The following is a 54193-nucleotide window of genomic DNA, read 5'->3' on the forward strand; positions in this document are numbered from 1 at the left end:
GACCAGAACCAGATGTTCGATTTCTACGACGGCGGCGGGCTCGATCTGGCCTGTCTCGGCATGGCTCAGGTCAATGGCCGCGGCGACGTCAACGTCAGCCTGTTCAATGGCCGCCTGGCCGGCGCCGGCGGCTTCATCAACATATCCCAGAATGCGCGCCGGCTGATCTTCGCAGGCACCTTTACCACCGCTGGGCTCAAGACGTCGGTCGTGGATGGTCAGCTCAAGATCCTCAGCGAAGGCAAGTCCTCGAAATTCATCGGCAAGGTGGATCAGATCACGTTTTCGGGCCAGCTTGCCGCAACCAACAGGCAGCCCGTTCTCTATGTGACGGAGCGATGCGTGTTCCGCCTCACTCCCGAAGGTCTCGAACTGATCGAGATCGCGCCGGGTATCGATATGGAGCGCGACATTCTCGCGCTCATGGGCTTTCGGCCCATCATCCGCGCGCCGAAATCCATGGATGTTTCGCTGTTCAGCGAAGCGCTGATGCAGCTCGACGACCGGCTGCTCAATCGGCCGCTGGCGGAGCGGCTGTCGTACGATGCCGATCGCAACACGCTGTTTCTCGGACTTGACGGCTATCGGGTCCATAGAGATGCCGACGTCGAGGTAATCCGGGCGTCGATCCTCGAACTCTTCCATCGTGTCGGACGCCGGTTTTCCGCAGTCGTCAACTACGATTCGTCTTACATCGCTCCCGACATGGCGGAGAAATGGTTTTCAATGGCCGCCGAGGTCGAGCGGACCTGCTACGATCATGCCTCGCGCTACACCACCAGCGCATTCATGCGCCTGAAGCTCGGCGACGCGCTGGCCCGCCGCGACGTCGCGCCGCATATCTTCGAAACCTCGGCCGACGCCCACCGGTTTGTCGAATAGACCGATGGGGCTGAAATCCACCGAGTTGCGCCCCGCGGACTGGCCTGAAGGACGGCAGAGGGCGCCCGACCGCACCGGATCGGTGCGCGGGCTGACCCGGCGCAGCTTCCATCGCATCGCATTCACGGATTGGGGGCCCGCGCCCGCAGTGCGGCCGGTGCTCTGCGTCCATGGGTTGACCAGAAACGGCCGGGACTTCGATCACCTCGCCGCAGTTCTCGCAATGGCAGGGCGGCAGGTCGTCTGCCCGGACTTGCCGGGCCGCGGACAAAGCGAACGGCTGCACGACAGCAGCGACTATGCCTTGCCGCAATATTGCAGCGACATGACCGTGTTGATGGCAGCTCTTGATGCAACGGAGATCGATTGGGTTGGAACGTCGCTGGGCGGCTTGATCGGGATGGTGCTGGCTGCCCTTCCGGGCAGTCCGATCCGTCGCATCGTCATCAACGATATTGGGCCTTATCTGCCCTGGACCGGATTGCTTCGCCTCGGCGCCAATCTCAACGATGCGCCAAGATCCTTTGAGACGATCGAACAGGCCGAAGGCTACTACCGGCGGGTTCTGGCTCCGTTCGGGCGATTGGAGGATGCGCACTGGCGGCATCTGACAACGCATAGTGTGGTCTGGAGCGCGGAGGGACGCTGTTTCAGGCCGCTGTGCGATCCGAATATCGCCCATGCCTTTCGAAATCCTTGGCACTACAGCGTCGATCTCTGGAAATACTGGGACGCGATCGACGTCCCCATTCTTGTGATACGCGGGCAGCAATCGGATTTGCTTTCAGAAGGCGTCCTCAAGGACATGATGCGGCGCAATCGCAATGTCCGCGTTCACACCGTCGCGGACTGCGGCCATGCGCCGGCCCTGATCGCTGATGACCAGATCGAGGTCGTGACACAGTTTCTGAGCGGCAACGACCCCACTTAACGCTGAGCGCTTTAGGTGTTGGCGGATGCCACGTCGGACATGTTGGTCTTCCGCGAGGAAACTTTCGGCCCGGTCGCGCCTGTATTGCGCTTCAAGACTGAAGAGGAAGCAATCAGGCTTGCGAACGATACCGAGTTCGCACTTGCGGCCTATTTCTACGGCCGCGATATCGGACGGGTCTGGCGCGTTGCCGAAGCGCTCGAGTACGGCATCGTCGGTATCAACGAAGGCCTGATCTCGACCGAGGTTGCACCGTTCGGCGGCAAGGAGAGCGGCAACGGCCGTGAGGGTTCGAGATACGGCATCGAGGACTATCTGGAAATCAAATACCTCTGCATGGGTGGAATCCAGAGTTCTGCCACTTGAGCGGCTGCCGGAATCGCGGATCACGCAAGGGCGGCAAAATTCCCGTTTCGGGCCCTAGCTTGAGTGAAGAGCGAGCAGCCACCTAGGGAATTAGTATACTCAGCGGTCAGTTTTCTTCATTCGGAATATCGAAATTCGCGGCGAAAATTTTTCCGAGAATCCGGAATTGAGGCTGCCGAATAAGTCATTGTTATAATTTATATTCTAGACTTGGTGCCCCTGGCCGGAATCGAACCAGCACTCCTTGCGGAACTCGATTTTGAGTCGAGCGCGTCTACCAGTTCCGCCACAGGGGCCCTCGGTCGGCCCTAAGCAGGCGTCGCGAAGCCGGCGGACTATAGCCATGGACAAAGCGGGGTCAACCCGCGCCAAAGTGATCCCGGCCGTTCTCGACAGCCGCATGAGCCGGCGTTACAGCCTTGGAAAGCGACCCATCGAAAAGAGGCTGCCGTGACGACCCAGAGTGCCGCAATACCTGCATTCAAATCGGCGGCCACCAGCCCGGCTCTGACTGCCTCGCTCGCTGTGACCCTGATTGCGGCCGCCACGATCGCGGGCGCCTGGTTCTTCCAGCTCGTGCTCGGGATCGTGCCCTGTCCGCTCTGCCTGGAGCAGCGTTACGCCTATTACCTCGCGATCCCCCTCGGCCTGCTCATCGCACTCGCGGCGCGGGGCGGTGCGCCGAGGCCGCTGCTGCTCGCGGGCCTTGCGATCCTTGCGCTGGCGAGCCTCGCCAATGCCGGGCTCGGCTCCTATCACGCCGGCGTCGAATGGGGCTTTTGGAAGGGACCGACCGACTGCTCCGGTCCCGTCGTCAATCTCGGCAGCGCCACCGATCTGCTGTCGCGGCTCGACACCGTGAAGGTGGTCCGCTGCGACGAGGTGCAGTGGCGCTTCCTCGGCCTCTCGCTTGCCGGCTACAACGTGCTGATCTCGCTCCTGATGGCTGCGATCGCCGCATGGGGCTTCGTTGCGACGGCGAAGCGCTGAGGCTCAATCATCCACATCGTCCTGCGTCCGGCCGAACAGGTGCACGATGCCCGGCGTCGCGATCGTCACGAAGACGAAACGCGAGAGGTGATGTGCGCCGACGAAGATCGGGTCGATGTGCAGCGTCAGGGCCAGCGCCAGCATGGCGTCCATCGCGCCGGGGGCGTAGGCGACCACGACATCAGAGAATTTCACCTGCGTGGTGAGCGCCACGATGCCGACGAAGATCGCGGAGACGGCGATGGCGACGGCAAACGAGCCCAGCGCCGCGTTGATGTGGCCGGCGAGCGTCTTGATCCGCATCCGCGCGAAGCGGCTGCCGATCAGGGCGCCGATGCCGACCAGCGCCACGCCGCGTACCCAGTCCGGCAGGCCGCCCTCGACCCAGCCGGCGCCATGCAGCACGCTTGAGCCGATCATCGCACCGAACATCCAGCTCGCCGGAAACCTGATCAGCCGCAGGAGGAGTGCCGCGGCCAGCGAGGCCGCGACGAGTTCGACCAGGTCGAGCGGCGAGGCAATCGTCGTCGTCAGCGACGGCGCGACGGAGGGTGCGACGCCGGCGAACGCCAGCACCATGGGCAGTGCCGCGGTGAGGATGATGACGCGCATGGTCTGCACCACCGCGATGCCCGGCAGGTCGGCGCCGCGCTCGACCGCCAAGATCGTGATCTGCGACAGCGCGCCGGGGCTGCCGGCGAGGAAGGCCGAGGTGCGGTCCCAGCCGTGGATGCGCTGGAGATAATAGCTGGAGCCGAAGGTCGAGCAGAAGGTCGCGAGCGCGAGCAGCCCGATGGTGAGCGGATAGGCACTGACCTGTTGAAGCAGGTGGCGCGAGACGACTGATCCTAACGAAATGCCGAGCAGCACCAGCACGGTCTGAGTCAGGATCGGCGGCAGCGTCAGCTGGCGACCGGCGATCGCGGCGACCCCGACCGCGATCATGGAGCCCGAGATCAATCCCCCCGGAAGGCCCGCGAGCAGAAACACGAGGCCTCCGGCGGTGCCAATGACGAGCGTTTCCACCGTGCTCAAGATCTTGGCACGGCTCGGCCATTCGAACGGCAGGGAGGCGGTGATTTGCTTCACACCACCTTATCGCAAATCAGCGAGAGGCGCACAATTGCGGCCACGTCATGCCGCAATGCGCGCGCCTCTCGCCGAAGCCGTGAGCAGGGGGGAAGGACTTACTTCTTGTCCGCAGCCGGCGCGGCCATGCCGGCCTTGGCGGTCTTGATGCATTCGGAGCGGAATTTCTTGCGCTCCTTGCCGTGCAGGCCCTTGGCGTCGGCCTGCTTGGAGCATTCGAGCGACTCGGCCGAGTGCTCCTTCGGTGCCTTCTTGTCCATGGGGGCGGCGGTTGTGGTCTTGGTGTCGGTCTTTGCTGCCGGCGCGGCGGTCTGCGCGAAGGCAGTGCCGGTGGCGAGAAGGGAGGCGAGAGCGACGACGGCGAGGCGAGATGTGAAGGTCATGGTGCTGCACTCTTCTTGCGGGAATTGCGAAGGGCGCGAAAGTCGGCTGGCGTTGCTGAACGCGACATGAATAATTCGAACGTGGAGGGTCACTATATTTTGGCGGCAGCAGCCATCGCTTCCTTGTCGCGAGCGGGCAGCACGCTAGGATAGCAATCCTCGGTTCACTTCCCTCGGGGGAAGATCAAGGAGGAGACAAGGATGACCATTCAATCAAAGTTGCTGTGTGCAGTTGCGCTGTCGGGCTTTGCCGCGCTGGTGGCAAGTGCGCCGGCGCAGGCGCTGACCTCGCAGGAGTGCAGCGCGAAATACCAGGCCGCCAAGAAGGACGGCTCGCTCGGCACCACGAAGTGGAACGACTTCCGCAAGGCCCAGTGCGGCGCGGACGCGACGCCAGCGGCTGCGCCGACCGCGGCCGCTCCTGCTGCGCCCGCCGTTCCTGCCGAGCCGAAGCAGGCGAAGAAGGAGGCCGCCCCGGCTGCTGCGCCGACCCTGCCGGCCGGCCCCGCGATCTATCCGAACGCGGTCGATCCGAAATACGCCAAGGAGACCCCCGGCAAGGGGCGCCTGCACACCTGCGTCGACCAGTACAACGCCAACAAGACCACCAACGGCAATGGCGGCATGAAGTGGATCGAGAAGGGCGGCGGCTATTACAGCGAATGCAACAAGAAGCTGAAGGGCGCCGCCTGACGCTTCAAGACGACACAGAGGCCGGGGCCAAGCTCCGGCCTCTTGCTTAATCCAGTAGCTTCTCGGCCGATTTCGCCACGAGCTGCGATCGCTTGCGCGGGCCGCGCTCGACGAACAGCAGGCTCTGGCCGAAGATGAAGCAGTAGAACAGGAAGGCCTGCGCTTCGGCTGCCTCGGTATCGAGGCCGGTCGCGCGATAGAGTTCGGCGACGTGCTTCAGCCGCGCCGCGTCCACGTTCGCCACCGCTGTCGCGGCGCCCTCGTCCGAGCGGGCCCATTGCCGGATCGCAAGCTCGATTGCCATCCCGTCCGGATTGAGCCGCTCGGAATAGAGTTGGATCACCGCCCGCAGCCGTTCACGGGGGTCTTGGCCATCGAGGCTCGTCTGCTGCGCGATCGCCGTTGAGCGCCCCTCGCGCCAGCGTTCCAACATGGCACCGAGCAGCGCGGCACGGTCGGCGAAGCGGCGGTAGAAGCCGCCCTTGGTGACGCCCAAATGCTTGGCGAGCACCTCCACGCGCACCCCCTCGACCCCCGATCGGGCGAGCTCGGTGAGCCCTGCCTCGACCCAGACATCGCCTTTGCCGTCACTCATGCAGGCAGCCTCGCCGATTCTTGATACGGTGCCGTATTGCTAACGCGGGAGGAGGTTGATACGCTACCGTATCAATAATCAAAGGCAGAAAAGGCCAGGGAGAATTGCGATGGAGCAGGAGGCGACCTATCGCGGCACGGTCTATCCGTGGCAGTGCGATCACGTCGCTTTGAGGCACCTCGCCGAGCCGGCGGAGGCCTGAGTCATGGCCGCATACCAGCCGAAGAACCCGGGCTATCGCGCGGCTGCCATCGCCATGTTCGACGGCCAGCCGGCGATGCACACGCTCGGCATCGTGATCGTCCGCCTTGCCCCGGGCGAGGCTGAACTCGCCATGCTGCATTCGCCGGCCCTCACACAGCAGAACGGCTTTGTTCACGCCGGCATCATTACCGCAGGCCTCGACAATGCCTGTGGTGTCGCCGCCTTTACCCTGATGCCGCGCGAGGCCGATATCCTCACTGTCGAGTTCAAGACAACGCTGCTCGCGCCGGCACGGGGCGAGCGTTTCGTCTTCAAGGCTGAGGTGGTCAAGCCCGGCCGCACGCTGACCTTTTGCGAGGCCAAGGCGTTTGCCGAGCACGAAGGCAAGGTTACGTTGATCGCCACGATGACCGGGACGCTGATGGCGATGCTGCCGCGCGTTGCCGCTTCGCACGAGCCGCGCACCACCGCTGCATAGCGGCGATTGACAAGACCGCCGGCGCATCCCTTGATGCCCAAATCATGCTTGCAAGTCTTGGTCTCATCCTGCTCTGCCAGTTGATCGGCGAAGCTGTCGTACGCGGCCTCGGCCTGCCGATGCCAGGCCCGGTGCTTGCCCTCTTGCTGCTCCTCATCCTGCTGCTCGCGCGCGACCGCTTTGCGCTTCTCGCGCGCGGGCCGCTGCGCGATGATGGCGTCGAGACGGCGAGCAAGGGTCTGTTGGCGCATCTGTCGCTGCTGTTCGTGCCGGCTGGGGTCGGGGTCGTGCAGAAGCTCGACCTGCTCGCGTCGCACGGCATCGCTATTATCCTCGTGCTCGCGCTGTCGGTGGTCGTCACGCTGCTCGCAACCGTACTCACCTTCCGCCTGGTCAGCCGCCTGTTGAGGCAACAGGACGCGCGATGAAGGACAATCCGTTCTCGCTCTGGGTCTATCTCTCGCAGTCGCCGCTGCTTTGGTTGACCGTGACGCTGCTGGTCTATGCCAGCACGGACGCGGTGTCGCTGGCGACGCGGCGTCATCCCCTCGCCAATCCCGTGCTGCATGCGATGTGGATCGTCGGCGCGTTCCTGCTGCTCACCGGCACCTCCTACACGACCTATTTCGCCGGCGCGCAGTTCGTACATTTCCTCTTGGGGCCCGCGACGGTCGCGCTGGCCGTTCCGCTCTACGAGAACCGCAAGCGCGTCCTCGCCTCGATCGTGCCGATGCTGGTGGCGCTGGTCGCGGGATCGGTCACGGCCGTGGTGTCCGTGGTGTTGCTGGCCCAGCTCGCCGGTCTGCCGCGCGATGTGGTTTTGTCGCTCGCGCCGAAATCTGTCACGGCCGGCGTTGCCATGGGCATCGCCGAATCCCTGCACGCCGATCCCTCGCTGGCAGCGGTTGCCGTCATCCTGACCGGGATCATGGGCGCGATCATCGTGACGCCGTTGATGAACCGCACCGGCATCAGCGATTTCCGCGCCCGCGGCTTTGCTGCCGGCCTTGCCGCGCACGGGATCGGCACCGCGCGCGCGTTCCAGGTCGACGAGATCGCCGGCGTCTTCTCCGGGATCGCCATGAGCCTGAACGCTTTGGTGACCTCCTTCCTGGTACCTCTGGCGGTCACGCTGCTGGTGCGATGACATCGGCGCCGCGGCACTCTATATGATTTGTAACAATTCCCAGTCTCGAACCGTATCGACGGAGATGGGACCGAAATGGAACGAGATATGGCTGGATTCAGGAACAAAGACCTTGTGCCGACGCGGCGCGCGGCACTGACGCTGATCGGGGTGGGCGCCCTTGTCGCGGGTGGGATCACGTCGGTGCGCGCGGCGACCGACGAAGACGAGGTGCTGACTGAAGCCAAGGTGCTGCGCGACCCCGATGTTCCCGTCGCCGGCAATCCCGACGGGAATATCAGCATCATCGAATGGTCCGACTATAACTGCCCCTATTGCCGCAAGCTCGAGCCCGAGTTGCGTCAGGTCATCCAGGACGACGGCAAGGTCCGGCTGGTGATGAAGGACTGGCCGATCCTCGGGCCGGTTTCGGTCACGGCGGCGCGGACCGCGCTCGCGGCGAAATTCCAGGACAAATACCACCAGGCCCATGACGCCATGATGGGCGTCAGCTCGCGCCTGACCGAGCCACGCATCAACGAGTTGCTCGCGGCCGCCGGCGTCGACATGGATCGGTTGAAGCGCGATCTCGGAGACCACGCCAAGGACATCGACGCCGTGCTCAAGCGCAACAACGAGCAGGCCGAAGCCTTCGGTTTCCGCGGCACCCCGTCCTTCATCGTCGGCAAGTACCGCGTGCCGGGCGTGCTCAGCATGAACGAGTTCGAGCAGGTCATCGCCGACGCCCGCAAGGCCAAGATGAACTGAGCCGAGCGATATTCACCGCATACGAAGGCGCCGCCGCGGACCCGCGACGGCGCCTCATTTCATTCATGATACCACGTCGTTACTTCGAGGAGATGCGGACCCAATCTTTGTGCGCGCGATCGCGCAGCGCTTCCCAATCGGCCTTTGCGACATCCCAGTTTACGATGGTGCGATTAGTCGTCGCAACCTCGCCATTAGCAACCGACGACGTCTGCATGGAGTCATAGACATACACGCTGCAGGCAAGCAGCAGCGCGCCCAAAATCATTCCAAGAAACATCCGCATGGCGAAACCTCCGATGACGGGCGATAACGTCGGCCCGGAATGATAGTTCCGCGGCAGTACGGCGCAGGTAAGGACGATCCGTTCACGCTTCATTCAGCCACTGCACCAGCTCCGCGTTGATCTCGCGAGGATAGGTGTGGCTGAGGTCGTCGATCTCGCGATAGGTCACGTCTGCGCCGGCGGCGGCGAGGGCTGCCTGCGTCTGCCGCGCGGTCTGCACCGGAAACATCCAGTCGAGCTTGCCGTGCGTGATGAAGATCGGCAGCCGCTGCAGGCGTGTGGCATCGGCCATCTCCGCCATCAGCGGATGGAAGGTCGCCGACACCGGCGCGAGATGCGTGAAGGGCGAGGCGCCGTCGAGCCCGGTGACGTAGCAGAAGGTGCCGCCGTCGCTCATGCCTGTCAGCAGCATGCGCGAGGCGTCGACGGTCCAGCGGCTGCGCACCGTATCGAGAATGCGCATGAAGTTGGGCGTGTCGGAATCGTCGCCCATCAGGGCCCAGGTCGGGCCGGTCGCGGTCGGCGCCACCAGGATCGCACCAAGACTGCGGGCATCGCGCAGCCAGCTCCACAGAAAGCCGCGGCCATTGCCGCTGCCGCCATGCAACGCCATCACCAGCGGCATGGCGCGTTCGGGAGTGTAATATTCGGGCACGTAGACCGAAAAGCCACCGCGGCTGCCGGGCTCGTTGTGATCGTGGATGATGCCGGTGTGCGCGTCCGCGCCGGCTTCGAGTCGCGACAACAGGTCGGCATTCTCGCGATTGGCGGAGTTGAGGAAGAAGCTGCTCACGGGCGGAAACTGCACGGCCAGCGGATAGAGTGCCTCCTGCGCGCGCGGGACGTGGCGCAGCGCGCGGAAGACCGCGACGAGATCGCCATTGCCACGCTCGACCTCGCGCAGGCCGGTAAAGGCGGCGAGCGTCTCGTCGCAGGCCCGATCGAGCCGCTCGCGCAGTCCGGTGAACTGTTCCGGCCATTCTCCGATTGCCGCGCGCACCGTTTGCAACGCCTCGTCGGGAGCGCCGATCGCGTTCATCACCGAGCCGAAGGCCGGGGGGTGCAGGTTGCGCTGAAAGAAGGCGAGCGCCTCCAGCGCATTGAGCAGCGGCGGCAGCACGGCCACGATATCGTCAACGACGGCCTCGCTCATCGTCGTTTCCTTGCTTCAGTTCGGCTTGTCAGTGCAGCTTCGGCGCCTTCAAGAGCTTGAAGCGATCGGTCGAGGTTACCGTGACGTCGAAGGTGACGCCTTCATGATGTACCGTCAGCGGCACGTCGACGCCGGCAGCGCCGAGGCTCCACAGCTTCTTGTAGAAGCCGGTCTGGCTCGTGACCTTCTCGCCGTCGACCGCGAGGATGACGTCGCCGGTCTTGAGCTCGGCAAGGGCGGCCGGACCGTTGGCGGAGATCCCGATCACCACCACGCGGTTGTCGATCTCGGTCGAAAAGAGTCCGAGCCACGGCCGTGCCGGCTTGTTGACGCGGCCGAACTTGCGCAGATCGTCCAGGATCGGTTTCAACAGGTCGATCGGCACGATCATGTTGACGTGCTCGGCCTTGCCGTCGCGCTCGCGTTCGAGCTGGAGCGAGCCGATGCCGATCAACTCGCCGCGCTCGTTGAGGAGCGCCGTGCCGCCCCAGTTCGGATGCGCGGGATGGGTGAAGATGGCCTCGTCCAGCAGATATTCCCAGTAGCCCGCGAATTCCTGCTTGGCCACGATCTGGCTCGCGACCGAACGCGTGCGTCCGCCGGCGCCGCCGACCACGACGCGGTCGCCGAGCCGGGTCTCGGCCGAGATGCCGAGCGGCAAGGGGTCGACCTCGAGCTGGCCGAGCGCCTGCACCAGGCCAAAGCCGGTGACGGCATCGAAGCCGAGCACATGTCCCTCCACCACGCGCCCGTCTCCGACATGCAGCCACACCGACTCTGCTTCGGTGATGAGGTAACCGATGGTGAGCACCAGCCCGTGGTCGATCACGACGCCGTTGCCGGCGCGCTCGGTCCCCAGCGTCTCGGCACTGAAGGCGTCCGGCGGGATGATGGCATGCAGGCCGACGACGGAGGCGAGCGCGCGGTCGAGATCGAAATCATAATCGCTCGCCCGCGGCTGATTGGCCGGCGGCACTCTCCATTCGGTCAGAGCGGGCATGGAGTTCTCCTGGCTGAGAGCATCGCTCCGCCGTGGCTAGCGGAACGACACGCGAAGCACCGATAATTTAGGCCGGAGGAGGCCGTCTTGAAAGCCTCGTTCCCAACTATTCCAGAGAACGCCGTATGAAATCTTTGAAAGGCACAGGACCGGTTCATGCACGGGTCGGTCGGGCGGCTCTCCGGCATTGACCGCATGGCTGCTGTCCGGCGAGGTGCTAGGCGCCGTACATTGAAGCTGCTAACCATTGCCGCTTCGTTTGACCCAGGGATCACGGACCGAAGCATGGACAACCGCAGCGACATCTGGCGTGGCATCGACACGATCAAGGCACGTTTCATCGACCTCAGCGACAAGGTCTGGGGCATGCCCGAGGTCTGCTACACCGAGGCGCGGTCCGCCGCAGAACATCTCGCCGAGTTGCGTCATCAGGGTTTTCGCATCACCGAGCAGCTCGCGGGCATTCCGACCGCGGTGATGGGCGAATGGGGCGAGGGCGGACCGGTCATTGCCTTCATGGGGGAATATGACGCGCTGCCGGGCCTGAGCCAGGAGGCGGGCGTCGCGGAGCATCGTCCGGTCGAGACCGGCGGCCACGGTCATGGCTGCGGCCACAATCTGCTCGGTTCCGCAGCTCTCCTCGCCGCGACCGCGGTGAAGGACTGGCTCGCCGAGAACAAGGTGCCGGGCCGCGTGCGCTATTACGGCTGCCCCGCCGAGGAAGGCGGCGCGGCAAAAGCGTTCATGGTACGCTCCGGTGCATTTGAAGACGCCGACATCGCCATCACCTGGCATCCGCACAGCTTCTGGGAAGTCGCGGTGACGCCGTCACTCGCCAACACCCGCGCCGATTTCATCTTCACCGGCCGCACCTCGCATGCGGCAGCCTCGCCGCATCTCGGCCGCTCGGCGCTCGACGCTGTGGAGCTGATGAATGTCGGCGTGAACTATATGCGCGAGCACATGCCGAGCGACGCGCGCGTGCACTACGCGCTGCTCGACACCGGCGGCATCGCCCCGAACGTGGTGCAGGCGCATGCACGCGTGCGCTATTCGATCCGTGCCCGTGATCTGCCCGGCATGAACGAGCTGGTTGGACGCGTGAGCAAGATCGCGGAGGGCGCGGCGCTGATGACCGAGACCAAGGTCGAGATGAAGATCATCTCCGCGGTCTCCAACATCCTGCCGAACACGCCGCTGGAGCAGGCGCTGCACCGGGTCATGGAAGAACTTGGACCGCCGCATTTCGACGACGCGGACAAGGGCTTTGCCACGGAGATCCGCGCGACGCTGAGCGACAAGGACATCGAGTCGGTCTATTACGCGATCGGCATGGAGCCGACCGACCGGCCGCTGGCTGACTTCCTGGTGCCACTCGATGCCAAGCGCAATCCGCTGGTCGGCTCGACCGACGTCGGCGACGTGAGCTGGGTCGTGCCGACCGTGCAGGTCCACGCACCCACGGTTGCAATTGGCACGCCCTTCCACACCTGGCAGGTGGTCGCGCAGGGCAAGAGCGCGCATGCTCACAAGGCCATGGTGCAGGCCGCTAAGGCGATGGCCGGCATCGGCATCAAGGCGCTGACGGACCCGGAGCTGATCAAGGCTGCCAAGGCTGACCTCGAGAAGCGGACGGCCAAGACGCCTTACGTCTGTCCGCTGCCAGACCACGTCGCGCCGCCGCTCGACATGTCCGTGGCGTAGAATTTCGCCTCGATACTTCGTCTGATGCGGCGACCAAATTTTCTGCAGTGCAGCGCGGAATTCAGCGTGTTTTGATGCTGGATTGCCGAACGGATGGGCTGCGGAATATGGTTTTGCCCAACAGACAGTCAGAAGACCGTTTGCATACACACGGTCGCAGTTGACGCGCACCCCATTCGGTGTGCCATCTACCGCCAGCCAATCCCGGTGGTCGCCTCGCGCGACCGCCTGCATCCATACGGGAACCAGACGGGGACAACCATGCTGGATAAAGAACTGCGTTCGATGATCGGTGACGTGAAGGACGGGCGGATGGATCGCCGCGGCTTCATTCAGCGCCTGGCTGCCGTGGGTCTCACCGCGCCTTTGGCCAACCAGATCCTCGCGCTTGGTGGCGTCGCCATGGCTGAGGGCGCCTCGACCTACAAGCCGACCAAGCGCGGCGGCGGTGGTGCGCTCAAGCTGCTGTGGTGGCAGGGGCCCACCCTGCTCAATCCGCATTTTGCCACCGGCACCAAGGACCAGGACGGCGCGCGCCTGTTCTACGAGCCGCTCGCCTGTTGGGATCCCGACGGCAACATGAAGCTGGTTCTGGCCGCCGAAATTCCCTCGATCCAGAACGGAGGCCTCGCCGCTGACGGCAAGTCGGTGACCTGGAAGCTCAAGCCCGGCGTCAAATGGCATGACGGCACGCCGTTCACAGCCGACGACGTCGTCTTCAACTGGGAATATGCCAAGGATCCGGCGACCTCCGCACTGACCATCGCGACGCTCCGCGACATCACGGTCGAGAAGGTGGACGACCTCACGGTCCGCATCCTGTTCAACAAGCCGACGCCGTTCTGGGCCGACGCTTTTGTCGGGGCTCCCAATACCATCATCCCAAAACATCTGTTCAAAGACTATATGGGGTCCAAGTCGCGGGAGGCGCCGACCAACCTCTCGCCGGTCGGCACCGGCCCCTACAAGTTCGTCGAGTTCAAGCCGGGCGATCTTGTCCGCGGCGTGATCAATCCCGATTATCACATGGCGAACCGGCCCTATTTCGATTCGATCGAGATGAAGGGCGGCGGCGATGCCGTCTCTGCCGCGCGCGCGGTGATCCAGACAGGCGAGTATGATTTCGGCTGGAACATTCAGGTTGAGGACGACGTGCTGCTGCGCCTGGAGAAGGGCGGCAAGGGAAAGACCGTCTACGCCGTCGGCGGCGACACCGAATTCATCGCGCTGAACTTCACCGACCCCAACACCGAGGTCGATGGCGAACGCTCCTCGATGAAGACCAAGCACCCGCTGTTTTCTGATCCAGCGGTGCGCAAGGCGCTCTCGCTGCTGATCGATCGCGAGTCGGTCAAGAAGGCGATCTACGGCCGCGCCGGTCGCACCACCGCCAACTTCCTCAATGGGCCCGAAAAATTCGTGTCCAAGAACACCTCGTGGGAGTTCAGCGTCGAGAAGGCCTCGAAGATCCTCGACGATGCCGGCTGGAAGCCGGGCGCCGACGGCATCCGCGAAAAGGACGGCAAGAAGCTCAAGCTCGTCTATCAGACCTCGATCAACGGGCCGCGCCAGAAGACGCAGGCGATCGTCAAGCAGGCCTGCCAGAAGGCGGGCATCGACGTCGAGCTGAAATCGGTCGTCGCCTCCGTGTTCTTCTCCTCCGACGTCGGCAATCCCGATACCTATTCCAAGTTCTACGCCGACATGGAGATGTTCCAGATCCCGCTGAGTCAGCCCGATCCGTCGCAGCACATGCGTCGCTACCTTTCGAACCTCGTTGCCACCAAGGAGAACAAGTGGCAGGGCACCAACTTTCCGCGCTGGGTCAACAAGGAGTACGACGCGACCATCCAGGCCGCCGACGGCGAGATGGATCCGGTCAAGCGCGCGGCGCTCTACATCAAGGCCAATGATCTCATGTACCAGGACATCGTTTTCATCCCGGTGCAGCACCGCCTGAAGGTCGAGGCGGCCGCCAACAATCTGCGCCCGGTGGTTTCGGGCTGGGCCAACGAGACCGACAATTTGTTCGACTGGTACCGCGAAGAATGATCACGCACGCCTAGAGCGGTCCTTCTTCATGAGCCAGTATGTCCTGCGTCGCCTCCTGATCGCGATTCCGAGCCTGCTCGGAATTTCGCTCGTGCTGTTCGTCGTGCTCGCACTAGCCCCGGGCGATCCCTTCTCGGAGCTGGCGACCAATCCGAACGTGCCGCCCGAAGTCGCTCTCGCGCTTCGGGCGAAGTTCGGCCTCGACGATCCGATCTACCTTCGTTACCTGCACTGGCTCAACGCCATGCTGCACGGCGACTGGGGTTTCTCCTTCGTCAGCCGGATGAACGTCGACACGCTCATTCTCCAGCGACTGCCAACGACGCTCTATGTGATCGGCTCGGCGCAGATCCTGGCGCTCCTGATCGCGATCCCGGTCGGGGTCTATGCCGCAACGAAACCTTATTCGCTGTTCGACCAGGTCGCCAACACGCTCGCCTTTGTCGGCTTCTCGCTGCCGACCTTCTTCACCGGCATCCTGTTCATCCTGATCTTCTCGGTCACGCTGGACTGGCTGCCTTTCGTCTACACGACCGACATCAAGGGCACGGGTATTCACTGGGTGCTGGAGATGATCCGTCAGGCGATCATGCCGGTGGCGGTGCTCGGCCTGTTCCAGGCTGCCTCGATGACGCGTTTCGTGCGCTCGGCGATGCTGGACGTGATCCGGCTGGACTACGTCACCACCGCGCGCGCCAAGGGCATCGGCCAGCGGCGGTTGATCATCAAGCACGTGATGCGCAACGCGATGATCCCGGTCGTCACGCTGATTGCGTTGCAAATCCCGGCGGTGTTCGGCGGCGCCATTGTCACCGAGCAGATTTTCCGCATTCCCGGCATCGGCTCGCTGCTGATCTCCTCCATCCTTTCCAACGACACGCCGGTGGTGATGGCCGTCACCTTCGTCTTTGCGTGCCTGGTCGTGCTGTTCAACCTCATCGCGGACGTTCTTTATGGCTGGCTTGACCCTCGCATCTCCCTCCGCTGAGCGGCGCGTCTACTCGCCCTGGCGCGAGACGTGGCGGCGCTATAGCCGCCACAAGCTTGCCGTCGTCAGCGCGTTCCTGCTCCTCGTTCTGATCCTGGCGGTGGTGGTCGGCCCCTTCATCTGGCGGGTCAAGATCGACGACATCGACATCGTGGCGGGCATGCAGGGGCCGTCGCTGGCCCATCCCTTCGGCACCGACGATCTCGGGCAGGACATCCTCGCCCGCATGATCTATGGCGGGCGCATCTCGCTCGCGGTCGGCCTCGCGGCGATGCTGGTCTCGGTATTTGTCGGGGTGCTGATCGGCGCGCTCGCTGGCATGTCGCGCGGTGCGCTCGGTCATGGGCTGATGTGGCTCACCGATCTCTTTTTGTCGCTGCCGCAATTGCCCCTGCTGCTGCTGCTGATCTATCTCTTCCGCGATGGGCTGAAGGCCGCTTTCGGCCCCGAGGGCGGCATTTTCATCCTGATCGTGCTCGTGATCGGTGGCTTGCGCTGGATGCCGGTCGCGCGCCTCGTCCGCGCCCAGTTCCTGTCGATCCGGGAGAAGGAATTCGTCGAAGCCGCGCGCGCGCTCGGGGCAAGCCCGGTGCGGCAGGTGGTGCGCCATATCCTGCCCAATGCGCTGGGTCCGGTGATCATCGCCGGAACCATCGACGTGGCCGCAGCCATCATCGCGGAATCGACACTGTCCTTCCTCGGCCTCGGCTTCCCTCCGGATACGCCGACCTGGGGCCGGCTGCTTTATGACGCGAAAGACTTTCTCGACATCGGCCCGCACTGGGCGCTGTTTCCGGGCGGCGCGATCTTCATCGCGGTGGTCGCCATCAACTTCATCGGCGACGGCCTGCGTGACGCGCTCGATGCGCGGCGGGTGATCTGATGGCGCCGTTGCTCGAGATCAAGGGACTGAAAACCCACTTCTCCACCGACGACGGCATCCTCCAGGCCGTCGACGGTGTCGATATCTCCATTAACCGCGGCGAGACGCTCTGCGTCGTCGGCGAATCCGGCTGCGGCAAGACCGTCACCGCGATGTCGATCCTGAAGCTGATCGCGATGCCGCCGGGCCGCATCGCGGCAGGCGAGATCATTTTCGAAGGCCGCGATCTCGTGCCGCTGACGAGCAGTCAGCTCGACGAGATCCGCGCCAAGGAGATCGGCTTCATCTTCCAGGAGCCGATGACCTCGCTCAATCCGGTGCTCACCATCGGCGAGCAGATCGCCGAAAGCCTGCGCCGCCATGAGAACGTCACCAGGAAACAGGCGCTCGAGCGCACCATCGAGATGCTCAAGCTGGTGCAGATACCCAATGCCGAAGGCCGCGTGCACAACTATCCCCATCAGTTCTCCGGCGGCATGCGCCAGCGCGTGATGATCGCGATGGCGCTTGCCTGCAAGCCGAAGCTGATCATCGCCGACGAGCCCACCACGGCCCTCGACGTCACCATTCAGGCGCAGATCCTCGATCTGCTCCAGGACATGAAGGAACGTTTCGGCATGGCGGTGATGCTGATCACCCATGCCATGGGCGTCGTCGCCGAGACCGCGCAACGCGTCGTCGTGATGTATGCCGGCAAGGTCGTGGAGGAGGCGTCTGTCGACGAGCTCTTCGGTAATCCCGGCCATCCCTATACCCAGGGACTGATCCGCTCGATCCCGCGCATCGATCTCGACAGCGAGCACAAGGTGCGGCTGGAGGCGATCGGCGGCTCGGTGCCGATCCTGATCAATCCGCCGGTCGGCTGCCGCTTCGCTCCACGCTGCCGCCACGCCATGAGCGTCTGCACCGAGAGGGAGCCGCTGCTGCGCGAGATCGCGCCAGGCCACCGCATGGCCTGCCATCTGGGAGATACGCAGTTGGGAGGCACAGCATGACCGAGCCCTTGCTCTGCGTCAGCGGCCTGAAGAAATATTTCCCCGTGCACGGCGGCCTGCTGTCGCGTCAGGTCGGCAGCGTTTATGCCGTCGATGGGGTCTCGTTCTCGGTCAACCGCGGCGAGACGCTCGGCCTCGTCGGCGAATCCGGCTGCGGCAAGTCGACGACCGGACGCTGCGTGCTGCGCCTGATCGAGCCGACCGACGGCGAGGTCGTTTTCGACGGTCAGGATGTCCGCCAGCTCGGCGGCAACGATTTGCGCGCGATGCGGCGGAACATGCAGCTTGTGTTCCAGGATCCGTTCGCCTCTCTCAATCCGCGCATGACGGTCGGCGCCATCCTCGGCGAAGCCCTCGTCATCCATAAGCTCGGCTCATCGGCCAAGGAGCGTGAGGATCGCGTCGCGAGCCTGCTGGTGAAGGTCGGGCTCAAGGCCGAGCACATGCGCCGCTATCCGCATGAATTCTCCGGCGGTCAGCGCCAACGCATCGTGATCGCGCGTGCGCTCGCAGTCGAGCCGAAACTGATCGTCTGCGACGAACCGGTGTCTGCGCTCGACGTCTCGATCCAGGCGCAGGTCATCAACTTGCTGGAAGATCTCCAGGCCGAGCTGAACCTCACCTATCTCTTCGTCGCGCACGATTTGTCGGTGGTCGAGCACATCTCCGACCGCGTCGCGGTGATGTATCTTGGCCGTATCGTCGAGCTCGCCAAGGCCAGCGACCTCTACCGCAATCCGCAGCATCCCTACACGAGGGCGCTGTTATCAGCGGTGCCGGTGCCCGATCCCAAGCTCAAGCGCGAGCGCATCCGCCTCAAGGGCGACGTTCCGAGCCCGATGAAGCCGCCGTCGGGCTGCCACTTTCACACCCGCTGTCCCATCGCCCAGCCGCGTTGCGCAGAAAGCGCACCGGAGCTGAAGGAAGGAGCGGGCGGGCACTTCGTGGCGTGCCATCTCGCCTGACGCCTGACGCCGAGAAATGCGGAGCACGCATTCATGCGTGAAGCAGGCCGTGCCCCGAAAGGGCCTGCCTGAAAGCCTCAACCGAGGTGTGGTGATGCGCGAACAGACCCGCCTCTCGCGCGCCGGCGACATTGGGCATGAGATCGTCGACGAACAGGACGCTCTCCGGTTTGACGTCGAGCTCCGACAGACAAAGGCGGAAGCAGCGCGGGTCCGGCTTCGCCGTCTTGAACCGGGCCGAGGCATAGATTCGGGAGCCGAACAGCGGCGGCAATTCCGGCAGCAGTGCAGCGATATGGTCGGCGACCAGCGTGGTGTTGTTGGTCAGGACGGCAATGTCGATGGTTTGCCGCAAGCTGCCGGCAATCTCCAGCATCGCACGATCGGCCTGCATCGAACGGCGTCGCGCCTCGATCCACTCGTCCAGTGACAGCGGATAGCCGATGCGGTCGCCGAAGCCCCGCAAATAGTCCGCGGCGTCGAGAGTGCCGGAATCGCCGAGCAGCTCGAAGCCGCTGTCCCAGATCGCCTTGTGGACGGATTCGCTCGTGGTCCCCGCAAGCTTCGCCAGCCATGCGACACGCTTTGCCCTGTCGTAGTCGCAGAGGACATTGTCCATGTCGAAGAGGACGAGTTTGATTTTACCAGTCACAGCAGCACTCTCGGATTGGCCGACCATCCGGCCGTGATCCAAGCCATACCGCGCTGGAGCGCGGGCGACAAATCCGGGGCAACGGTCGATCCGTCACGCGCTCCTGGCGGGCCAGGGGACGACCTGTCCCGACATCACCAGCCGGTCACGGCCGTTGTCCTTGGCGGCGTACAGCGCGCGGTCGGCGGCGGCGACCAGCGTGCTGCAGTCCGTCGTGGTTTGGGATGGAAGGCTCGTCGCGCCGCCAATGCTTGCAGTCACCAGGCGGGAGGGGGGACTTTGCGCATGCAGCATGGCGAGATCTTGCAGGGCCTTGCGAATCCCATCGCCGACCTCGGCGCAGCCCTCGGGACCGGTGTTCGGCAACAGCACGGCGAATTCTTCGCCACCATAGCGCGCCGCGAGATCGGCCGGGCGCTTGGTGTGCGCTGATAGGATCCGGGCCAGCGCGCGCAGGCATCCGTCACCCGCCAGATGGCCATATTGGTCGTTGAATTTCTTGAAATGATCGACATCGATCAACAGGAGCGAGAGCTGCGAGCCGTCGCGCCGGGCCCGCGCCCATTCATCAGCGAGGCGCTCGTCGAATGCGCGTCGATTGGCGAGCCCGGTGAGGCCGTCGGTCGTCGCAAGCGAGGCGAGCTTGTCCTGAAGGTCCTTCTGCTCGGTCATGTCGCGCACCACCGCGACGACGCCGTCGATCTCGCCGCTGTCCGATGCCAGGGTCACGTGCAACGCCGCCTCCGCCCAGATCTCGCCCTTGTCGCGATGACGCTGGCGATAGACGAACCGCGCCTCCTCGGCCTCGCCATTCTTAAGCGCGGCGATGGCCTGCTCAACCCGCTCGATGTCGTCGGCATGAATGCCGGCCAGGGCCGAGGTGGCCAGCAGTTCGTCAGAGGACCAGCCCGTGATGCGTACGCAGGAGGGGGAAACGTAGAGCAGCCGGTTGTCGAGCCCGATCCGGGTCACCATGTCGCTGGATTGCTCGGCCAACAGGCGGAAGTTTGCTTCGTTGACGACGAGGGCCTGGGCCATGCGCTGCCGCTGCACGAGTTGACGGACCAGGTAGAAGCCAATCACCGCGATCAGCAGCACGAGGCCTAGGACGAAGGTGCTGCGCGCAGCCGCGGCTTGCCGCCAGGGCGCCAGCACGTCGTCCCGCGACTTGCTCGCCAACACCATCAGGGGATAGCGGCTGCTGCGTTGGTAATAGCTCAGCCGCTGGACGCCATCGAGCGGCGACTTGAAGTAGTAGACTGCTGCGGCGGGACGGCTTTCCCATCCCTTGAATAAGGGTGCATTGGACAGGTCGCGTCCGACAAAGGCGCCGCTCTCGTCGCGGCTGCGCGCCAGCATGATGCCGCTATCGTTGAGCAGCGATGCCGAGCCGTTCGTACCGATGTCAAACCGCTCGTAGAACGTAACGAAATAGCTGACATCGATCGTGAGCAGGGCAACGCCGGCGAAGCCGCCGTCCGCATCGTTGATCCGGCGGGACGCGGTGACGACCCATTGGCCCCCGGCTCGACTCTTCACGGGCGATCCGATCAACGTGCCCATCTCGGGCGAGCCACGATGACGCTGGAAATATTCGCGGTCGCTGTTGTTGAGCTTGGAGAAATCGAGGTGCTCGGTCGTAGCCAGCCACTGCCCGGTCGCGTCATAAACGAAGATGCCGCGGATGCGGTCCGATGATTTCCGTGTCGGCAGATAGGCCTGAAGCTTGGTAATCGTGTCCGGACCCGTCCCGTCGATTTCGAGCCGATGGACCAGGCCTACGAGGATCGTATCAACGAGTTCGAACGTGTCGTCCGCATGCTGGATCAGCGAATGCGCCAGATTGGCGACATCGATCTCGGCGTTCCTGAGTTCGGCGTTGCGGGTTTCCCATTCGCGCCAGCCGCTCAAGCCGAGGATGGCGAAGCAGGTCAGGATGACGAAACCCGCCGCCCAGAGCGGAAGGCGCGTCTTTCCGAGTTCTCGGCCCGTGGTCATCAGGCTTGCTCCATTTCGGCGCAAACCTCTCACTTTGGCCTTAACGGGCTGTTGCAACATCCGCGCGGATTGTGCGCTTCCGGTCGGAACAGTCCTCGACAACTGACGGGCTATTGTCGAGCTAACCAGGCTGGCCTCAGGTGTCGGCTTCGCCCGGGCTTTCTGCCTCACTCATCCAGCGTGAAGCCGACGCGCAGTGTCACCTGGTAGTGGCGCACGGCACCGTTCTCGATATGGCCGCGCGTTTGCACCACCTCGAACCATTTCATCTCGCGAACGGTCTTGGCGGCACGGCTGACCGCGTTCTTGATCGCATCCTCGATCGAGGTCTCGGACGATCCGACCAGTTCCAGGATCTTGTAGACGTGATCCGTCTCGCTTGTGGCCATGACTATTCTCCCCTCGTGCTGTGGCGGGACCGGATATGTCTGTCGCGGACAACTGGCGCCCGCGCGACATCCGGCCTCGACTCTGAACGGATGCCGGCGCTCCGAGTTCCGTCCCCGGCAGGAGCCTGCCGCTCGCCTTCCGCGCGCCGCCTAGGCTCCCATCTTTTGTAAGTGCACGAAAATCTGGATCGCGTGTGCAAGCGGCGCTCCTGAATTGGCGCGCGGTCGTGGGCGTGCTCTTGCCGGTTCCGATATGAGCAAGCTAACCTCGGCCTTTCCTCTGGCATCTTCGAAGTGCGGTGATGATCGGGCGTTGGACGAGGGGCGCTCTGGCTGCGATCGGTCTCTGCGTTGTGCCTGCGCCGGGCATCGCGCAGGACGATCTCGATGCTGCCCCGGTGAGCATGTCGCTGCAGGTCACGACTGATCCCTCCACCATCGAGTGCCGCCGGCTGGAGACCGTCAATCCGGCCTCGCTGGTCTTCTTGCCGCTGCGCCGGACCTTCAACGAGGATTTTGACGAGCATCCGCTGGCGAACGGACGCTGGGTGTCGCACTACGCCGGTGGTGCGGCCTGGCCGGAGGCGCGCTACTGGGGCGGCGACGGCTCCGACTTCAAGCGCAAGACCAGCGCCAATGGCGAGCAACAGATCTATGTCGATCCGCGCTACGCCGGGCGCGCCTTGGCGCCGCTTGGGCTCGATCCGTTCAAGGTCAAGGACGGCGTGCTGTCGATCGTCGCCAGCCGTACCCCGCCGGGGTTGAAGCCGGTGCTGTTCAACAACGAATACATCTCCGGGATCCTCACGACCCAGGGCACGTTCGCGCAGAAGCACGGCTATTTCGAGATTCGCGCCAAGGTGCCGGTCGGGCACGCTGTGTGGCCGGCGTTCTGGATGCTGGCGGATGACGGCGGCTGGCCGCCCGAGGTCGACGTGCTGGAAGGCCGCGGCGAAAAGCCGGGTGATCTCGTGATGACGACGCATTGGCGGATTCCCTCGACCCAGAAGATCCAGTCCTGCGGCTTCGACTTCGCGGTCGGTGACGCTTCGAGCGCATTCCACACTTACGGTGTGCTGTGGGAGGAGGATCGCCTGGTCTATTTCATCGACCGCAGGCCGGTGTCCGACATCAAGGTGCCGATCGGATTCGACGATCCCATGTACATGATCGTCAATCTCGCGATCGGATCGAAATTCTTTCTCGGGGTCGGACCTGTCGACGCGGAGTCGCCGCCTACCGTCGCATTCGAGATCGACCGGATTTCCGTCTACCAGATCGATTTGGAGCAGGCCCGGAGATAGCAATGCCAGCTGGTTTCTCGCGGCGCGATCTTGCAAAGCTCGCGGGCCTTGCGGCGGTTGGCGCAGCGGCTACGCGCGGGCTCCACGCCGGCTTCGTTGGTGTCGTAAGGCCAGACGTCAACCTTACGGATCCAGCTCCGTATCCCAATAGAGATAGTCCAGCCAGCTGTCGTGCAGATAGTTCGGTGGGAACAGCCGGCCGTTGCGGTGGAGCTGGTGCACCGTCGGCGCGAACGCGTGCTGGCGTGGAAACATCTTGGCCTGCACCGGCGTCAGATTACCTTTGCGCAGATTGCAGGGCGAGCACGCCGCGACCACGTTCTCCCAGGTGGTCTGGCCGCCTTTGCTGCGCGGGATGATGTGGTCGAAGGTGAGGTCTTCGGGCGAGCCGCAATATTGGCAGGCGAAACGATCGCGCAGGAAGACGTTAAATCGGGTGAAGGCAGGGTGCGTGGTCGGCTTGACGAACGATTTGAGCGAGACGACGCTCGGCAGCTGCATTTGCAGCGTGGGACTATGGACCGCCTGATCGTAATGCGCGACGATGTTGACGCGGTCGAGGAATACCGCCTTGATCGCGTCCTGCCACGACCACAAAGACAGTGGGTAGTAACTCAGCGGCCGGAAGTCCGCATTCAGCACCAACACCGGCCAATGGCCTTGCGAGACATGTGCGTTCAAGTAACGCTCCTGGCCTCCAATGTACGCTGCGAAGCAGCACGTACTGACATACTACATGCAGCGTGACGGGATTGTGAAGCCCGTTGAGCGACTTATTCCGGCACAAGCAATGCGGCCGGGGGGGTGGCAAACCGCGCAAAACGCCGTGATTTCCAGGTCCGAGGCCGTGGAGGCCGCGCCATCCTGACAGCGCGACGTGGATGTGCCGAGGCAGCTACTCCCGCACCCGCTCCAGCTTCTGCAAACATCGCGTCGCCCGCACCGCGGCCGGCATCTCCTCATCCGGAAAGCTGGTCTTCCAGTCGGTGACGCCGACCTCGCCGACATAGATGTCACCCTTCGAATCCAGCGCGATGCCGTGTGGTGCCAGGAACTTGCCGCTCGCAATGCCCGGGCCTGCCTCGCCGCCAAGCCGCGCGATGCGGTTGCCTTTGGCGTCCACGATCGACAACCGCGGGCCGAGATTGGGCACCTTGCGGTTGACGGCCAGGCCAGGGCCGAGTTCCCCGATGACGAAGGTCGGGCTCTTAGCCCCACCGCAACAGCACAGCGCACAGGGGCGGTGCAGATTGTTCCACTGCGTCTCGTACCTGCCGCTGCCGTCGAACACCTGCACGCGGTGGTTCTCGCGGTCGGCGACATAGACAAAGCCGTCGGCGTCGGTGGCGATGTTGTGCACGATGTTGAACTGGCCGGGATCGGTGCCGGGCTCGCCCCAGCTTGTCATCAGTTCGCCATCGGGCGTGAACTTGTGCACGCGCGCATTGCCATAGCCGTCGGAGACGTAGATTTCGCCCTTCGGCGACAGCGCGGTGTGGGTACAGCGGTGGAAGGGATCGCCGCTCATGAACGGTGACGGTTTCTCGGGGATGCCGATCGTCAGCAGCACCTTGCCGTCGGTGGTGCACTTGCGCACGGTGTGGTCGCCGTCATCGGTGCTATAGAGATTGTCGTCGGCATCGATGTGCAGGCCGTGGGCGCGCGAGAACAGGCCTTCGCCCCAACTGCGCAAGAAATTGCCCTCGCGATCCAGCACGACCATCGGATGGGCCCCGCGGTTGAAGACGTAGACGCGGTCCTTGCTGTCGACCGCGACCGAAGCGACGTCGGTGAGCTGCCATCCGTCCGGCAGCTTTGCGAAGTTTTCAACGACGCGGTAGCGGTGCTCGCCGGTGCCGAGAATGGCTGGCATTGAATGTCCTCTCTTGTTGTCATTCCGGGGCACGCGAAGCGTGAACCCGGAATCCATCGTACGGCATTTTCGAGGTGGAATGGATTCCGGGTTCGCGCTGCGCGCGCCCCGGAATGACGGCTGTGTTCATGTCCGCCCCAGAATCCCTTCCTCGATCGCCTTGATTTGGAGCGCGAGATATTTCGAGTTGATCCGGCATTGCGCGAGGCTGCCGGCGATGAACCAGAGGCCGGGTTGCCTGGTGCGCGCATACATGTTGCGCAGCTCGAGGCCGTCGCCAAAACCCCAGATCGGGCCGACTCGCTCGGCGACGCGGTCGCCGAACAGTTTCCGCACCAGATATTCCTGCGTCTTGTAACCGGTCGAGAGCACGATCAATTCGGCCGGAAGGCTTGCGCCGTCCTTCATCCGGACGCCCTCGGTGACGAAGCCCTCGATGTCGGAAAACTGCCTGAGCTTGATCGCACCCTCGACGATGAGGTTGGAGCAGCCGACATTGAAATAATAGCCGCCGCCACGGGTGAGATATTTGAACTGCCAACCGGTGCCGGCCTCGCCGAAATCGAGTTTGAAGCCGACGCGCCGCAATCCGTCGAGCAGCTCCTTGTCGAGCTCCTTCGACTGCTCCGTCAGCATCACATGGGTCTTCTTCGCCAGCGGCGTCGGCATCGAGGTGGCGATCAGATCATTGTCCTCGAGCGTGCCCTCATTGTAGGTCGCATAAGCGAGTTGGGCCGACGGCTCGATATTGGTGACGAGCGTAGGTGAACGCTGCACCAGCGTCACGTCGGCGCCACTGGAGTGAAGATCCTGCGCGATATCGTGACCGCTATTGCCGGTGCCGATGACGATGGCGCGTTTGCCCGTCCAGCTCTCGCCGTCCTCGTAGCGGCTCGAATGCAGCAGCGTGCCCTTGAAGTTATCGAGGGTCGGAATAACAGGCACATTGGCGATGCCGCTGACGCCGGTTGCCATCACCACATGGCGGGGGTGCATGATACGCTCACTGCCGTCGGTGTGCCGCAGTGTGACCGTCCAGTGGCCTTTCGCATCGTCGTAGGCGCCGCCCTCGAATTCGGTGCCGGTCCAGAAGTTCAGCTCCATCGCGTCGACGTAAGCTTCGAACCAGTTGGCGAGCTTGTCCTTGGGGATATAGGTCGGCCAGCTCGGCGGAAACGGCATGTAGGGCAAATGATTGACCTGCACCTGGTTGTGCAGGGTCAGCGCGTGATAGCGCTTGCGCCAATTGTCCCCGATCCGTGCCTCGCGATCGACGATCAGTGTGTCGATCTTCAACTGCTTCAGCCGCGCCGCAATTGCGAGCCCGGCCTGGCCGCCGCCGACCACCAGCACGGTGGGATCGCGATCGGTGTAGTCGCGCGAGGCGCTGCGCAGGTCGAGCCAGTTCGGTCCACGGAAGTCGCGTGAATAGGCCTGGCCGCGCGGCCGCGAGGTGCCGAGCTGCTCCTCGAAGCCCTTAAGCTCGTCGAGCGCGGTGAGGAGCGTCCACGCTTTCAGGCGGTCGCCGTCGTTGGCGTCGGGCACAAGCCTGACGATGCCGCTGCCGCGCCCCAGTGCGGTTTCGAAATTGAAGATCGCTTCGATATTGTTGGTCCCGGCACGCGTCACCCAGCGCGGTGGCGGGCGGTTCGGCGCGATCTTGAAGCTGCCCGGCGCGACCTTTGCGGCGAGCGTTGTCAGCTCCCGCTCGATCGAGCCGCCGCCGGCGATCGTTTGCAGGTTCCAGCTGAATGCCAGCGCGTCGCGCCAATAGCAGTCGGCGAGGAACAGACGATCCAGCCCAGCGCCATCGGGTGCGCCAAGCGTGCGCTCAAATTCATCGAGCCAGGCTTGCGCGGATGCGGCAATATCCTTCGTCCTGTCCAGCATGCGCGACCTCGTGCCGTCTTCGCGGCGTTTCCTCTAGGGTCGAAAGCTATACTGTTTCGCAGACGGCCAATAGCCGATTACCCGAGCAGTGAGAACATGTGCCCCTGCTTCAGCGGAATGCACCCGTTGAGAGAGACCTGCGGCACCCTCGTGGTTTCAAGGAGGGGGCACGCGAAAAAGGCTCCACCTTGGTGGAGCCTCCCTCGCGCTCTTGGGATTCACAGCCGCTCGCGTAGCGGCGAGCGAACATCCCTACCTACCCCGCATCCCAGTGCCGTACAGCTCGCGCTCACGGCCGATATCGTCAGGAGACAGCGGTGGGCTTGCGGCATCGAAGCCATTCCAGCCGGACTTCTGCCAGGCGGTGCTCCGTTCCTGCAGGTTCACGGCCTTCTCGTGCAGAAGGGCATCGAGACGCGTGCGGTCCTGGTCGGGTACCCGGGCCGATACCAGCGTTCCGCCACGACGGACGCCCTCCGCGTAGCGCGACGCATCATCCTTGGAGACGCCGGCTTCGGTCAGCGCGCCAACGATGCCGCCCGTCGCGGCGCCGGCCGCGGCACCAACTGCGGTCGAAGCCAGCCATCCGGCGGCAACTACCGGTCCGAGCCCCGGAATGGCCAGCAAGCCGAGTCCTGCAAGCAGGCCCGCCGCGCTGCCGATTCCAGCGCCGATGCCGGCACCCGTGCCGGCGCCTTCGGCGCGATCGTCGACGCCGTCGCGATCGCGGTCGACCTTGGCGGTGGAGGAGCCGTACCAATTATCGGAATTGTTCGCGACGATGCTGATGTCGGAGTGCGGCACGCCCGCGGCCTCCAGACGCCTGACCGCACGTTCCGCATCCGGATAGGTGTCATAGAGTCGAGAAATGGTGGTGGTCATTTTTGATCCTCCTTACTTGGCGGGGTTCACGTTGCCCTGGAAGTCGACGCTCACGTCCGCCTTGGTCCCGGCCTTGTCGGCCTTGCCGCGCCAGACGCCATTGTCGTCCTTTTGCAGGCCGGAAACATTGGAATAGCCCGCGCCCTCGATCTTCGACTTCGCCTGTCCCTCGGTGAAGCTGTTGCGGCCTGCAACCGGTGCGTTGGAGTTGTTGTGATCAGAGCTGTTGACGGCGTTGTTGCCCGGGCCGCTTTGTGCCTTTTGCGACTGTGCGCTTACGGGCATTGATCCGAGCAGCAGGACAGCCGCAGCGAGCGAAACTAGACGTGACATAGTTTATCCTCCGGCAGTGATTGTGCCGGTCGACAACAGACGAGATTCGAATTGGTTGCTCTGCCATTTGCGACGGAAGCGCGGGTCTTCAAACTGGTCGATATTGAAGAGGCCCAGGAACGATTGCCACTCGTTCCCGTTTATGCGGTCGCGCTCTCTCGGACGCGTCGCCTGCTTTCACGCCGCCCAATAGGGCTCCCGCAGTTTGCGCTTGAAAATCTTTCCCGTTGCCTCGCGCGGCAGAGCGTCGCGGAATTCGACGTCCTTTGGCACCTTGAAATTGGCAAGCCGCTCGCGCAGGAACGATCGGACAGCGTCGGCCGAGAGCTCGGCATCGGATTCAGGCTCGACAAAGGCGCACAGCCGTTCGCCGAATTCCGCGTCCGGGATGCCGAACACGGCACAGTCGCGCACGCCGGGCATTCCGATCAGCACGTTCTCGATCTCCGCGGGATAGATGTTGACGCCGCCGGAGATCACCATGTCGCGCTTGCGGTCGCACAGGAACAGATAGCCGTCCGCGTCGAGGTAACCGACGTCGCCGACGCTGACGAGGCCGTCACGGCCGGCCTCGGCCCTTGCGTGCGACCTGCCGTGATAGTCGAAATCGGGCACTGCCGTCTGGCGCATGTAGATTTCGCCGACTTCGTTGGCACCGCACTGGCTGCCGTCATCGCGGAAGATCCTGACGATGCCGCCTTCGATGGCGCGGCCGACCGTGCCGGGCTTCTTCAGGGCTTCCTCGGCCGAGTGCCACACCGGGATCCCGGTCTCCGTCGAGCCGAAATATTCGTTGATGACCGGTCCCCACCAGTCGATCATAGCGCGCTTGACGTCTGGCGGGCAGGGCGCGGCGCCGTGCACGACGAAACGCAGGGACGACAGGTCGTAACGTTGCCTGACCGCTTCGGGCAACCGCAGCAGCCGGACGAACATGGTCGGTACCATGTGAATGTGCGTGACGCGGTGGCGCTCGATCAGCGCCAGCAGCTCCTCGGCATCGAACCGCGCCTGGAGGATGATGGTGCAACCGCTGCGGAACGCCAGCATGCCGTAGGAATGCGGCGCCGAGTGATACATCGGCCCGTTGATCAGCACGATTTGGTCTTCCCGCGGCTTGATGCCGTAGGCGATCCCGCCCACACGTTCCGAGGCGGCCGCCTGTTCGGGCTGCATCGGCATGCGCCGCACGCCCTTCGGCATGCCCGTTGTCCCCGATGTGTAGATCATTGCTGCCGCGCGCCGCGGCGGCTCCTGCGCTTGCGGATGGTCGTCGCGCCAGCGGTCCCAATCGGTCAGTCCCACCGGGATCTCGGTCAGCTCCCGAGGGATCGAGAAGGTCGCTGCGAGTTCGGGCGGGGTCGCGACGACCAGGAGAAGGACATCGGCAGGTATGCCTTCACGGATCTGCGGCAGCAAATCGGCATGGCAGACCAGGATCTTCGCCCCGCTGTCGGCCAGAATGTAACGGACCTCCTCGGCTTTCAGATGCCAGTTGATCGGCACCACCGGACTGCCCAGCGCGGCGGAGGCCGCAACCACCTCGAAGAGGGCGAAATCGTTGCGTAGCATCATCGCGACCGGCGCGGCCTCGGCAAGCCCCAGGGCGCGGAAGCCGCTCATCGCCCGCTTGATCCGGGCCCGAATGTCGTCGTAGCTGATCTGGCGTTCGCCGCTGATGATCATGGCGTCTCCTCATTCCGCTCGTCTAGCGATCATCCAGCACGTCGCCGAAGCCGACCCAGCTCTTGCCATTGAAGCGCCGGAGCTGAAGCTGCTGGAACGGCAGATAGTCGTCGGGGCCGGTCGCAACAGCCATTCCCGGCAGCAGCAGCGGCAACGTCATGTCCTTCAACGAGGCCGCCTGGCGCATGATGTTGTCGCGGCTGATATCATCCTTGCACGCCTTCAGCACCGTCATCAGCAGCGTGGCATAGTGATAGCCCGCGGCGTAGTTGGAGTTGGAGAGGTCCGCGGTCGGCATGTAGCGCTTCATGAAGGCGAAGTATTCCTTCACGCCGGGATCGTCGGCCCATTGCGGATCCATCGTGTCCTTCTGGTTGCTCGACGAGATCAGACCAACGGCGTTGTCGAGGCCCGCCGGCTCCAGAAACGAGATCGACGACGCCGAGGTCGGCACGAAGAACAGCTCCGGCTTCCAGCCGATCTCGGCCACGCCCTTGACCATCTGCGAGGTGAACTTGCCGAGCACGACGCCGAACAGCACGTTGGCGCCTGACGCCTTCAGCGTCGAGAGCTGCGAACTGATCGTCGGCGCGCTGGTCTCGTAGCTCGCCTCCGCGATGATCATGCTTGCGGCCTTGGGCCCGAGCGCTCGCTTGAACCCCGCCACATAATCGCGGCCGAAATCATCGTTCTGCGACAGGATCGCGATCTTGGCGTCGGGCTTGGCCTGCAAAATATATTTGGCGTAGACCACGCCCTCGGATTCGTAGGCCGCCATGCCCGGCATCGTCCACGGGTTCTTCTGTGGATCGGCCCATTTGGTGGCGCCGGAGAGCACGAATAGCTGCGGTACCTTCTTGGCGTTGAGATAGCGCTGCACGGCGCTATTGGTGGCGGTGCCGAGCGAGCCGAACATCATCAGCACCTCCTCTTGCTCCACCAGCTTGCGGGTCTGCTCGACCGTCTTCGGCGGCGAATAGGCGTCGTCCAGCGTGATGAACTTGACCTTGCGGCCGTTGATGCCGCCTTCGGCATTGACCTTTTCGAAGAATGCTTCCTGCGTCCGTCCGATCGCGCCGAAGCCAGAGGCCGGACCGCTGTAGGGCAGGGTCTGCCCGATGCGGATCTCGTCGCTGCCTTCGGCGTGGGCGCTGCCGCCAGCGAGCGTCAGCAGCGACATGCCGATCAGTGCGGCTGCCAGCTTCATGGTGTCCTCCCGTTTTATTGTCGGTCCGAGACGTCAGGCGCTGACGCGCATCAGAAAATCCTGTCGGGCCTGGTCGAATTCCTGTTTCATCCGGTCGACGAGCTCGGCCACCGGCGGCGCGTCGGCGATCTGGCCGATACCCTGGCCGGAGCCCCAGATGTCGCGCCACGCCTTGGACTTCATGTTGCCGCCGGAGCCGAAGTTCATCTTCGTCTTGTCGGCGGCTGGCAGATTGTCCGGATCGAGCCCGGCCGCAGCGATCGAAGGGCCGAGATAGTTGCCGTGCACGCCGGTGAAGAGGTTGGTGTAGACGATGTCGTGCGCAGCGTGCCGTGTCAAAGCGGACTTGTAGGCTTCGTCGGCGTTGGCTTCCTTCGTCGCGATGAAGCGCGTGCCCATATAGGCGAGGTCGGCGCCCAGTGTCAGCGCGGAGGCGATCGCGAATCCATCGCTGATCGCGCCCGACAGCAGGATCGCGCCGCCGAACCATTGCTTGACCTCTCGTACCAATGCGAAAGGCGAGAGCGTTCCTGCATGTCCTCCAGCGCCGGCGCAGACCAGGATCAGGCCGTCGACGCCTTGCTCTGACGCCTTGCGCGCGTGCTTGACGTTGATGACATCGTGGAACACGAGGCCGCCGTAGGAATGCGCGGCCTCGACGAGTTCGGCGGGCGGCCGTAGCGAGGTGATGATGATGGGCGCCCTGTGCTTCACACAGGTCTCCATGTCCTTCATCAGCCGGTCGTTGGAGGCGTGGCAGATCTGGTTGACGGCGTAGGGCGCGACCTTCTTGCCGGGATTGCGCGACTTGTATTCGCCGAGTTCGTCCTCGATGCGGTTCAGCCACTCGTCGAGCTTTTCCACCGGACGGGCATTGAGCGCCGGAAACGAGCCGACGACACCGGCCTTGCACTGGGCGATCACCAGCTCGGGACCGGAGACGAGGAAGAGCGGCGAGCCGACCACGGGCAGCTCGAGCGAATCCTTCAAGAGAGCGGGCAGCGCCATGATGTCCTCCCGGAAACGCAGCCCGCCGGCAGGCGGATGACGAGGCGTTTCCCTGTTGGTCGTCGCGGGCGAGTTGCCGCCCATGTTTCATTTGACGCCATTATAGGGGTTGGAGTGCGGCCTCCGATCGTTCAATATTGAACGGACGACTATTCAGATTTGAACAGAGGCCGCTTATGGACTGGGACCTTTGCAAGACCTTCGTCGCCGTCGCCGAAACCGGCAGCTTCACCGGCGCGGCACGCCGGCTGCACAGCAGCCATCCCACCGTCAGTCGCAAGATCGCGGCGCTGGAAGCCCAGCTCGGCACCAGGCTGGTGGCACGCGCCGCCGACGGCCTGGCGCTGACCGCGGATGGACGGACATTGCGCGAGCACGCCGAGGCGATGGCGGCGGCCGCGCTGCGGGCGGAGACGGCAGTCTCGGCCGGAGGGCATAAGGCGCGCGGGACCGTCAAGCTGTCGATCGGGGCGACGCTGGCGTCGCATTGGCTGATGCCGTGCCTGCCTGCTTTCCTGCGCGCGCATGATCACGTCCAGCTCGAGATCATCACCCATCCGTTTCCGGCGAGCGTGCGCCGGCGCGAGGCGGACGTGGTGCTGCGGCCCTTCGACAGCGGCGAGGAAAATCTGGTCGGCCGCAAGATCGGCCGTCTCGGCACCGGGTTCTACGCCTCGCGGGACTACGCCGGCGGGCGGTCCTTGCCGGAACGGCGCGGCGAGTGGAAGGGGCACAGCGTCATCGGTTTCGCCGACCAGACCTCCAACATCCAGCTTGCGCGCTGGAGCGACGTCGTCACGCGTCAGGCCAGGGTGGTGATGCGCTGCTCGTCGCAGGGCGACATGCTGGCGGCGGTCCGCGCCGGACTCGGAATCTCCGCCCTGTCGTGCTTTGTCGCCGAAAGTTATCCCGATCTCGTGCGCGTCGCGCCGCAGAAGCTCGCCAGCGTGGCGGACCTGTGGCTGCTGGCCCATCCCGACCTCGTCGAGCTGCCGGCGGTGCGGGCCGTGGTCGACTTCGTCGCCGATTGCGCCCGGACCGATCGCGTTAGGCTGCGGGGTTAGAGCGTTTTCGAGCGAAGTGGACACCGGTTCGCGTCAAGAAAACGCGTCAAAACAAAAAACGAGAGCCCCGTTCCGATTCCATCGGAACGGAACTGGCTCTAGGCTGATCCGGCGAGCACGCCTTCGCGTTTTTTCACCGCGCGATAATAGCTCCACCACAGATGCGCCGCCGCACCACGCAGGGGACGCCAGGGTTCGGCGAGCGGCGCCATCTGCTTCTCCGTCGGCCGCGCCTGCAAGCCGAGCCCGATGCGGATGCCTTCCTGCACGGCGAGATCGCCGGCCGGCCAGGCGTCGCCATGGCCGAGGCAGAACAGCAGATAGACATCCGCCGTCCACGGTCCGATGCCGGGCAGTGCGATCAGCGTGTGATGCGCGGCATCGGCGTCTTCTTCGGCGAGCACGTCGAGGTTCAGCCGCTGTGCGGCGATCTCGCGCGCGAGGTGTTTCAGCGTCTTGATCTTGGCGGCGGACAGGCCGAGCCGCCCCAGCCGGTCGGTGCGGGCGCGGCGGACCGCGTCATGGTCGAATGGATCGAAAGCCGCCGACAGCCGCCCCCAGATCGCCGCGGCGCTGGCTGTGGAGAGCTGCTGCCCGCAGACGATATGGGCAAGCCCCGCAAAGCCCGGCTCGCGCCGCCGCAACGCCGGCATGCCGGCGATTGCGAGCACGGGCTTGAGGCGCGGATCGCGCTTGACCAGCGCGTGGACGGCTTCTTCGAGGTCGGACTGGGTCTCGAGGTGGATGGTCATCGCTTGCTCAACTTGTCATGCGCGGGCTTGACCGCGTACCGAATATCTTACTCCGTCATTCCCGGGGCGATGCGAAGCATCGAACCCGGAATCTCGAGATTCCGGGTTCGGTCCTGCGGACCGCCCCGGAATGACAACCGTAACGGTGAAGCCCGGCCATGATGAGTTCCGAAGCATGTCGCCACCCGTTTTCCGATTTGCTCCCAGTCCGAACGGCTACCTGCATCTCGGCCACGCTTATTCCGCTCTGTTGAATTCCGACCGCGCGCGCGAGACCGGTGGGCGGCTATTGCTGCGGATCGAGGACATCGACGCGACGCGTTGCCGGCCGGAATATGAGACCGCGATCTACGAAGACCTCGCTTGGCTCGGCATTGCCTGGGAGACGCCGGTGCGGCGGCAGTCGGAGCATTTCGACGCGTATCGCGCGGCACTGGACAGGCTCTCGGCGCTCGGCCTGGTCTATCCCGCCTTCGAAAGCCGCGCCGAGATCACAAGGCTGGTTGCGGCGCGTGAAGCGGATGGGCCGTGGCCGCGCGATCCCGACGGCGCTCCGCTCTATCCCGGCGACGCCAGATCGCTGTCCGCCGACGAGCGAGACCGCCTCATCGACACCGGCGCGCCTTATGCGCTTCGGCTCGACATGGCGGCCGCCTGCCGCCGCGCCGCCGGCCTGAGCTGGAACGAACTGGGCGTGGGGCCCGATGGTGAGCGTGGCGTCGTCCCGGCGCGGCCAGAAGCCTGGGGGGACGTCATTCTGGCCCGCAAGGAGACGCCGACCAGCTACCATCTGTCCGTCGTTGTCGACGATGCGCTCCAGGACGTCAGCGAGATCGTGCGGGGCCAGGACCTGTTCCACGCCACTTCGGTCCACCGTCTGCTTCAGGTTCTGCTCCGCCTGCCCGAACCCGTCTACCGTCACCATGGGCTACTTCGTGACGAGGCCGGCCGGAAGCTGTCGAAATCAACCAGCTCGACCGGCCTACGTGAATTGCGCGCTGCCGGCGCCATGCCGGCCGGTATCCACCAGCTGGTGGGATTAGGTTAAGTTTCTCTGGGGGTTAGCCAAACGCCGCCGTGACTCCGGGTGTTCCGCCGTGCCATGCTCACCTCACGGCCCGGGTTCGAAGGGGGATACTTCGAAGGGGAGTTATGGCGGCGAAAACGCGCGGAGCGCGCACTACGGGGACGTCCAAGCGAGTGGCTCGGAAGCGCTCCGGGCCGACCGCCCGGTTGCGCAAGCGCAGCATCAAGCGGGCCGAGCCGGACGTCGTCCAGGCCGCGCTTGCCGCCTTCGCCCATGAGGTCCGCACCCCCCTGACCGGCATTCTCGCGATCAGCGACTTGCTCGCGACTTCGGATCTCGGCGAACGGGAAAGACGCTGGGCCGACACGATCAAGGCCGGTGCCGAGCATCTGGCGAACCTTGCCACCCTGTTCGTCGATGCCGCCAGAACCGGCAAGGGGACCGGCAAAAGCGTCGGAGGTGGAAGCTCGCTGCGGCAGGATTTGTTCGACCTGCGGACCCTCGCCCGCAACGCCGGCGATTCGCTGGCCGGTCGCGCCGCGGCCAAGGGTCTCCAGGCCGAGGTCGATATCTCGGAGAAGCTGCCGGGGCTGGTAGTCGGGGATCCCGTCCGCCTGCGCGCCGCGCTCGAGAACCTGATCGACAATGCCGTGAAATTCACCGAGCACGGCGGCGTGGCGCTCACGGTCGCGCCTTGGCGTTCCGTCAAGAGCAAGACCAAGAGCAAAGGCAAAGCAAAGGGCAAAGGCAAGGTCGGCGTCGCCTTCGCCGTGTCCGACAGCGGCATCGGCCTCACCATGGCCGAGATCAAACGGTTGTTCCGGCCGTTTACCCAAGCCAATGTCACCATTGCCTCGCGCTTCGGCGGCGCCGGACTGGGCCTGTCGTCGGTGAAGCAACTGGCGCGCGCGATGGGCGGCGACATCACGGTCGCCCCTCGGCCCGGCGGCGGCGCCACCTTCACGTTGACGGTGTCGGTGTGTGCCACGGGATCGGGCAAGTCCCGCAAGTCGAAGGGCGAAGCCGAGATGGATGCGGTCCCGGCGCTGCGCTTGCTCAGCGTCGAGGACAATCCGTTCGGCCGCGTCGTGCTCAACACCATCCTGACCGAGCTCGGTCATCATGCCGAGTTCATCGGGCGCGGCGAGGACGCGGTGAACCGGCTCGCGCAGGGCGCCTTCGACGCGGTGCTGATGGATATGGTGCTGCCGGGCATTAATGGCGTCGAGGCGATCAGGCGGATCCGCACCATGGCGACGCCGCTGGCTCAGATCCCCATCATCGGGGTGTCAGGTCGCGGCGAAGACGAAGTCGCCTCACGCGAGGCCGGCGCCGACGCATTTCTGGTCAAGCCTGTGTCTCCGCGGGCGCTAGCGACTGCGCTGCTTGCAGCGACACGCCGTGAGGAAGCCGCGACTTGATGATCGCGGCGTTGAGCTCGCCGCCGAAAACGAAGATCGCGGCGATGAAGTACAGGAACACCAGCGCGATAATCACCGAGGCGAGCCCCGCATACATCGTCACGTAATTGTTGGCGAAGCGCGCGAGGTACTGGCCGAACACGATGCCCGAGATCAGCGACGCCACGATGGTGAAGACGATGCCGGGCAGGATCTGGAGGAACCGGCGCCGTCCCGCCGGCAGCCAGGTATGCAGGATGATCAGCGCCACCACCAACGCGGCGACGGTGATGCCGTAGCGCAGCCAGGTGAGGATCCTCTCGTTGGATTCAACGAACAGCGGAATGTGCGCACGCGCGGCCTCGATGAGCAGCGGCCCGAGCACGATCAGGAATGCCATGGCGAGCGCGGTGAAGGCCGCAATCAGCGTGTAGGCGATCGATTCCAGCCGTAGCCAGTACCAGGGCCGCATCTCCACCACCGCATAGGCGCGGTTGAGCGCGACCCGTAGCGCCTCGACGCCGTTGGAGGCGAAGTAGACCGACAGCACCGCACCGATGGTGAATAGGCCGGTGCGGGTCGTGGTCAGCACGTCGTGGACTTCCCCCGAGATCGAATCCGCGACCTGCTTGGGCCAGACCTGGAGCATCAGGCTGGCAGCCTGATCGGCGAGTTCCTTGGAGCCGAAGAAGCCGGCGAGCGAGGTCAGCACGATCAGGAACGGGAACAGCGCCATCAGTGTCGACAGCGCGATATGGCTCGCGATCGCCCAGCCGTCATCGGCGAGGAACGTGTAGAACGCGTCCATCACGACGACGTAGATGGTGCGGACGGCTTTCACGGCTGGCTCTGTCCTGCTCCCTCTCCCCGCCTGCCGGGAGAGGGTTGGGGTGAGGGGGGCTCTCCGCGGGGACGGTGACCGTTGAGCTCGTGGAGATTCTCCCTCACCCGTAAGCCGCGCTGCGCGCGCATTGCGGCCTCTCCCCACAAGCGGGGAGAGGCGAAGAAGACAGACGACGCGCGCAAATCGGAGATCATCCAGCTAGCTTCTGATATTATTGGCTTAAAAGCCAGATCGGGAACGCCATGGCGGACCGGCGCGCAGGGTGTTATCTACCCTCGAATGGCATCTCTCCTGAGTACTTTTATCCTGCCGATTGCGGCCGGCGCCGTGGCGTTGATGCTGCTGCTCGGTCTCATCAACATGATGCGCGGCGGCTCGCCCAACACCTCGCAGAAGCTGATGCGCTGGCGCGTGCTGCTTCAGTTCGTGGCGATCGTCATCGCGATGGTCGCCGTGTGGGCGATGGGGCGTTAACATGGTCGTGCTCAACCGCATCTATACGAAAACCGGTGACGACGGCACGACATCGCTCGGCTCGGGCGAACGCCGGCCGAAATGCGATCTGCGCATCGAGGCCTATGGCACGGTCGACGAGACCAATGCTGCGATCGGCGTGGTCCGGCTTCACACCAGAGATGCGCCCGAGCTCGACGCGATGCTTGGCCGCATCCAGAACGATCTGTTCGACCTCGGCGCGGACCTCGCAGTGCCCGAACGCGAGGGCAAGGCGGAGCGGCTGCGGGTGGTGGCGAGCCAGGTCGAGCGGCTTGAGCGCGACATCGACGCGCTCAACGACAAGCTGGCTCCCCTGACCTCCTTCGTGCTGCCGGGCGGCACGCCAGCCGCCGCCTACCTCCATGTCGCCCGTACGATTTGCCGCAGGGCGGAACGTGTGATGGTGGAACTGGCGGCCCGGCCGGACGAGCCCGTTGGTGCCGCTGGCATCCAATATATGAACCGCCTGTCGGACTTCCTGTTCGTGGCGAGCCGCGCCGCCAACGATGACGGCGCCGGTGACGTGCTCTGGGTTCCGGGCCAGAACCGCTGACCCATTGGGCCGCGCATTTCTGGGCGCCAAAATTAGACCCCTTCGCGCGTTGACCGGGCCGGATCAGGCCTTTAGGTTCCGCGCCAGTTGATAACCCCCTCCCAGATTGAGTGAAAGAGGATCGATGAAGGTCTTGGTGCCGGTAAAGCGGGTGGTCGATTACAACGTCAAGGTCCGCGTCAAGAGCGATGGATCGGGTGTTGAACTCGCCAACGTCAAAATGTCGATGAACCCGTTCGACGAAATTGCGGTCGAAGAAGCGCTGCGCCTGAAGGAAGCCGGCAAGGCGACCGAAGTCGTGGTGATCTCCATCGGACCGGCGCAGGCGTCGGAGACGATCCGCACCGGTCTCGCCATGGGCGCCGATCGCGGCATCCTGGTGAAGGCCGAGGGCGCGGTCGAGCCGCTCGCTGTCGCCAAGATCCTGAAGAAGATTGCGGACGAAGAGCAGCCGGGCCTGATCATTCTCGGCAAGCAGGCGATCGACGACGACAGCAATCAGACCGGCCAGATGCTGGCCGCGCTGCTCGGCTGGTCGCAGGCGACCTTCGCCTCGAAGCTCGAGGTTGAAGGCAGCGACTTCAAGGTCACCCGCGAAGTCGACGGCGGCTTGCAGACCGTGAAGCTGAAGGGACCGGCCATCGTGACCACCGATCTCCGTCTCAACGAGCCGCGCTACGCCTCGTTGCCGAACATCATGAAGGCCAAAAAGAAGCCGATTGCGGACAAGACCGCCGCCGATTACGGCGTCGATCTCACCGCGCGCCTCGAGGTTCTCAACACGACCGAGCCGGCGGGCCGCAAGGCGGGCGTCAAGGTCAAGGACGTCGCCGAGCTGGTGTCGAAACTCAAGAACGAAGCCGGGGTGCTCTGATGACGACGCTTCTGATTGCCGAACACGACAATGCGTCGCTCAAGGATGCGACCAACAAGGCCCTGACCGCAGCGGCCGCGCTCGGCGCGGATGTCGAGGTTCTGGTGGCCGGCGAGAATGCGAAGGCCGCGGCGGACGCGGCCGCAAAGCTTGCCGGTGTGAAGAAGGTGCTGCTCGCCGACGGCGCGCTTTACGCGCACGATCTGGCCGAGCCACTGGCCGCGCTGATCGTCTCGCTGGCTCCCGGCTACGACGCCATCGTCGCGCCCGCGACCTCGCGCTTCAAGAACGTGATGCCGCGCGTCGCGGCCCTGCTTGACGTCATGCAGGTCTCGGAAATCACCAAGGTGGTCGCCCCCGACACCTATGAGCGTCCGATCTACGCCGGCAACGCCATCCAGACGGTGAAGTCCAAGGACGCCAAGAAGGTCATCACGGTGCGCACCTCCACCTTCGCTGCAGCGGGCGAAGGCGGCAGCGCGTCGGTCGAGAGCGTCGCGGCGGCGGCCGATCCGGGCCTGTCGTCCTTTGTCGGCGAGGAAGTCGCAAAGAGCGACCGTCCCGAGCTGACCTCGGCCAAGATCATCGTCTCCGGTGGCCGCGCCATGCAGAGCCGCGAGAACTTCGCAAAGTACATCGAGCCGCTCGCCGACAAGCTCGGCGCCGGTGTCGGCGCTTCGCGTGCCGCGGTGGATGCGGGCTATGCGCCGAACGACTGGCAGGTCGGCCAGACCGGCAAGGTCGTGGCCCCCGAGCTCTATGTCGCGGTCGGCATTTCCGGCGCGATCCAGCATCTGGCCGGCATGAAGGACTCCAAGGTGATCGTCGCGATCAACAAGGACGAGGACGCGCCGATCTTCCAGGTTGCCGATTACGGCCTGGTCGCCGACCTCTACCAGGCGGTTCCGGAGCTGACCGCCGAACTCGGCAAGCTCGGCAAGTAAAACGCGCTAAAACACCGGCCGGAGCTATAAACTCCGGCCGGTGTTGCTTTTTGAGGCGTTTTCTTTGGCGTGGGACACGCCTTCGAAGCGATCCAATCTAGGTTTCGAGGCCGGGTTCTGATTAAATCGGATCTCCCGGCTCGGGGGATAGGCAGGCGCGGTTGATAGCGCGCCGTTCCGGTGGATGACATTATGGCGGCAGTAATCAAGAAGGTCGGCGTGATCGGCGCGGGGCAGATGGGCAATGGCATCGCGCATGTCGCTGCGCTGGCCGGCTTCGACGTGGTGCTCAACGACATTTCGACCGACCGCCTCAAGTCAGGCATGGCCACGATCAACGGTAACCTGACGCGCCAGGTCTCCAAGAAAGCCGTTAGCGAGGACGACAAAGCCAAGGCGATGGCGCGTATCGTGGCCGGCGAAAAGCTGGACGATCTCGCAGACTGCGATCTCGTGATCGAGACCGCGGTCGAGAAGGAAGAGGTCAAGCGCAAGATTTTCCACGATCTCTGCGCCGTGTTGAAGCCGGAGGCGATCGTTGCCTCCGATACCTCCTCGATCTCGATCACCCGGCTCGCCGCCGCCACCGACCGGCCCGAACGCTTCATCGGCATTCACTTCATGAATCCGGTGCCGTTGATGGAACTGGTGGAGCTGATCCGCGGTATCGCCACGGACGACCAGACCTTCGAGGCGTCAAAGGAATTCGTCGGCAAGCTCGGCAAACAGGTCGCGGTCTCCGAGGATTTCCCGGCCTTCATCGTCAACCGCATCCTGCTGCCGATGATCAACGAGGCGATTTACACGCTGTACGAAGGCGTGGGCAACGTGGAGGCGATCGACGCGGCGATGAAGCTCGGGGCGCACCATCCGATGGGCCCGCTGGAGCTCGCCGATTTCATCGGTCTCGATACCTGCCTGTCGATCATGCAGGTGCTGCATGAGGGCCTCGCCGACTCCAAGTACCGCCCGTGCCCGTTGCTGGTGAAATACGTCGAGGCGGGCTGGCTCGGTCGCAAGACCCAACGCGGTTTCTATGACTATCGCGGTGCCAAGCCGGTTCCGACGAGATAAGCGGTCTCGTGCCCCGGCTCTGCGGTGCGTCACTTCGTGCCGCCCGCGTCCGGAACACGGACAAAGCCCCCTACAGCGCTTCGTGACAATTCATGTCCCGTTAACCGCTCGCCTCTAGGTTACGCGCGGTACGAGGGTTTGCGTAATGGACATGATGGCGATGGTCAGCAGCATGCTGGCCTCTCAGCAAGGTGCGCTGCAGTCGAATATCTCGGCGACGCTGATGAAGCAGAACGCGGATGCGGAGAAATCCACCGTCCTGACGCTGCTCGGCGCCGGACAGCCCTCGCTCGCCAATGTCGGCGCCGGCGTCGGCGGCAACATCAACGTCACCGCCTAAACATCATCGCTTTAGAACGACGCGGCGGCTTTGCCCGTCGCAGCCCGGATCAGCTTGAGCGCATCCTCGCTCGCCCATTCCGCCGGCCCCGCGATCGTCGCGATCTCGCAGCCTTGGGGATCGACCAGCACCGAGGTGGGCATGCCCAAGGCCCGGCCTATCGCCTTAAGATCCTGAAAAACCTTGGCTTTCTGATCGTTGAAATAGCCGAGCCTGATAAGATTGGCCTCTTTCAGGAACGCCTTAGGCTTCTCGGGGTCGCGGGTATCGATATTGATCGCCACCACCTCGAAATTCGGGCCTGACAGCTTGCCCTGGAGCTCGTCCAGCGCCGGCATCTCTTTTCGACATGGCACGCACCAGGTGGCCCAGAGGTTGACCAGCAGCGTCTTGCCGCGGAAATCCGACAGCTTCTTTGGCTTGCCGTCGGCGTCCTCGAAGGCCAGGTCCGGCAGCTTCAGCGGTGCGGTCGCCATGGTCAGCGCCGCTACCTCGCCATGGGCGAGCGGGGCGATCTTCTGTGCGGTGTTCACCGCTGCCCGGCAGGCGGGATCGCCGGATGGGGCCCGGCCCAGGCCCAGCCCGTACAGCGCGGCAAAGCCAGCCAGGCCCCCGACCACCACGGTGGCGATGACGGCGGGGATCCGGCGCGTGGCCGACCGTGCTGTCCGTTGGTCGAGCCTGTCGTTGGGGTCGAGCATATCGTTTGTCATCCGGTCGCAGATATGGCTATCAGAGGCCTCTTAATACGGCTGGCAGCCGTCAGCAAACGTGCGGCGGCGACAGGCAAGGCGTGAGCAGGGGATCATGAGCAACAAGATGTGGGGCGGCCGGTTCTCGGAACGCCCCGACGAGATCATGGAAGAGATCAACGTCTCCATCGACGTCGATCGTCACCTCTTTGCCCAGGACATTGCCGCGTCCAAGGCCCACGCCGCGATGCTGGCCGCGCAGGGCATCATCACGGCCTCTGATGCGAAAAATATCGGCAAGGGTCTAGACACGATTTTGTCAGAGATCGGCAAGGGCGGCTTCGAATTCAAGCGCGCGCTCGAGGACATTCACATGAATGTGGAGAGCCGGCTGTCCGAGCTGATCGGCCCCGCCGCCGGCCGCCTCCACACCGCGCGCTCGCGCAACGACCAGGTCGCGACCGATTTCCGTCTCTATGTCCGCGATGTCCTCGATGAGACCGACGCCTCACTCGCCGCGTTCCAGCAGGCGCTGGTCGAGCGCGCGCTGGAGCATGCCGGAACGGTCATGCCCGGCTTCACGCACCTGCAGACCGCGCAGCCGGTGACCTTCGGCCACCATCTGCTCGCCTATATCGAGATGGCCGCGCGCGATCGCGGCCGTTTCCAGGACGCGCGCAAGCGGCTGAACGAATCCCCCCTCGGAGCTGCGGCGCTCGCCGGTACCTCGTTCCCGATCGATCGTCACGCCACGGCGAAGGCGCTCGGTTTTGATCGTCCGATGGCCAACTCGCTCGATGCGGTCTCCGATCGCGACTTCGTGCTGGAGACGCTGTCGGCGGCCTCGATCTGCGCCGTGCACATGTCGCGCTTCGCCGAGGAGATCGTGATCTGGACCTCGCCGCTGGTCGGCATGATCCGCCTCAGCGACAAGTTCACCACGGGATCCTCGATCATGCCGCAGAAGCGCAATCCTGACGCCGCCGAGCTGGTGCGCGCCAAGACCGGCCGCGTGATCGGCGCGCTCAATGGGTTGCTGATCGTGATGAAAGGCCTGCCGCTCGCCTATCAAAAGGACATGCAGGAGGACAAGCAGGGCGCCATGGAAGGCTTCGCCGCGCTGTCGCTCGCGATCCGCGCCATGACCGGCATGGTCCGGGATCTCGTGCCTGATGAAGCGAAGATGAAGCTTGCTGCAGGCGAGGGCTACGCCACCGCGACCGATCTTGCCGACTGGCTGGTGCGGACGCTGAAGATGCCGTTCCGCGAGGCCCACCACGTCACCGGCCGCATCGTCGCGAAAGCCGCCGAGGGCGGCGTGGCGCTGCACGAGCTCCCGCTCAAGGAGATGCAGGCAATCGAAGCGAAGATCACGAAAGACGTGCTCGGCGTGCTCTCGGTCGAATCGTCGGTGAAGAGCCGGACCAGCTTCGGCGGCACCGCACCGAAGAACGTGGCATCGCAGGCCAAGGCCTGGCTGAGGCGGCTGGAAAAAGAGCGAAAATTGGGCTGAGGGGCAAAATTTCGCTTATGTTTCATGATCATCCGGGTCTCGCCAGAGCGCGCCAATCTCTGTATGGTGCGCCGCGCGTAGTGGGGATTTCGTCGTGACGTCAAAGTTTCGCCCGGCCGGCTCGGGGTGGGCCATCATTGTCTTGAGCCTGACGGCGCTCGCGCTTGCCGGCTGTGGCCGCAAGGGCCCGCTGGATCTGCCGCCGACCGCCTCCAGCGCGTCCACGGCGAACATCGCGCCACCGACCGACACCGAGACCGAAGCCGAGAGGACGCCGAGCGTGTTCAATCCCACCTATGGCGCGGACGCCGCACCGGCGGCGACCAAGGGCAAAAAGAGACCGTTCATCCTCGACCCGCTGCTGGACGAAAGACCCAGCCGATAGGCTGGGGCAACTGAGCCAACGCCATGAACCATTTTGACTATCGCAACGGCGTGCTGCACGCCGAGGCGGTGAATCTGTCCGAGCTGGCCGCAACCGTCGGCACGCCGTTCTATTGCTATTCGACCGCGACGCTCGAGCGGCACTATCGGGTTTTCACCGACGCTTTCGCCGGCGAGAAGGTGCTGGTCTGCTACGCCATGAAGGCGAATTCCAACCAGTCGGTACTGCGCACGCTGGCCAAGCTGGGGGCCGGCGCCGACGTGGTCTCCGGCGGCGAATTGAAGCGCGCACTGGCCGCCGGCATTCCCGCCAATAAGATCCTGTTCTCCGGCGTCGGCAAGACGGAAGCCGAGCTGCGCGCCGCGCTGGCCGCCGACATCCTCTGCCTCAACGTCGAATCCGAGCCCGAGCTCGAGCTGCTGTCGCGCCTTGCGACCGAGACGGGCAAGACCGCGCGGATCTCGATCCGTGTCAATCCTGACGTCGATGCCGGCACGCATGCAAAGATCTCGACCGGCAAGTCCGAGAACAAGTTCGGCATCCCGATTACGCATGCCCGCGAGGTCTATGCCCGCGCCGCGAAGCTGCCGGGCATCGAGGTCACAGGCACCGACGTGCATATCGGCAGCCAGATCACTGACCTCTCCAAGATGGAGATCGCGTTCCGCATCCTCTCCGAATTCGTGCAGACGCTGCGCGCCGACGGCCACAACATCTCGCATGTGGATTTCGGCGGCGGCCTCGGCATTCCCTATTACATGGACCGCGAGGCGCCGCCGGCGCCCGACGCCTATGCCGCCATGATCAAGCGCGTCAGCCACAATCTCGGCTGCACGCTGATGTTCGAACCGGGCCGCATGATCGTCGGCAACGCCGGCATCCTGGTCGCCAAGGTCATCTATGTGAAGCACGGCGACGGCAAGAATTTCGTCATCATCGACGCCGCCATGAACGATCTGATCCGTCCGACGCTGTACGAGGCCCATCACGACATCCTGCCGGTGACGCAGCCTGCGAAGGGGGCCGCGACCATCATGGCCGACGTCGTCGGCCCGGTCTGCGAGACCGGCGACTACCTCGCGCTCGACCGCACGCTGCCGACGCCAAAGCCCGGCGACCTGATCGCCATCATGACCGCCGGCGCCTATGGCGCAGTGCAGGCCGGCACCTACAATACGAGGCCGCTGGTGCCCGAGGTGCTGGTGAAGGGCGACCAGTACGCCGTCGTGCGTCCGCGCATCGAGGTCGAGCAATTGATCGCGATGGATACGCCGGCGCCGTGGCTGTGAGGCTGTGATTGTCCACGATGAGCGCAGCTAGCGCTGCGCCCATCGCTGCATTGACCCCTACTTCTTGAACCGGTCCCTGATCGCGGCGAGGCCGGAATCATAGACGCCGCCGAGGGCATCGACCGCTTCCTTCTCCCGCCCCGGGTCGGGCGTGTAGATGCCGGTCCATGTCACCACCGACGCGCCTTCACCCTTTGCCGTGACCTTGATGGTCGACTTGTACTGGCTCACCGGCAATGGACTCGACAGGAACGCGTAGGAATAGCTGAAGTCCTTGTCGTTCCGCGCAGTCTGCGTCTCCACGAACGAAGCCTTGCCGTCCCTGGTGACGAGCGTCCGGGTTGGCGGCGACTTCCCGTCCGCAATGCACTGCCCCACCGGCGGCAGCCAATCCTTGATCGCGCAGAACGGCCCGATGACGGACCACACCTCGGCCGCAGCACTGCTGACCTCGATGCTCCTCGTCAGATTGGCTGCGGATGCCGGCATGACGCCGACGCCCAGGCCGAGGGTGCAAATCGCGGCGCTGCGAACCGAAACGAGCAATCTGGAAGCCGCTGAATCGTATTTCTTCATGGTAATCTCCTGTGTCCGGCGGGCCGTGATTGCGGCGGCCGGCTTGCCAATGCCGGTCGAATAGACGCTCACCACGGTCCGCGGCCAGTTCAGAGAATGAATCGCTGCTGATACAGAAACTGAACTAGGAAGCCGCGCGCCGCGGCCCTAAGCTTGCGCCTTCGCTTGTCACGAAGGCCCGCATGACCATCGGCAGCTACAGGCAGTTCTGTCCGGTCGCGATGGCGGCCGAGATATTATGCACGCGCTGGACCGTCGTACTGCTACGTGAACTCGTCGCCGGCTCGACCCGGTTCAACGAGTTGCGCCGCGGCGTTCCCCGCATGTCGCCTGCGCTGCTTTCCCAGCGCCTGAAGGAACTCGAAGCTGCAGGCATCGTGATCCGCCAGCCGTCGACTTCCGAGCGCGGCGTGATCGAGTATCAGCTGACCGCCGCCGGACGCGAACTCGGCCCCATCGTCGAGGCGTTCGGCATCTGGGGCCAGCGCCGCATCGAGTCGCATCTGTCGCTTCAGCATCTCGATGTCCAGCTGTTGATGTGGGACATGCGGCGGAATCTGAACACGACCCCGATGCCGACCAGTCGCACCGTGCTGCAGTTCGCCTATCCGGAATTACCTTCGACGCAGCGATTGTGGTGGCTGATCGTCGATCCCGACGACGGCGTCGACCTCTGCTCGATTGATCCCGGTTTCGACGTCGACCTTTACGTGTCGGTTGATCTGCGCACCATGACGGCGATCTGGATGGGACTCGATACCGTGCGCGCGGCCGTCGCAAGCCGGCGGATGCTGCTCACCGGCGACCGGCAGCTTGCCGCGGCCATGCAAAGCTGGCTGGGCCTCAGCCCGTTCGCCAAGGAACGCAAGCTGGCGAGCTGATCCAGGGCGGCGCAATTCAGTATTTGTATCGCCCCGCTACAGTTCCCGTACTGGCGAGCCCGCGCCGTGTTCTGGCACCCAAATGATGCCCGCCTGTATCAACGCGGAGCTGAACTCGAGCCAGGAGACACGACATGACAGCGTATCTGATCGCGGACATCAAAGTGACTGACGGAAAGTGGGTGCCGGACTACGCAGCGTCCGTCCACGAGTTGGTGCACAAGCATGGCGGCAAGTATCTTTCCCGCAGCGGCAATGTGAAAACCCTTGAAGGTGCCCCTCTCGACACATCGCTGATCGCGATCATGTCGTTTCCAACCGCGAAGGCAGCGGAGTCCTTCGTCGCTGATCCCGCCTACGGCCGCTTCGCGGCAGCGCGCAGGGGCGGCAGCGAGAGCCGCTTCCAGTTGATCGACGATACGGACTTGGCCGGCACGATCCCCTATCTCGCCAAGGCTTGAACTGCGTCTTCGTCAAACACTCGGCCGCAGGCGCAGACGTGCCCGGCCAACACAGGAGATTGGAATGAACGGTTCACTCGCCGGCGCTGGCCTGCTTCGCATGCTTTTCGTAGCTTGCAGCGTGGCCTTCCTGCTCGGACTTTCCGGCGTCGCGTCGGCCCGGGTCACGCGGTGCGACATCACGTGGGTCAGCTGCAACAACACCTCTGCGAAATGCTCGAGCGAGAGACGGTGCATGCGCAGGTGCGACGAGAAGTACATCAAATGCAGCGGGGGCTCGGCCTCCCTGCAACTGGAGCAGCCGATCGACCTTCCGGACCTTGGCAGACGCCGCACGTAGCAGATCGATCCAAGGAGGACAGCGCAGCGCCGGTCGTCGGCGCTGCGTTCTCGTGTTGGCGCTAGCTGGGTGGCCTGCCGCCAACCACGACGCCCGCCTTCTTCTCGATCGGCTTGATCGCCGCGGTGAAATCGGACTCGGCGCCTTCCGCGCTGATGACCGTCTCCCACAAGCGGCCGACCGCATCCGCGACCTCCATCGACAGGCCGAGCTGCTTCATCTCCTCCAGCGCCAGCCGCACGTCCTTCACCATCAGTCCCGTGGCGAAGCCGAAGTCGAAGCTGCGCGGCAGCACAGCGCGCGGAAACTTGTCGCGGCTCGCGGTGTTCATGCCGGAGCCGGCATTGATGACGTCGATCATCACGGCAGGATCGAGCCCTGCCTTGACGCCCATCACCACCGCTTCCGAGGTCGCCACGATCGCGGTGGCGGACAAGAAGTTGTTGGCGAGCTTCATGGTCTGCGCCGCGCCGGGCTTCTCGCCGATGAAGAACACCTTTCCGATGATGTCGAGCGCGGGCTTGAGCAGCTCGAACTCGGTCTTCGGCCCCGAGACCATCACCGCGAGCGTGCCCTTCTCGGCGCCGCCGACGCCGCCGGAGACGGGGCAGTCGATCTGCACGATGTCATGCTTGGCGAGCAGGCCGTGAATCTTCACTGCCATCGCCGAGCCGACGGTGGAGAGATCGATGAAGCGTTTGACGCGGCTTCCCTCGATCACGCCGTCCGGTCCCGTCGCAACCGCGAGCGACGCCTGCAGCGAAGGCAGGCTCGCCATGACCGTCTCGACCTGGTCGGCGACCTCCTTCGGCGACATCGCCGCGATGGCGCCGCGCGCCACCAGCTTGTCGACGGCCTCCCGGCGCGTGTCGAACACGACGAGCCGGTTGCCGGCCTCGATCAGCCGCCGCGCCATCGGGAAACCCATGTTTCCGAGGCCGATGAATCCGATGTCCATGGTGTTTCCTTGTGTTGAATGTTCGTTGTTGTTGATCGCGCGCATCCATCCTCGGTGTCGTCCTGGCGAAAGCCAGGACCCATTACCCAGGGAGAGGTTGTGGCGCGAAGTGGCAACTCCGAGTCCCCGTAACCACACCTGCCGGGGGCTATGGGTCCTGGCTTTCGCCAGGACGACGTGGGAGAGGGACGTCGCGTCCCCGTCCCTCACGCCGGCACCGCTCACGCCTTGCCGTCGATCTCCGCGAACACCTCGCGCGCGATTCGAAAACTGTCGACCGCGGCCGGCATGCCACCATAGATTGCGACCTGCATCAGGATCTCGCGGATCTCGTCGCGGCTGACGCCGTTGGTGAGGGCGCCCTTCAGATGCGCGCGGAATTCGTGCTGACGATTGAGGATCGCGATCATCGCGATGTTGAGCATGCTGCGGGTCTTGCGCGGCAGCTCCTCGCGGCCCCACACGGTGCCCCAGCAATATTCGTTGAGCATCTCCTGGAACGGACGGTTGAAATCGTCGACGGTCTTCAGGGCGTTGTTGACATAGGCCTCGCCCAGCACCGCTTTGCGGACTTCCAGGCCCTTGTCATGCATCTTCTTGTCCATGGCGTTTCCTTTGCTTCTCTTGCGTTTTTCTTGGCTGGCGGCGCGGAAATTACGGGGTTGCGGCGGGTCAGTCACGTCCTCGTGTTATGCGGGAAAAGGGGTGTCTCCCGTACAGGAACGGATGCCTCAGTGCTGCCGTTGTGGTACGCTTCTCTACCGGGCAACCTGGAGAGTTGATTGAACGGCGTCACCCCCGACCCGTCAGACCCGATCCGCGATGGCGACGCTCTGTCGCGGCTGAAGCTGGCGCAAGCCCTGCAGCGGGCCACTTATGCCATCGCGTGGGAGCGTGCCTGGCCGAATTTGGCGCGGCTTCTCACTGTCGTCGGCCTGTTCCTTGTGGTGTCCTGGGCCGGCCTCTGGCTGGCGCTGCCCTTCATTGCCCGCGCTATCGGGCTCGTGGTTTTCGCCGGCATCGCGATTGCCGTCCTGTTCCCGTTGAGTCGCTTTCGCTGGCCGAGCCGCGAGGAGGCGCTGGCCCGGCTCGATCGCGGCTCCGGCATCCGTCATCGGCCGGCCACCACGCTGACGGACACGCTGAGCTCGCAGGACCCGGTTGCGCAGGCATTGTGGCGGGCGCAGCGCGAGCGCACGCTGGCTTCGATCAAGCGCATCCGCGCCGGTCTGCCGAAGCCCCGGCTCGCTCTGCATGATCCCTGGGCGTTGCGCGCGCTGGTCATGGTGATGCTGGTGGCGACCTTCTTCGCCGCCGGCGACGAACGTGCGATGCGGCTCGGGGCCGCCTTCCACTTGAACGGCATGCTGGCCCCAGCGAATGTTCGCGTCGATGCCTGGGTCACGCCGCCGCTCTACACCGGCAAGCCTCCGGTCATCCTGTCGGCCGCGAACAAGGAGGCCGCGGCGCTGCCGGCCAGCGGCCCGCTTGCCGTTCCCGCTGGTTCGACCCTGATCGTTCGCTCCTCCGGCGGCAGCCTGGATGTTGCCGTCTCCGGCGGCCTCAAGGAGGTCGCGCCCACCGAAGCTGCGCCCAAGGGCACCAACGAGAAGCATTTTACCATCAGCGGCGACGGCACCGCGCATGTCCGTGCGCCCTCTGGGCAGCCGCAATGGGCGTTTGCGGCAATGCCGGATCGTGCGCCGACGATCGCGCTGGCCAAGGATCCCGAGCGCCAGGCCCGTGGCGGACTCCAGCTCACCTACAAGGTCGAGGACGATTACGGCGTCACCGGCGCCGACGCGCAAATCGGCCTGCGTCCCGCCGACGCCAAAGATGGTGTCAAGGATGGCAGCAAGGAGGCCGACACCAAGGCTGCCGCGCGGCCGCTATTCCAGCCTCCGCAATTCCCGCTCGTGCTGCCGAATGCGCGCACCCGCAACGGCGTCGGCCAGACGGTGAAGGATCTCAGCGAGGATCCCTATGCCGGCGCCGATGTCACGCTGACCCTCACCGCCAAGGACGAGGCCGGCAACGAGGCCCGGAGCGAGCCCTTCAACATGCGCCTGCCCGAGCGACTGTTCACCAACTCGCTCGCGCGCGCGCTGGTCGAACAGCGCCGCATCCTCGCGCTCGACGCCAACAAGAATTCGGATGTCTACGCCGCGCTCGACGCGCTGATGATCGCGCCCGAATTGTTCACGCCGGATGCGGGCTGCTATCTCGGCCTGCGCAGCCTGGCGCTGCAGCTGGAAGCCGCCCGCACCGACGACGCGCTGCGCGATGTGGTGGGAAGCATGTGGGCGTTCGCGGTCACCATTGAGGACGACGGTGTCGCCGGCAGCGTCAACGCCGCGCTGCGCTCGGCCCAGGACGCGCTCAAGCGGGCGCTGGAACGCGGCGCCAGCGAGGACGAGATCAAGGCGCTGACGCAAAAGCTTCGCGAAGCGATGGCCGGCAAGGTGCGCGATCTCGCCCGGCGCGCCGAGCAGAATCCGCTTGGACCGCGGCAGCCTTTCCCGGCAGAGGTTCAGCTCATCCTCGACAAGTCTGTCGAGCTGAAACAAAAGACCCAGAACGCCACGCCCGAGCAGCTCGAAGAGCTGGCGAAGCAGCAGGACGCGTTGCGCGAGCAGCTTCAGGCCTATCGCAAGTCGGCGAACAACCGGGCGAAGCCGGGCAACGACGGTGCCAACCAGTCGACGCGAGACCGTAAATGCGGAAGCTAGCACGCGTGCCAGTCTTGAAGGCGATCTCGATCGCCTGCCTCGCCTTCCTGTTGGGAGGCGTCTCGCCCGTGGCTGCCCAGCAGGATCAGGATGTCGATGCCCTGCTCGATGGCGCTGAAAAGGCGATGCAGGATTCCGGCGACAGCCTCAGGCAGAAGGAATCCGGCAAAAGCCTGAACAATCAATCCGATGCGATTCAGAAGCTCGAGGACTACAAGCGCGCGACGGAAAAGAGCCAATCCTCCAATCGCGATCGTTCCGTCATCACGCAGCGCGACCTCGACGAATTGCTGAAGCAAATCGAGAAGGCGGCGCGCGAAGGCAACAAAGAAGCGGCTCAGCGCATGCTCGAGCAGCTCGCGCAGATCATGGAAAATCTCCAGATGGCGCAGCCCGGGCAATCCGGCGACAGCGACATGGAGCAGGCGCTCAACGAGCTCAGCGACATGATCCGCAAGCAGCAGCAATTGCGCGACAAGACTTTCAAGCAGGGCCAGGATTCCCGGCGTGAGCGCTCGCGCGGCAAGCAGCAGGGCGACCAGTCGATGTCGGACCTCCAGCAGGATCAGCAGTCGCTGCGGGATCGCCTGAAGAAGCTGCAGGACGAACTCGCCAAGCGCGGCCTCACGCAGAAGGGGCAAAAGGGCCAGAAGAGCCAGGGCCAGAAGGGGCAAAAGGGTCAGCAGGGCGAGCAGGGACAGCCGGGCCAGGATGGCGATCAGGACGGCGACCAGGGCGATGACGACGGCAGTCTGGACGCCGCCGACGGGGCCATGGGCGATGCCGGCTCGCAGCTCGGCGAAGGCAATTCGGATGGTGCCGTGGACGCGCAGGGGAAAGCGCTCGAGGCCTTGCGCAAGGGCGCGCAGAAGATGGCCGAGGCGATGCAGCAGGGCGATGGCGACGGGCAGGGCGATGGTCCCGGCAACCGGCCCGGCCGCCAGCAGAGCGGCGGCAATCAGACCGATCCGCTCGGCCGCCCCCTTCACGGCCGCGATCTGAGCGACGACTACACGGTCAAGATCCCCGGCGAGATCGACGCCCAGCGCGTCCGGCGCATCCTCGAGGAGCTCCGCCGCCGCTTGGGGGATAGCTCGCGCCCGCAGATCGAACTCGACTACATCGAGCGGCTGCTGAAGGATTTTTGAGGCTGTCGCAGCTTTCGTAGCCCGGATGAGCGAAGCGATATCCGGGGCCGCCGGCCCCGCATGTCGCTGCGCTCATCCGGGCTACAAGCTACGACCCCGCCTGCTACCCCTTCTTCGCCGCCAGCGCATCCGCCACCGCCGTGCGGATGTCGGCGACCGAGAACGGCTTGGTCACGACGTCATGCACCAGCGCATTGAGATTCGAGGCGCGCTCGCGCTGGTCGGCAAAGCCGGTCATCAGCAGAATGGTCAAATCGGGGAAATCGCGTGCGACGGAAAGCGCCAGCGCGATGCCATCCATCACCGGCATCTGGATGTCGGTGAGCAGCAGGTCGAACTGGCCGCCCGCGCGGGTCAGGATCTCCAGCGCCTCGGCGCCGTCTTGTGCGGTGACGATCTCGTGCCCGTCCATCGCGATGGCGCGTGCCACCAGCTGGCGCATCGAATCCTCGTCGTCGGCGATCAGGATTTTGGACATGAGACGAACCTTGACCTGCGAAATCGATTATACGCTGCCGCCGGCGATGTCGCGCCGGTTGAAGAAGCGAACGTCGATATTGCGGCCCTCCGGGGGCGGCGAGGCCAGGCGCGAGCGGAAGAAGGCGCGCTCGCCGGGCTGTAGCACGGTCTGTTCCAGAACGGTGTTCCAGGCGTAGATTTCCGCGCCTTGCGCGTCGCGCACCGCGAAGCGCAACCGGGGAATGTCGAGCGGCTTCTTGCCCTGGCCCACGATCACGCCCTCGATCACCAACACCTGCTTACCGTCCACGGTCTCGCTGGAGAGCTTGATGTCCTTGAAGGCCAGTGCGCGCAGGTTAACTTCGAGGCCGACCATCCTGTAGAAGGCGGCCGTCTGCGGCAGCAGCCGCACCATATCGCCGCGCCAGATCACCAGCGCCAGCACCAGCGCGCCCATGGCGGCGCAGGCGGTTGGCAGGCCGAAATGGGATTTTCGCGGGGCCGCGGTGGCGACTTGACGGCGCACTCGGGCGCCGCGGCGACGGCCGAACAGGCCTTGGAACCAGGACTGGTGCTGTTCGCCGACGACTTCCTCCTCGACGGACCGGGCAGCCGCCGACCATTCGTCTTCGGTGTCGCTGGTCTCCTGGTCCGGCCAGTCGCTGGCGATCGAGGGGCTGTCAACGACAGGCGCGTCAGCTGCGCCGTCGTCCTGGGCAAATGAGTTCCACTGCTCGGCGAGATCGGACTGGTCGTCGGCCCGGCTGGCTGCGGCCATGGCCGGGACAGATGCCTCCTCGATGGCATCCTCGGCATGGGCGACCCAAGTTTCCTTGCAACGGGAACAGCGCACGGTCCGGCCGTTCGCCCCAAGGCTCGCGGGCTTGATGGCGTAGGATGTCGTACAATGAGGGCAGACGATATGCATGGACGAGCCTTGATGCATGGACAAGTCTTGACGGTGACACGGTCGCGGAGAACCGAGAGGGAAAGATGCTACCAATTATGCTACAGGACGACCGTTAACGAACCGGAAACCATAACGGCCGCAAAACCCGTTGATCGCGCGGAGCGGAGCACAGCCGTGCGGCCCGCGGTCTCTCTCGAACGGAGCTGAGCTTGGTTCGGTTCGAAAATGTCGGATTGCGTTACGGCCTGGGGTCCGAGGTCCTGCGCGACCTCAACTTCCAGATCCCGGCGCATTCTTTCCAGTTTCTCACTGGCCCGTCCGGCGCCGGCAAGACCTCATTGCTGCGCCTGTTGTTCCTCTCGCATCGACCGACGCGGGGCCTCGTCAATCTGTTCGGTCACGACATCTCGCAGCTCGGCAAGGACGAAATCGCAAACTTGCGCAAGCGCATCGGTATCGTGCTCCAGGATTTCCGCCTGCTCGACCACATGACGACCTATGAGAACGTCGCGCTGCCGTTCCGCGTCATGGGCCGCAGCGAATCGAGCTACCGCAAGGAGGTCATCGACCTCCTGAAATGGGTCGGGCTCGGCGAACGCATGGACGCGCTGCCGCCGATCCTGTCCGGCGGCGAGAAGCAGCGCGCGGCGATCGCGCGCGCGGTGATCTCGCGACCGCAACTGCTGCTGGCCGACGAGCCGACCGGCAGCGTCGATCCGACGCTCGGTCGCC

At 64.4% G+C, this 54193-nt stretch carries 57 protein-coding genes, 1 tRNA gene and 1 pseudogene (2 of these 59 cut by a window edge); 33 read left to right on the plus strand and 26 right to left on the minus strand.

Annotated features, from left to right (window positions below):
- From ABIB91_RS27980 to ABIB91_RS27990, 3 genes and pseudogenes are all read left to right on the plus strand, one after another.
- Positions 1-882, plus strand: the 3' end of a protein-coding gene (locus ABIB91_RS27980; RefSeq protein WP_219680556.1) for an acyl CoA:acetate/3-ketoacid CoA transferase. 1041 nt of this gene lie to the left of the window's left edge; the window shows 882 of its 1923 coding nt (coding positions 1042-1923); its start codon lies off the left edge, out of view; it ends in the stop codon at positions 880-882.
- Between the two features lie 148 nt (positions 883-1030).
- The gene (locus ABIB91_RS27985; RefSeq protein ID WP_354169179.1) at positions 1031-1813 is read left to right on the plus strand and encodes an alpha/beta fold hydrolase; all 783 of its coding nucleotides are present in this window, start codon (positions 1031-1033) and stop codon (positions 1811-1813) included.
- Positions 1814-1828: 15 nt separating this feature from the next.
- Positions 1829-2179 (plus strand): annotated as a pseudogene (locus ABIB91_RS27990) (aldehyde dehydrogenase family protein); the annotation flags it as partial.
- Positions 2180-2390: 211 nt separating this feature from the next.
- On the opposite strand, the gene ABIB91_RS27995 reads toward ABIB91_RS27990, so the two are convergent.
- Positions 2391-2475 (minus strand) — tRNA-Leu (locus ABIB91_RS27995).
- A 154-nt stretch (positions 2476-2629) separates the two neighbouring features.
- Between ABIB91_RS27995 and ABIB91_RS28000 the strand changes: the two genes are divergently transcribed.
- Positions 2630-3169 carry a disulfide bond formation protein B gene (locus tag ABIB91_RS28000; protein ID WP_007597428.1) on the plus strand — a complete coding sequence of 180 codons (540 nt, stop codon included), beginning with the start codon at positions 2630-2632 and terminating at the stop codon, positions 3167-3169.
- Between the two features lie 3 nt (positions 3170-3172).
- Here ABIB91_RS28000 and ABIB91_RS28005 read toward each other — a convergent pair whose 3' ends face one another.
- Together ABIB91_RS28005 and ABIB91_RS28010 are read right to left on the minus strand one after the other, a co-directional pair.
- Entirely contained in the window at positions 3173-4258 is a 1086-nt protein-coding gene (locus tag ABIB91_RS28005) for an AbrB family transcriptional regulator (protein ID WP_007597426.1), read from the minus strand.
- Between the two features lie 98 nt (positions 4259-4356).
- Complete coding sequence (locus ABIB91_RS28010) at positions 4357-4641, minus strand: PsiF family protein (RefSeq protein ID WP_007597424.1); 285 nt, start codon at positions 4639-4641, stop codon at positions 4357-4359.
- A gap of 201 nt (positions 4642-4842) precedes the next feature.
- Here ABIB91_RS28010 and ABIB91_RS28015 point away from each other — a divergent pair, with 201 nt between their 5' ends.
- Entirely contained in the window at positions 4843-5334 is a 492-nt protein-coding gene (locus ABIB91_RS28015; RefSeq protein WP_007597423.1) for a hypothetical protein, read from the plus strand.
- Positions 5335-5380: 46 nt separating this feature from the next.
- On the opposite strand, the gene ABIB91_RS28020 is transcribed toward ABIB91_RS28015, so the two are convergent.
- Complete coding sequence (locus ABIB91_RS28020) at positions 5381-5929, minus strand: TetR/AcrR family transcriptional regulator (protein WP_354169172.1); 549 nt, start codon at positions 5927-5929, stop codon at positions 5381-5383.
- A gap of 205 nt (positions 5930-6134) precedes the next feature.
- Between ABIB91_RS28020 and ABIB91_RS28025 the strand changes: the two genes are divergently transcribed.
- The 4 genes from ABIB91_RS28025 (at position 6135) to ABIB91_RS28040 (ending at position 8505) form a co-directional block, all read left to right on the plus strand.
- Positions 6135-6611 (plus strand): PaaI family thioesterase, encoded by a 477-nt coding sequence (locus tag ABIB91_RS28025; RefSeq protein ID WP_354169170.1) that lies wholly within the window; start codon positions 6135-6137, stop codon positions 6609-6611.
- A gap of 44 nt (positions 6612-6655) precedes the next feature.
- Positions 6656-7039: a CidA/LrgA family protein gene (locus tag ABIB91_RS28030; RefSeq protein ID WP_354169167.1), complete on the plus strand. Its 384-nt coding sequence runs from the start codon at positions 6656-6658 to the stop codon at positions 7037-7039.
- Positions 7036-7758 (plus strand): LrgB family protein, encoded by a 723-nt coding sequence (locus tag ABIB91_RS28035; RefSeq protein WP_354169164.1) that lies wholly within the window; start codon positions 7036-7038, stop codon positions 7756-7758. Before ABIB91_RS28030 ends, ABIB91_RS28035 begins: the two co-directional genes overlap by 4 nt.
- 87 nt (positions 7759-7845) lie before the next feature.
- Complete coding sequence (locus ABIB91_RS28040) at positions 7846-8505, plus strand: DsbA family protein (protein ID WP_354169161.1); 660 nt, start codon at positions 7846-7848, stop codon at positions 8503-8505.
- A 79-nt stretch (positions 8506-8584) separates the two neighbouring features.
- Here the strand turns inward: ABIB91_RS28040 and ABIB91_RS28045 are convergent, their stop codons facing one another.
- The 3 genes from ABIB91_RS28045 to ABIB91_RS28055 all read right to left on the minus strand — a co-directional run bounded on the left by ABIB91_RS28045 (position 8585) and on the right by ABIB91_RS28055 (position 10944).
- Positions 8585-8791, minus strand: coding sequence for a hypothetical protein (locus tag ABIB91_RS28045; protein WP_007597407.1), 207 nt, complete (start codon positions 8789-8791; stop codon positions 8585-8587).
- 82 nt (positions 8792-8873) lie between these two features.
- Positions 8874-9944 carry a phospholipase gene (locus ABIB91_RS28050; RefSeq protein WP_354169157.1) on the minus strand — a complete coding sequence of 357 codons (1071 nt, stop codon included), beginning with the start codon at positions 9942-9944 and terminating at the stop codon, positions 8874-8876.
- A 28-nt stretch (positions 9945-9972) separates the two neighbouring features.
- Positions 9973-10944 (minus strand): S1C family serine protease, encoded by a 972-nt coding sequence (locus tag ABIB91_RS28055; protein ID WP_007597405.1) that lies wholly within the window; start codon positions 10942-10944, stop codon positions 9973-9975.
- A gap of 285 nt (positions 10945-11229) precedes the next feature.
- On the opposite strand from ABIB91_RS28055, the gene ABIB91_RS28060 reads away from it, so the two are divergent.
- From ABIB91_RS28060 to ABIB91_RS28085, 6 genes are all read left to right on the plus strand, one after another.
- Positions 11230-12648 carry a M20 family metallopeptidase gene (locus tag ABIB91_RS28060; protein WP_035993690.1) on the plus strand — a complete coding sequence of 473 codons (1419 nt, stop codon included), beginning with the start codon at positions 11230-11232 and terminating at the stop codon, positions 12646-12648.
- A gap of 261 nt (positions 12649-12909) precedes the next feature.
- Positions 12910-14700: a peptide ABC transporter substrate-binding protein gene (locus ABIB91_RS28065; protein ID WP_007597396.1), complete on the plus strand. Its 1791-nt coding sequence runs from the start codon at positions 12910-12912 to the stop codon at positions 14698-14700.
- A 28-nt stretch (positions 14701-14728) separates the two neighbouring features.
- Positions 14729-15688 carry an ABC transporter permease gene (locus ABIB91_RS28070; RefSeq protein ID WP_354169152.1) on the plus strand — a complete coding sequence of 320 codons (960 nt, stop codon included), beginning with the start codon at positions 14729-14731 and terminating at the stop codon, positions 15686-15688.
- Positions 15654-16571 carry an ABC transporter permease gene (locus tag ABIB91_RS28075; RefSeq protein WP_007597392.1) on the plus strand — a complete coding sequence of 306 codons (918 nt, stop codon included), beginning with the start codon at positions 15654-15656 and terminating at the stop codon, positions 16569-16571. Before ABIB91_RS28070 ends, ABIB91_RS28075 begins: the two co-directional genes overlap by 35 nt.
- On the plus strand, positions 16571-17566 hold the full coding sequence (locus ABIB91_RS28080) for an ABC transporter ATP-binding protein (protein WP_007597391.1): 996 nt from the start codon (positions 16571-16573) through the stop codon (positions 17564-17566). Before ABIB91_RS28075 ends, ABIB91_RS28080 begins: the two co-directional genes overlap by 1 nt.
- Positions 17563-18531, plus strand: coding sequence for an ABC transporter ATP-binding protein (locus ABIB91_RS28085; RefSeq protein ID WP_354169147.1), 969 nt, complete (start codon positions 17563-17565; stop codon positions 18529-18531). The genes ABIB91_RS28080 and ABIB91_RS28085 overlap by 4 nt, the downstream gene beginning before the upstream one ends.
- A gap of 31 nt (positions 18532-18562) precedes the next feature.
- Here ABIB91_RS28085 and ABIB91_RS28090 read toward each other — a convergent pair whose 3' ends face one another.
- From ABIB91_RS28090 to ABIB91_RS28100, 3 genes are all read right to left on the minus strand, one after another.
- Positions 18563-19210: an HAD family hydrolase gene (locus ABIB91_RS28090; RefSeq protein ID WP_354126847.1), complete on the minus strand. Its 648-nt coding sequence runs from the start codon at positions 19208-19210 to the stop codon at positions 18563-18565.
- A 66-nt stretch (positions 19211-19276) separates the two neighbouring features.
- Positions 19277-21181: a sensor domain-containing diguanylate cyclase gene (locus ABIB91_RS28095; RefSeq protein ID WP_354169144.1), complete on the minus strand. Its 1905-nt coding sequence runs from the start codon at positions 21179-21181 to the stop codon at positions 19277-19279.
- Between the two features lie 167 nt (positions 21182-21348).
- A complete protein-coding gene (locus tag ABIB91_RS28100) occupies positions 21349-21570 on the minus strand; it encodes a dodecin (protein WP_018453224.1) in 222 nt (73 codons plus the stop codon).
- Positions 21571-21872: 302 nt separating this feature from the next.
- Here ABIB91_RS28100 and ABIB91_RS28105 point away from each other — a divergent pair, with 302 nt between their 5' ends.
- On the plus strand, positions 21873-22874 hold the full coding sequence (locus ABIB91_RS28105; protein WP_354169141.1) for a glycoside hydrolase family 16 protein: 1002 nt from the start codon (positions 21873-21875) through the stop codon (positions 22872-22874).
- A 123-nt stretch (positions 22875-22997) separates the two neighbouring features.
- On the opposite strand, the gene ABIB91_RS28110 is transcribed toward ABIB91_RS28105, so the two are convergent.
- From ABIB91_RS28110 to ABIB91_RS28145, 8 genes are all read right to left on the minus strand, one after another.
- Entirely contained in the window at positions 22998-23555 is a 558-nt protein-coding gene (locus ABIB91_RS28110) for an HNH endonuclease (RefSeq protein ID WP_007597381.1), read from the minus strand.
- A 214-nt stretch (positions 23556-23769) separates the two neighbouring features.
- Positions 23770-24747 carry a peptidyl-alpha-hydroxyglycine alpha-amidating lyase family protein gene (locus tag ABIB91_RS28115; protein WP_354169137.1) on the minus strand — a complete coding sequence of 326 codons (978 nt, stop codon included), beginning with the start codon at positions 24745-24747 and terminating at the stop codon, positions 23770-23772.
- Positions 24748-24873: 126 nt separating this feature from the next.
- A complete protein-coding gene (locus ABIB91_RS28120) occupies positions 24874-26637 on the minus strand; it encodes an NAD(P)/FAD-dependent oxidoreductase (RefSeq protein ID WP_354169134.1) in 1764 nt (587 codons plus the stop codon).
- A gap of 252 nt (positions 26638-26889) precedes the next feature.
- Positions 26890-27519: a general stress protein gene (locus ABIB91_RS28125; RefSeq protein WP_007597374.1), complete on the minus strand. Its 630-nt coding sequence runs from the start codon at positions 27517-27519 to the stop codon at positions 26890-26892.
- Positions 27520-27531: 12 nt separating this feature from the next.
- Positions 27532-27852: a hypothetical protein gene (locus tag ABIB91_RS28130; protein ID WP_219680512.1), complete on the minus strand. Its 321-nt coding sequence runs from the start codon at positions 27850-27852 to the stop codon at positions 27532-27534.
- 177 nt (positions 27853-28029) lie between these two features.
- Complete coding sequence (locus ABIB91_RS28135; RefSeq protein ID WP_354169130.1) at positions 28030-29538, minus strand: acyl-CoA synthetase; 1509 nt, start codon at positions 29536-29538, stop codon at positions 28030-28032.
- A gap of 22 nt (positions 29539-29560) precedes the next feature.
- Positions 29561-30745: an ABC transporter substrate-binding protein gene (locus tag ABIB91_RS28140; RefSeq protein ID WP_354169127.1), complete on the minus strand. Its 1185-nt coding sequence runs from the start codon at positions 30743-30745 to the stop codon at positions 29561-29563.
- A 33-nt stretch (positions 30746-30778) separates the two neighbouring features.
- Positions 30779-31753, minus strand: coding sequence for an NAD(P)H-dependent flavin oxidoreductase (locus tag ABIB91_RS28145; protein ID WP_007597362.1), 975 nt, complete (start codon positions 31751-31753; stop codon positions 30779-30781).
- A 176-nt stretch (positions 31754-31929) separates the two neighbouring features.
- Here ABIB91_RS28145 and ABIB91_RS28150 point away from each other — a divergent pair, with 176 nt between their 5' ends.
- Positions 31930-32817 (plus strand): LysR family transcriptional regulator, encoded by an 888-nt coding sequence (locus ABIB91_RS28150; RefSeq protein ID WP_007597361.1) that lies wholly within the window; start codon positions 31930-31932, stop codon positions 32815-32817.
- Positions 32818-32915: 98 nt separating this feature from the next.
- Here ABIB91_RS28150 and ABIB91_RS28155 read toward each other — a convergent pair whose 3' ends face one another.
- Entirely contained in the window at positions 32916-33569 is a 654-nt protein-coding gene (locus tag ABIB91_RS28155; protein WP_354169123.1) for a DNA-3-methyladenine glycosylase family protein, read from the minus strand.
- A 175-nt stretch (positions 33570-33744) separates the two neighbouring features.
- Here ABIB91_RS28155 and gluQRS point away from each other — a divergent pair, with 175 nt between their 5' ends.
- Both gluQRS and ABIB91_RS28165 read left to right on the plus strand, forming a co-directional pair.
- Positions 33745-34617 (plus strand): tRNA glutamyl-Q(34) synthetase GluQRS, encoded by an 873-nt coding sequence (gluQRS, locus tag ABIB91_RS28160; RefSeq protein WP_354169120.1) that lies wholly within the window; start codon positions 33745-33747, stop codon positions 34615-34617.
- Between the two features lie 104 nt (positions 34618-34721).
- A complete protein-coding gene (locus tag ABIB91_RS28165) occupies positions 34722-36017 on the plus strand; it encodes an ATP-binding protein (protein ID WP_354169117.1) in 1296 nt (431 codons plus the stop codon).
- On the opposite strand, the gene ABIB91_RS28170 is transcribed toward ABIB91_RS28165, so the two are convergent.
- A complete protein-coding gene (locus tag ABIB91_RS28170) occupies positions 35944-36837 on the minus strand; it encodes a YihY/virulence factor BrkB family protein (protein ID WP_007597357.1) in 894 nt (297 codons plus the stop codon). The two genes, ABIB91_RS28165 and ABIB91_RS28170, sit on opposite strands and share 74 nt — an antisense overlap.
- 282 nt (positions 36838-37119) lie before the next feature.
- Here ABIB91_RS28170 and ABIB91_RS28175 point away from each other — a divergent pair, with 282 nt between their 5' ends.
- The 6 genes from ABIB91_RS28175 to ABIB91_RS28200 all read left to right on the plus strand — a co-directional run bounded on the left by ABIB91_RS28175 (position 37120) and on the right by ABIB91_RS28200 (position 41120).
- A complete protein-coding gene (locus tag ABIB91_RS28175; protein ID WP_007597355.1) occupies positions 37120-37314 on the plus strand; it encodes a twin transmembrane helix small protein in 195 nt (64 codons plus the stop codon).
- A gap of 1 nt (position 37315) precedes the next feature.
- Positions 37316-37888: a cob(I)yrinic acid a,c-diamide adenosyltransferase gene (locus ABIB91_RS28180; protein ID WP_354169113.1), complete on the plus strand. Its 573-nt coding sequence runs from the start codon at positions 37316-37318 to the stop codon at positions 37886-37888.
- Between the two features lie 124 nt (positions 37889-38012).
- The gene (locus ABIB91_RS28185; RefSeq protein ID WP_354169110.1) at positions 38013-38762 is read left to right on the plus strand and encodes an electron transfer flavoprotein subunit beta/FixA family protein; all 750 of its coding nucleotides are present in this window, start codon (positions 38013-38015) and stop codon (positions 38760-38762) included.
- On the plus strand, positions 38762-39706 hold the full coding sequence (locus tag ABIB91_RS28190) for an electron transfer flavoprotein subunit alpha/FixB family protein (protein ID WP_007597340.1): 945 nt from the start codon (positions 38762-38764) through the stop codon (positions 39704-39706). Before ABIB91_RS28185 ends, ABIB91_RS28190 begins: the two co-directional genes overlap by 1 nt.
- Positions 39707-39898: 192 nt before the next feature.
- A complete protein-coding gene (locus tag ABIB91_RS28195; RefSeq protein WP_007597339.1) occupies positions 39899-40780 on the plus strand; it encodes a 3-hydroxybutyryl-CoA dehydrogenase in 882 nt (293 codons plus the stop codon).
- Positions 40781-40925: 145 nt separating this feature from the next.
- Entirely contained in the window at positions 40926-41120 is a 195-nt protein-coding gene (locus ABIB91_RS28200) for a putative motility protein (RefSeq protein WP_007597338.1), read from the plus strand.
- Between the two features lie 11 nt (positions 41121-41131).
- On the opposite strand, the gene tlpA is transcribed toward ABIB91_RS28200, so the two are convergent.
- Entirely contained in the window at positions 41132-41821 is a 690-nt protein-coding gene (gene tlpA / locus ABIB91_RS28205) for a thiol:disulfide interchange protein TlpA (RefSeq protein ID WP_354169105.1), read from the minus strand.
- Between the two features lie 106 nt (positions 41822-41927).
- Between tlpA and argH the strand changes: the two genes are divergently transcribed.
- The 3 genes from argH to lysA all read left to right on the plus strand — a co-directional run bounded on the left by argH (position 41928) and on the right by lysA (position 44999).
- Complete coding sequence (gene argH / locus ABIB91_RS28210; RefSeq protein WP_354169102.1) at positions 41928-43325, plus strand: argininosuccinate lyase; 1398 nt, start codon at positions 41928-41930, stop codon at positions 43323-43325.
- A gap of 94 nt (positions 43326-43419) precedes the next feature.
- Positions 43420-43710, plus strand: coding sequence for an LPS translocon maturation chaperone LptM (lptM, locus tag ABIB91_RS28215; protein ID WP_007597331.1), 291 nt, complete (start codon positions 43420-43422; stop codon positions 43708-43710).
- A 23-nt stretch (positions 43711-43733) separates the two neighbouring features.
- Positions 43734-44999 (plus strand): diaminopimelate decarboxylase, encoded by a 1266-nt coding sequence (lysA, locus tag ABIB91_RS28220; protein WP_354169097.1) that lies wholly within the window; start codon positions 43734-43736, stop codon positions 44997-44999.
- A gap of 57 nt (positions 45000-45056) precedes the next feature.
- Here lysA and ABIB91_RS28225 read toward each other — a convergent pair whose 3' ends face one another.
- Complete coding sequence (locus tag ABIB91_RS28225; RefSeq protein ID WP_354126837.1) at positions 45057-45575, minus strand: SRPBCC family protein; 519 nt, start codon at positions 45573-45575, stop codon at positions 45057-45059.
- Positions 45576-45757: 182 nt separating this feature from the next.
- On the opposite strand from ABIB91_RS28225, the gene ABIB91_RS28230 reads away from it, so the two are divergent.
- Both ABIB91_RS28230 and ABIB91_RS28235 read left to right on the plus strand, forming a co-directional pair.
- Complete coding sequence (locus tag ABIB91_RS28230; protein WP_354169094.1) at positions 45758-46456, plus strand: winged helix-turn-helix transcriptional regulator; 699 nt, start codon at positions 45758-45760, stop codon at positions 46454-46456.
- A 134-nt stretch (positions 46457-46590) separates the two neighbouring features.
- Entirely contained in the window at positions 46591-46917 is a 327-nt protein-coding gene (locus ABIB91_RS28235; protein ID WP_219680482.1) for a DUF1330 domain-containing protein, read from the plus strand.
- 401 nt (positions 46918-47318) lie between these two features.
- Here ABIB91_RS28235 and ABIB91_RS28240 read toward each other — a convergent pair whose 3' ends face one another.
- Positions 47319-48215 carry an NAD(P)-dependent oxidoreductase gene (locus ABIB91_RS28240; RefSeq protein WP_219680478.1) on the minus strand — a complete coding sequence of 299 codons (897 nt, stop codon included), beginning with the start codon at positions 48213-48215 and terminating at the stop codon, positions 47319-47321.
- Between the two features lie 221 nt (positions 48216-48436).
- Positions 48437-48820, minus strand: coding sequence for a carboxymuconolactone decarboxylase family protein (locus ABIB91_RS28245; RefSeq protein ID WP_007597318.1), 384 nt, complete (start codon positions 48818-48820; stop codon positions 48437-48439).
- 177 nt (positions 48821-48997) lie between these two features.
- Between ABIB91_RS28245 and ABIB91_RS28250 the strand changes: the two genes are divergently transcribed.
- Complete coding sequence (locus ABIB91_RS28250) at positions 48998-50944, plus strand: TIGR02302 family protein (RefSeq protein WP_354169089.1); 1947 nt, start codon at positions 48998-49000, stop codon at positions 50942-50944.
- Positions 50932-52092, plus strand: a complete 1161-nt coding sequence (locus tag ABIB91_RS28255) for a DUF4175 family protein (RefSeq protein ID WP_007597314.1) — start codon at positions 50932-50934, stop codon at positions 52090-52092. The genes ABIB91_RS28250 and ABIB91_RS28255 overlap by 13 nt, the downstream gene beginning before the upstream one ends.
- 103 nt (positions 52093-52195) lie before the next feature.
- Here ABIB91_RS28255 and ABIB91_RS28260 read toward each other — a convergent pair whose 3' ends face one another.
- Both ABIB91_RS28260 and ABIB91_RS28265 read right to left on the minus strand, forming a co-directional pair.
- Entirely contained in the window at positions 52196-52570 is a 375-nt protein-coding gene (locus ABIB91_RS28260; RefSeq protein ID WP_007597312.1) for a response regulator, read from the minus strand.
- A gap of 27 nt (positions 52571-52597) precedes the next feature.
- The gene (locus ABIB91_RS28265; RefSeq protein WP_354169085.1) at positions 52598-53479 is read right to left on the minus strand and encodes an MJ0042-type zinc finger domain-containing protein; all 882 of its coding nucleotides are present in this window, start codon (positions 53477-53479) and stop codon (positions 52598-52600) included.
- 191 nt (positions 53480-53670) lie between these two features.
- Between ABIB91_RS28265 and ftsE the strand changes: the two genes are divergently transcribed.
- On the plus strand, positions 53671-54193 hold the 5' portion of the coding sequence (gene ftsE / locus ABIB91_RS28270) for a cell division ATP-binding protein FtsE (protein WP_007597309.1). 137 nt of this gene lie beyond the right edge of the window; only the first 523 of its 660 coding nucleotides appear in the window; it begins with the start codon at positions 53671-53673; its stop codon lies off the right edge, out of view.

The sequence above is a fragment of the Bradyrhizobium sp. JR4.3 genome, from assembly GCF_040547695.1.
In the GTDB taxonomy this organism is placed as follows: domain Bacteria; phylum Pseudomonadota; class Alphaproteobacteria; order Rhizobiales; family Xanthobacteraceae; genus Bradyrhizobium; species Bradyrhizobium canariense.

Excerpts from the sequence above, each read along its gene's own strand:
- ABIB91_RS28265 (WP_354169085.1), bottom strand. The coding sequence starts at position 53,479 with ATGCATATCGTCTGCCCTCATTGTACGACATCCTACGCCATCAAGCCC.
- ABIB91_RS28115 (WP_354169137.1), bottom strand. The coding sequence starts at position 24,747 with ATGCCAGCCATTCTCGGCACCGGCGAGCACCGCTACCGCGTCGTTGAA.
- ABIB91_RS28055 (WP_007597405.1), bottom strand. The coding sequence starts at position 10,944 with ATGCCCGCTCTGACCGAATGGAGAGTGCCGCCGGCCAATCAGCCGCGG.
- ABIB91_RS28050 (WP_354169157.1), bottom strand. The coding sequence starts at position 9,944 with ATGAGCGAGGCCGTCGTTGACGATATCGTGGCCGTGCTGCCGCCGCTG.
- ABIB91_RS28135 (WP_354169130.1), bottom strand. The coding sequence starts at position 29,538 with ATGATCATCAGCGGCGAACGCCAGATCAGCTACGACGACATTCGGGCC.
- ABIB91_RS28245 (WP_007597318.1), bottom strand. The coding sequence starts at position 48,820 with ATGGACAAGAAGATGCATGACAAGGGCCTGGAAGTCCGCAAAGCGGTG.
- ABIB91_RS28230 (WP_354169094.1), top strand. The coding sequence starts at position 45,758 with ATGACCATCGGCAGCTACAGGCAGTTCTGTCCGGTCGCGATGGCGGCC.
- ABIB91_RS28200 (WP_007597338.1), top strand. The coding sequence starts at position 40,926 with ATGGACATGATGGCGATGGTCAGCAGCATGCTGGCCTCTCAGCAAGGT.
- argH (WP_354169102.1), top strand. The coding sequence starts at position 41,928 with ATGAGCAACAAGATGTGGGGCGGCCGGTTCTCGGAACGCCCCGACGAG.
- ABIB91_RS28045 (WP_007597407.1), bottom strand. The coding sequence starts at position 8,791 with ATGCGGATGTTTCTTGGAATGATTTTGGGCGCGCTGCTGCTTGCCTGC.
- ABIB91_RS28260 (WP_007597312.1), bottom strand. The coding sequence starts at position 52,570 with ATGTCCAAAATCCTGATCGCCGACGACGAGGATTCGATGCGCCAGCTG.
- ABIB91_RS28060 (WP_035993690.1), top strand. The coding sequence starts at position 11,230 with ATGGACAACCGCAGCGACATCTGGCGTGGCATCGACACGATCAAGGCA.
- ABIB91_RS28075 (WP_007597392.1), top strand. The coding sequence starts at position 15,654 with ATGGCTGGCTTGACCCTCGCATCTCCCTCCGCTGAGCGGCGCGTCTAC.
- ABIB91_RS28185 (WP_354169110.1), top strand. The coding sequence starts at position 38,013 with ATGAAGGTCTTGGTGCCGGTAAAGCGGGTGGTCGATTACAACGTCAAG.
- ABIB91_RS28180 (WP_354169113.1), top strand. The coding sequence starts at position 37,316 with ATGGTCGTGCTCAACCGCATCTATACGAAAACCGGTGACGACGGCACG.
- ABIB91_RS28255 (WP_007597314.1), top strand. The coding sequence starts at position 50,932 with ATGCGGAAGCTAGCACGCGTGCCAGTCTTGAAGGCGATCTCGATCGCC.
- ABIB91_RS28125 (WP_007597374.1), bottom strand. The coding sequence starts at position 27,519 with ATGACCACCACCATTTCTCGACTCTATGACACCTATCCGGATGCGGAA.
- ABIB91_RS28155 (WP_354169123.1), bottom strand. The coding sequence starts at position 33,569 with ATGACCATCCACCTCGAGACCCAGTCCGACCTCGAAGAAGCCGTCCAC.
- ABIB91_RS28190 (WP_007597340.1), top strand. The coding sequence starts at position 38,762 with ATGACGACGCTTCTGATTGCCGAACACGACAATGCGTCGCTCAAGGAT.
- ABIB91_RS28150 (WP_007597361.1), top strand. The coding sequence starts at position 31,930 with ATGGACTGGGACCTTTGCAAGACCTTCGTCGCCGTCGCCGAAACCGGC.
- ABIB91_RS28080 (WP_007597391.1), top strand. The coding sequence starts at position 16,571 with ATGGCGCCGTTGCTCGAGATCAAGGGACTGAAAACCCACTTCTCCACC.
- ABIB91_RS28235 (WP_219680482.1), top strand. The coding sequence starts at position 46,591 with ATGACAGCGTATCTGATCGCGGACATCAAAGTGACTGACGGAAAGTGG.
- ABIB91_RS28240 (WP_219680478.1), bottom strand. The coding sequence starts at position 48,215 with ATGGACATCGGATTCATCGGCCTCGGAAACATGGGTTTCCCGATGGCG.
- ABIB91_RS28145 (WP_007597362.1), bottom strand. The coding sequence starts at position 31,753 with ATGGCGCTGCCCGCTCTCTTGAAGGATTCGCTCGAGCTGCCCGTGGTC.
- ABIB91_RS28105 (WP_354169141.1), top strand. The coding sequence starts at position 21,873 with ATGATCGGGCGTTGGACGAGGGGCGCTCTGGCTGCGATCGGTCTCTGC.
- ABIB91_RS28100 (WP_018453224.1), bottom strand. The coding sequence starts at position 21,570 with ATGGCCACAAGCGAGACGGATCACGTCTACAAGATCCTGGAACTGGTC.
- ABIB91_RS28165 (WP_354169117.1), top strand. The coding sequence starts at position 34,722 with ATGGCGGCGAAAACGCGCGGAGCGCGCACTACGGGGACGTCCAAGCGA.
- ABIB91_RS28040 (WP_354169161.1), top strand. The coding sequence starts at position 7,846 with ATGGCTGGATTCAGGAACAAAGACCTTGTGCCGACGCGGCGCGCGGCA.
- ABIB91_RS28065 (WP_007597396.1), top strand. The coding sequence starts at position 12,910 with ATGCTGGATAAAGAACTGCGTTCGATGATCGGTGACGTGAAGGACGGG.
- ABIB91_RS28095 (WP_354169144.1), bottom strand. The coding sequence starts at position 21,181 with ATGACCACGGGCCGAGAACTCGGAAAGACGCGCCTTCCGCTCTGGGCG.
- ABIB91_RS28035 (WP_354169164.1), top strand. The coding sequence starts at position 7,036 with ATGAAGGACAATCCGTTCTCGCTCTGGGTCTATCTCTCGCAGTCGCCG.
- ABIB91_RS28030 (WP_354169167.1), top strand. The coding sequence starts at position 6,656 with ATGCTTGCAAGTCTTGGTCTCATCCTGCTCTGCCAGTTGATCGGCGAA.
- ABIB91_RS28090 (WP_354126847.1), bottom strand. The coding sequence starts at position 19,210 with ATGGTCGGCCAATCCGAGAGTGCTGCTGTGACTGGTAAAATCAAACTC.
- ABIB91_RS28085 (WP_354169147.1), top strand. The coding sequence starts at position 17,563 with ATGACCGAGCCCTTGCTCTGCGTCAGCGGCCTGAAGAAATATTTCCCC.
- ABIB91_RS28020 (WP_354169172.1), bottom strand. The coding sequence starts at position 5,929 with ATGAGTGACGGCAAAGGCGATGTCTGGGTCGAGGCAGGGCTCACCGAG.
- ABIB91_RS28195 (WP_007597339.1), top strand. The coding sequence starts at position 39,899 with ATGGCGGCAGTAATCAAGAAGGTCGGCGTGATCGGCGCGGGGCAGATG.
- ABIB91_RS28225 (WP_354126837.1), bottom strand. The coding sequence starts at position 45,575 with ATGAAGAAATACGATTCAGCGGCTTCCAGATTGCTCGTTTCGGTTCGC.
- lysA (WP_354169097.1), top strand. The coding sequence starts at position 43,734 with ATGAACCATTTTGACTATCGCAACGGCGTGCTGCACGCCGAGGCGGTG.
- ABIB91_RS28140 (WP_354169127.1), bottom strand. The coding sequence starts at position 30,745 with ATGAAGCTGGCAGCCGCACTGATCGGCATGTCGCTGCTGACGCTCGCT.
- gluQRS (WP_354169120.1), top strand. The coding sequence starts at position 33,745 with ATGTCGCCACCCGTTTTCCGATTTGCTCCCAGTCCGAACGGCTACCTG.
- ABIB91_RS28120 (WP_354169134.1), bottom strand. The coding sequence starts at position 26,637 with ATGCTGGACAGGACGAAGGATATTGCCGCATCCGCGCAAGCCTGGCTC.
- ABIB91_RS28010 (WP_007597424.1), bottom strand. The coding sequence starts at position 4,641 with ATGACCTTCACATCTCGCCTCGCCGTCGTCGCTCTCGCCTCCCTTCTC.
- tlpA (WP_354169105.1), bottom strand. The coding sequence starts at position 41,821 with ATGCTCGACCCCAACGACAGGCTCGACCAACGGACAGCACGGTCGGCC.
- ABIB91_RS28015 (WP_007597423.1), top strand. The coding sequence starts at position 4,843 with ATGACCATTCAATCAAAGTTGCTGTGTGCAGTTGCGCTGTCGGGCTTT.
- ABIB91_RS28130 (WP_219680512.1), bottom strand. The coding sequence starts at position 27,852 with ATGTCACGTCTAGTTTCGCTCGCTGCGGCTGTCCTGCTGCTCGGATCA.
- ABIB91_RS28070 (WP_354169152.1), top strand. The coding sequence starts at position 14,729 with ATGAGCCAGTATGTCCTGCGTCGCCTCCTGATCGCGATTCCGAGCCTG.
- ABIB91_RS28175 (WP_007597355.1), top strand. The coding sequence starts at position 37,120 with ATGGCATCTCTCCTGAGTACTTTTATCCTGCCGATTGCGGCCGGCGCC.
- ABIB91_RS28025 (WP_354169170.1), top strand. The coding sequence starts at position 6,135 with ATGGCCGCATACCAGCCGAAGAACCCGGGCTATCGCGCGGCTGCCATC.